Origin of the sequence: Pseudomonas weihenstephanensis, assembly GCF_001043055.1 — a bacterium.
Taxonomy (GTDB): domain Bacteria; phylum Pseudomonadota; class Gammaproteobacteria; order Pseudomonadales; family Pseudomonadaceae; genus Aquipseudomonas; species Aquipseudomonas weihenstephanensis.
The window spans coordinates 229,176-286,846 of sequence record NZ_JYLF01000005.1; the positions used below are offsets into that span (position 1 = coordinate 229,176).

A 57,671-nucleotide genomic window follows, 5' to 3' on the forward strand; every position below is an offset into this window, starting at 1 on the left:
CGCCAAAGCCCAGCATCAACACATACCCCACAGCGGTAACAATCAAACCCACCTTGGCAAATTGTTTGGCGGTGAAGGTCTGCGTGCCCAGGCACACCATGTTTTGTGGCGCATTGATCGGCAAAATAAAGCCATAACTGACTACAAAACCCAGCAGCATGGTCATGCCCAGCCGATTGAACTCACCCGGCAAGGTTTGCAGCACTGCAATCAAAATGGGTAATAAAGCCGAGGTCAGCGCGGTTGCACTGGCAAATCCCAAATGAATCAAAATCAGGAACGCACCCAGAATCGCAAAGATCCCCAGCGGCCCGACCTGATCAAGCCCCGTGTGCGCCACCACCTGCACGCCCAGCCATTGCCCGGCCTGGGTAGTGAGCAGCGCAGTCCCCAGGCTGATGCCCACCCCGAATACAATCACCGTGCCCCACGGAATACGTGATTGCACGTCTTTCCAGGTCATCACCCCATACCGCGGCAACAGCAAGAAAACCAGGCCCGCATAGGTGGTCGAGGTGGTGTCAAAGCTGTGCAATTTGCCCTCGGTCGCCCACGCCAGCAACAGAGCAATGGACACCGCCATCAAGCGTTTTTGCGGGCCCGTCATCGGCCCCAATTCACGCAATGATTGCTCCACCGCTTCCTTACCGCCCGGAATGCTGTCGCTTTCAGGCGGCAGCATTTTAAGCACCACAAACAACAACACCGCTGACATGATGATCGCCCACGGCGCCCCGGCAATCAGCCAGTCGATCCAGCTCACACGTGCGCCCAGCATCTTGTCCATAAAGCCCACGGTCAGCAGGTTTTGCGCCGCCGCCGTTTGAATCCCCACGTTCCAGATGCTGGTACCTTGCGCGACCACAATCATGATCCCGGCGGCGATGTTGGAACGTTTGTCCACACCGAACGCCAAAATCACCCCCATCATGATCGGCACCACGCAGGCACTGCGCGCCGTGGCGCTGGGCACCACCAGGCTGAGCAAAATGGTGACGGCGATAGCTCCCAGCAGAATGCGCCGGGTACTGGTACCGATTTTGGACAGCGTCACCAACGCGATGCGCCGGTCCAGACCGGTATGGGTCATGGCCGCCGCAATAAACAGCGCACCCGCCACCAGCGCCAGTGCGGCATTAGAAAAGCCGGTCAGGGCCATCGTGATCCCGGCCGAGGTGCCATACAGTTTGGACGGATCGTCCAGGGTCGGCGCCATACCGATCAAAAACGCCATCAGCGACGTGATCATGATCGCACTGGCTTCGTAAGACACTGCTTCGGTGATCCAGACCACCACCGCAAAGGCCAGAATCGCCAGCATACGGTGCCCTGCGACCGGTAAATCTGCCGGCAGTGGCAGCAACAAAATGCCGACCATGACCAGAACAGCAATCACGAGACCCAAGGGCAATTTCAATTTCGCCGTCGTCGGCTCCGGGGTGGTTGCAGGCGCATTCATGGTCATCTCCTCATGCATAAAATCGCCTGCAGCATAGGTCAGGATCGAGGCTCGGGCTTTGATGTTTGTCAGCTTGGGGCGTGATGCACTACTGAATTGTGTAGTGGACGGTGTTGCGAACGCCCGGCACGCTCACGGCCTGCCCATCCACCACGCGCGGTTGATCTCGAAAGGGGGCGGCCGCCAACAGCGAGGGACACCTAAACATCGGGTGGCCGTTGCCGACCACCTTGGGGTTTTCGACCTTGCCTTGTGGGGTGACCGAATATTCCACCGCGCAATCCCCTTCAATGCCTTTGTCGAGTGCCCGTTGCGGGTAGGCCGGTGCTTCTTTGCTGATCGGCAGGTATGCGGACATCGGCCACAGCTGCGGGCTGTTGAGTCCGCTGCGCGTTAGCTGCCGCCAGCCGTTATTGCGCCAGCGCGCGCAGCCTGGCCAGTTCGTCCGCTGCCAACGGAATGCCCGCAAGCAGCGATTTGGCCCGTTCCTTGAAGCGACGATCACCCGGCAGGCGTTCAAGCCCCACGGCTTGCATCTGACGCACCAGTTCGCTGCTGCGTTGCGCAAAACTGTTGCCGCCCGATTTGCCGGGATCAATCACAATCAGCAACTGCCCGGTCCACGGTGTTTGCGCCCCCGGATGCTTGGACCAGTCAAATTCGAACGAAAAGTTACCGCCAGTCAACGCCGCGGCCAGCAACTCCACCATCATCGACAGCGCCGACCCCTTGTGCCCGCCAAACGGCAGCAGCGCGCCGCCGTCAAGGATGGCTTTGGGGTCTTGTGTCGGTTCACCGCGACGGTCCACGCCCATGCCCGCAAGCAGCTCATGGCCTTTACGCGCAGCAATTTGAACATCGCCATGGGCGATGGCGCTGGTGGCCAGATCGAACACGATGGGATCGGCATCGGCGCGTGGCGCAGCGAATGCGATAGGGTTGGTGCCGAACAACGGCTTTTGCGCACCGTGCGGCACCACGCAGGTCATGCTGTTGACCACGCTCAGCGCCACCAGACCTTCTTCGGCGAACGGCTCAACGTCGGGCCAGAGCGCGGCAAAGTGGTGCGAATTACGAATGGCCAACACCGCAATCCCGGCACTGCGGGCTTTTTCGACCAACAGCGCACGTGCGGCTGCCAGCGCAGGTTGGGCGAAGCCATTGGCCGCGTCTACCCGGATAAAGCCTGAAGCCACGTCTTCTACCTTGGGGGTGGCCTGCCCATCCACCCAATTACTGGCCAGTGACGACAAATAGCCCGGGATGCGAAACACGCCATGGCTGTAGGAACCATCGCGTTGTGCCCGTGCGCAGTTGTCGGCCAACACCCTGGCAACGGCGGTCGAGGTGCCGTGGCGTTCAAAAATCTGCTGCAACAAAGTGGTCAGTTGATCCAGAGACAGCGATTCCACGGCCTGCGCGGAAGAGGCGGACTGAGACATGCGGGCGCTCCAATCGAGTTGTTATTGTGGGGCCAACTATCCGGCGGTGACAGATATCTGTCAATTGTTGACTTAATGACAGAAAACATTCACTTTCTGCAACGCGCTGAAATAAAAACAGGAAAACAGCCGTGAGTCAGTCGATCAAACAACGTTTGGAAAGCAGTCTGTCAACCGCCGCGCCTTCGGGCCGGGCGATTGCCAGCTACATGCTGGCCAACCTTTACGCGCTGCCTTTCCAAACCGCCGCCGACATCGCCAGCACACTGGGCGTCAGCGAATCCAGCGTCGGGCGTTTCTGCCGCGCACTGGGTTACAGCCATTTCAAAGAACTGAAAAACGACCTTAGAGACGACTTGGGCGATGGTCCCTGGCTGGTCGGTGATCGCCTGCAAGAGTTCCGCCAGCAATCGAGCCAAAGCCCGCAGGCACTGCCACGCAGCTTTGAGCTGGAAGTCGGCGCGCTGGTCAAGGTCTACGAACACAGCCTGACGCGCGAATGGCAAACCGTCAGCCAGCGCCTGGCCACGCGGCGCAACGTGTTTATTGCCGGTTTTCAGACCGAACGCGGGATCGCCGCCTCTATGGCGCACTTGCTGCAATACCTGCGCGATGGCGTGCACCTGGTGGATGGCGCCGCCGGGCATTACGCCGATGTGCTGTTATCCCCCGCCAATGATTGCGCACTGGTGGTGTTTGAGGCCCGGCGCTACTCGCGCCATGCCCAGCACCTGTGCCGCAAGGCGCGTGAAGCGGGCATTGCGGTAACGCTGGTGACGGACACCTTTTGCGACTGGGCCGACGCCTACGCCGATGAAGTGTTTCGCGTACCCAGCCAATTCAATCTGTTCTGGGAATCCACGGCAGCCATGCTGTCGCTGGTGCATTTGCTGGTCAATGAAGTGTGTAAACAACTGGGACCCGACGTTGAAAAACGTCTTGAGGCAACCGCGGCCTTGCACAACGAGTTCGTGGGCTACACCTCCTCACCCGGCACAAAACAATAAAACGAGGTGCTAGATGAACAATGTCATTCGCTTTGCCAGTGCATGTGCAATGGTTGTGGCCGCAGCGTCCAACGCTTGGGCCGATAAACTGACAATCGCCACGGAAGGCGCCTACCCTCCGTTTAACTACGTTGACTCAGACAACACGCTGCACGGTTTTGACGTCGACATCACCCTGGCGCTGTGCGAGCGCATGAAAGCCGAGTGCACCCTGGTGGCACAGGATTGGGACGGCATCATCGCCGGCCTGATGGCAAAAAAGTACGACGCCATTGTGGCCTCGATGATTGTGAACGAAGAGCGTAAACAGAAAATCGCCTTCACCCATCACTATTACCGCACCCCGCTGTCGATCGCGGTGCCAAAAGATTCGCCGATTACCGATGCCCAGAGTGATTTCAAAGGCAAGGTCGTCGGTGCACAGAGCGCTGCAACCCAAAGCATCTATGCCGAGGAGCACTACAAAGACGCGGATCTCAAACTCTATCCAACCCTGGATGAGGCCAATAGCGAACTGGCCAACGAGCGTGTTGACGTGGTGATTGCCGATAAATTCCCGCTGCTGGAGTGGGTCAATAAAACCGGAAAAGATTGCTGCAAGATTATTGGCGATGTCGACGGCACGATGGCCGACGCTGCCATTGCCGTGCGCCAGCAAGACACCGAACTGCGCGAGCGTTTCAACAAAGCGCTGGACGAGATCGTGGCTGACGGCACTTACAAAAAGATCTCCAGCAAATACTTCGACTTCGACATTTATTAAGTTGCCTGCCCTGTATTAAGGGCATCCCGCCCATTACCTTGCCCTGCGCACCCTGTGTGCGCAGCGGCTGAATATCGGCCCGATTTTGCCCGGGGATTCGAGCATGCTCGATCAACTTTCTCTGCTTTCATTTGCCAGTGGTGGCTGGGGCTCGGCACTGCTTGCCGGCTCGCTGGTGACCATTGCCCTGGCCTTGAGCTGCCTGCCCATTGGTTTACCTCTGGGCCTGGTGGTGGCGGTGGCCGCACGCTCCAAAAACCGCTGGATGCGCGCTTGGGCGACAACCTTTTCGACCGTGTTTCGCGGGCTGCCAGAACTGCTGACGCTGCTGATCATTTACTACGGCTGCCAGATCGCTGCGCAAAAGATCCTGGCGCTGATGGGCTACGACACGCAATTTACGATCAACACCTTCGTCGCCGCCATGATCGCCTTCAGCCTGGTATTTGCTGCGTTCTCCAGTGAAATCTGGCTGGGAGCGTTCAAAACCGTCCCTAAAGGCCAGTTCGAAGCCGCCTCGGCGCTGGGCCTGTCGCCCTTCACCACGTTTCGTAAAGTCGTGTTGCCACAACTGGCACGCATTGCCTTGCCCGGCCTGTCGAACAACTGGCTGTCGCTGCTCAAGGACACGTCGCTGGTGTCGACCATTGCACTGGTCGATTTGATGCGTCAAACCAACCTGGCCGTCAGCGTGACCAAAGAGCCCATGCTCTTCTACAGCGTGGCGTGCTTTATCTATCTGTTTTTTTCAGCCATCTCGGGGCGCCTGTTTGCCTTTCTTGAGCGCCATTTCAACCGCCATCAGCGGAGCGTGCAGCCATGAGCCTGACGGAACTGCAAAACATGTTTCTCAGCCCCGACTTGCTGGAACGCTATGGCCCGCGTTTTATCGACGGATTGCTGGTAACCAGCAAACTGGTGGCCATTTCATTCACCCTGGGTGCCGTGCTCGGCCTGTTGATTGCGCTGGGCCGATTGTCCAACAGCCGTTTCTTGCGCAGTTTCACCGGCGCCTACGTGTACTTTTTTCGCGGCTCGCCCCTGCTGGCACAACTTTTTTTGCTGTATTACGGCCTCGGCTCGTTCAAGAGCCTGTGGCAAGACGTGGGCCTGTGGTGGTTCTTTCGCGATGCGTGGCTGTGCACCTTACTGGCGTTCACCCTCAACACGGCGGCGTACCAGGCCGAAATCTTGCGCGGCGCCATCCTGTCCGTGGCACAAGGGCAGCGTGAAGCCTGCAAGGCGCTTAACCTGTCGCGCTGGACCACCTTTCGCAAAATCGTCCTGCCGCAGTCGTTGCTGGTGGCCATCGGTCCGCTGGGCAATGAACTGATCCTGATGATCAAAGCCAGTGCCATTGCCTCGCTGGTCACCATTTATGACCTGATGGGCGTGACCAAGATGGTGTTTTCGCGCAGCTTCGACTTTCAGGTCTACCTGTGGGCCGCCGTGCTCTATCTGTTGATCGTGGAAGTGGTGCGCCGCACCTTGAAACTGATCGAAGGCCGCCTCGGCCGTCATTTGCAGTAAGCCCATTGTTCGGGCTGCGAACACGGCCCTCGTCTCAAGGATTTGTTTATGCATTGCGACACCATCGTTCTGGGAGCCGGCATTATCGGCGTCAGCACCGCGTTGCAACTCCAGGCCAGAGGCCGCAACGTCGTGCTGCTCGACCGTGCTCAGCCCGGCAGCGGTACCAGCCACGGCAATGCCGGGCTGATTGAACGCGCCAGTGTTATCCCCTACTCGTTCCCACGCGAAATCTCACGCTTGCTGCGCTATGGTCTCAACCAACAGTCGGACGTGCGCTACAGCCTTAAGCACCTACCCAAAGCCGGACCGTGGCTGATGCAGTATTGGCGCCAATCCAGCGACAAAGGCCTGGCCAAAGCCACCCGGGCTATGTTGCCGCTGATTGAACGCTGCGTCAGCGAACATGACCTGCTGGCAGAGCCTGCAGGCATGAGTGCACTGATTCACGACAGTGGTTGGGTCGAGGTTTATCGCACCCGGGCCGACTTTGAAAAAGCCCAGCGAGATGCCGTGGCGCTCGTGCAATACGCACTCAATTACCGCGTGCTGGGCCAACAGCAAATCCATGCGCTTGAACCCGGGCTGCATGAGGATGTGGTCGGCGGCATTCACTGGCTCGACCCCAAAACCGTGAGCGATCCCGGCGGCCTGACCCGCGGCTACGCCGAGCTGTTTATCAAGCGCGGCGGCACCTTTGTGATTGGTGACGCCAGCAGCCTGCGCCCTACGGCCGGACAATGGCAGGTAGACAGCCACAAAGGTTTGATTGTGGCCAACGAAGCCGTGGTAGCCCTGGGCCCGCAGGCACGCGATATTTTTGAGCCGCTGGGTTATCGCATTCCGCTGGCGATCAAGCGCGGTTACCACATGCACTACGCTGCCAAGGACGGGTACACCATGCAGCACCCGATTCTGGATTCAGTGGGGGGGTATGTGCTGGCACCGATGGTTGGCGGGATTCGCCTGACCACCGGTATTGAGTTTGCTGACAGCGACGACCCGATCAACGAGATCCAGTTGCGCCGCTGCGAAGAGCGCGCGCAGCGCCTCTACCCGCTGGGCGAACGACTGGACCCCGAGCCGTGGCTGGGTCGGCGCCCGTGCCTGCCGGACATGTGCCCGGTGATTGGCCCGGCCAGCCGGCATAAAGGGTTGTGGTTCAACTTTGGGCATGCCCATCACGGCTTGACACTCGGCCCGGTGACAGGCCGCCTGCTGGCCGAAATGATGACCGGCGAGTACCCGTTCACCGATCCGACGCCCTATAGCGCCGAGCGCTTTTACTGATCACTGGAGACACACAATGCATGCACAACCTGCTTACGTTCACACGCCCGTGTCTCCATCTACCGACACCCGCAAGGTGGTGGTGGATATTGCTGGACTGAACAAGTACTACAGCGCCTTTCATGTGCTCAAAGGGATCGACCTCAAGGTGCGCGAAGGTGAACGCATCGTCCTGTGCGGCCCTTCAGGCTCGGGCAAGTCCACCCTGATTCGCTGCATCAACCGTCTGGAAATTGCCGAACAGGGCCGCATCCTGATCAACGACACCGACCTGTCGCACACCACCCGCGAAGCCGCCAACGTGCGCAGTCAAATCGGCATGGTGTTTCAACACTTCAACCTGTTCCCGCACATGAGCGTGCTCGACAACTGCATTCTCGCGCCGATGTCGGTGCGCGGTCTGTCGCGAAAAAAAGCCACCGAGCTGGCACAGCATTTTCTGACCAAAGTGGGCATCGCCAGCCAGGCCGATAAATACCCCAGCCAGCTCTCCGGCGGCCAGCAACAGCGCGTGGCGATTGCCCGAGCCTTGTGCATGGAGCCGAAAATCATGCTGTTCGACGAGCCCACCTCAGCGCTGGACCCGGAGATGGTCAGCGAAGTGCTCGACGTGATGGTTAACCTGGCAGGCAGCGGCATGACCATGCTCTGCGTGACCCACGAAATGGGCTTCGCCCGCCAGGTGGCCGAGCGCGTGTTGTTTCTGGACGGTGGCATGATCATCGAAGACTCGCCGCCCAACGACTTCTTCAGTGCGCCGAAAAGTCCGCGCGCCAAGGCCTTTCTTGCACAGATCGTGCATTAAGCTGCGTTCGGCCAGCCCGGCACCTGCTCGCCGCCTCCCCTGGAGGCGTGGGCAGATCGGCCTCCTCCCCTACGGGATGTTTGTCGTTGCCGACGACCACAACGAGCGCACCTGAGGTTACAATCCTCGCCCTTCTCTCTCCCCCCAAGGAACCCCCATGTCAGGGCTTGAACTGTTTGCCGCCGCACTCGGCGTCATTGCCGTCTGGTTGACAGTCAAACAAAACCCTTGGTGCTGGCCCATCGGGCTGGTCATGGTGTTGCTCTATAGCTGGATTTTCTTCGAGGTGAAGCTCTATTCCGACATGCTGCTGCAAGTCATTTATGCGGCATTGCAACTCTATGGCTGGTGGCAGTGGACACGTGCTGGCGCACAACACCAAGGTCGTCAAGTGACGGCGCTCAACACGCGCCAGGTCGCCACGGGGCTGGCCATCGGCGCCGTGGGCAGTCTGGCTCTGGGCGCCGCCATGGCGCACTGGACCGACGCCGCGCAGCCGTGGCTTGACGCTGCGCTGACCGCTTTCAGCCTGGTGGCGCAAATGTGGATGGCGCAAAAACGGTTGCAGTGTTGGGCGCTGTGGTTTGTGGTCGATGTGATATTTGTCGGTTTATTTGTGTACAAGGGCTTGTACCTCACGGCAGGTCTGTACGCCCTGTTCACGGTGATTGCGATTCAGGGCTGGCGTGACTGGCGTCTTGATCCGGCGCTGCGTACATGAAGGTCGTGGTGTTGGCCGGGCCTGAGTCAAGCGGTAAAAGCTGGTTGTCGGCGCAGTTGCAACAGCAGTTTGGCGGCCTGTTGGTCGCTGAATATGTGCGCTATTTCATGGAGCAAAACCCTCGCGATACCTGCCTTGGCGATATTACGGCCATCGCCCGTGGTCAATTGGCATGGGAGGACGCCGCTCGCGCCCAAAGCCCGCAATTGCTGATTCTCGACACGCATTTGCTGAGCAATATCCTGTGGAGCAAGACCCTGTTCGGCGACTGCCCGGCCTGGCTTGAACCTGAATTATTGAGCCGTCATTACGACCTGCATCTGCTGTTGTCGCCCGAGGATGTGGACTGGACGCCCGACGGTCTGCGTTGCCAACCGAGCCTGGTCGAGCGCCTGCAATTCTTTGAACAAAGCCGCACGTGGCTCGAACAGCACCGTCAACCCATGCAAATCATTCGCGGGCGTTGGGATGAGCGCCAAGCTTGCGCACTGCACGCTGTGGGCCAGCTACTGGCCAATTGACACAAATCCGCGCCTGATATGTCCGCTACTGAAACACCCATGCCCTCACCCCCCCTTGATTAACAGGGCCTGCAGGCGATTCAGGCGACTGTGTAACAGTGCCGTTACATAGGCTATTGGAGCCGCCAAACCCGCACCAAGCACCCGCCGCCCACCATTACAGGCTCGAGCCGCTGTCTCAGCATTGAGACAGTGGAGGCGACGCGTCCCTGGCACCAACTGACAACTCATTGCTTTTAAACGCAATTGAAAAAGCGGCACAGCTTCTGCTCTCTCTTTCGCAACGCTGATCAGGGCCAGCGTATTGAAGAGAGAACGATGTCATGGGGACTTTACGCACTCAACTCACCCGTTACGCGCTTACGGCTTGCAGCCTCAGCGCTGTACTCGTTTGCCTGAGCGCCCAGGCGGCGGACAACGGCGAAATCGTTATCACGCGCCAGGTGTACCCGCATGCCGTCGGCAGTATCCCGGCCCCGCCTGACCCCAACCCCACCGTCGTCAACGCCAACCCTGCAGCACAGATCAATGCGATGACGGCCCAAGGCGAACTGGGCGATGGCGATTTTGCCCGCATCAGCACGGGTTCGAGCATTACCCGCACCATCACCACCGGTACCCATAACCTGCCAGGCATGATCGACCACACCGGCATGCCAGGCCTGACCAGCAGTGGTCGAGCCGGCGGCTCAGGTGGCCCGAGCGCCAATCTCGGGGGCCAGATCAATCGCAGTATCGAGCAAGGCATGCGCCCGCTCACCACCTTGGGCGGCGGGCAATGAACGTGAAAATCTCTGTGCTGGTGCTAGCCCTACTGGCATCCCCCCCCGTGCTGGCTGACAGCAATCAGGCCCAAATCAATAATTCCGGCACCGGTTACACCGGCAACATGATGATCAACCAGGCTGCCGGCAACCAGCAGCAACAAGTCAATGCCCGCACTATTTCCATTGGCAGTCAGGTGCAGGGCAACACCAGGGTGAACCAGCAACTCACTGGGCAGGCCGACCCCGCGCTGGACGCCCAGGTCAGTATTAACGGCGACTCGTTCAGTCATGGCAGCGGTATTTTGGGGATCAACCAATCTGCGGGCGCCAACAATCAAATGGTCAACGCCGTGCGGATCAGCATCAGTACAGCGGCGCAAAGCATCGACGACAACGCCCTCGCGCAACAGAACGTGGCGTTGACACCAAACTCGGTAACGGGAGCACTCAACACAGGCAGCCGCCAGGTCGTTACCAGCGATCAGGCCTTCACCGGCAGCCGTGGAGTGCTTCAAGTCAACCAGAGTGCAGGGGTGGGGAACCGCATGGCTAACACCCTGAATGTACGGGTCGCGCAATGACTCGGGTAACGCGCAGTGCAATTAGAAAAATGCCAACACTCACTAAACTAATGAAGCACGGAGAATCACCATGAAACCTGCAATGGCTCTTAAACCACTGGTTTTCGCTCTGGCTGCACTTATGGCTGTGGCCGCTCAAGCGGACACCAGTGATCGCCACCCAACCCCTACCCCCACGCCTACCACCGCTGTAGTTAACGGCGCCAGTGCTGTGATCGCGGATGTGCAAGTCAGTCACGACAACAACATCACCAATAACGGCACGCTGAACAGCGCAAAAGTTGACGATTCGATCAAAAGCACCAGCGGCAACATCGGTGCCAACGTGGCGTCGGGTGCCGGTAACCAGCAAGATAACGCCGCAGCCATCGCCAACAATGACCAGAACTTTGTGCTCGGGACCGGCGCTGCGCTGACCAGCGCCAGCCAGTCCAGCTATTACAACAAAGTGAACAACCACGGCACTCAGAACGGGGCAACACTCAACAACTCGGTCAACACCACCTCGGGTAACGTTGGGGTAAACGTGGCTGCGGGCGACCTTAACCAGCAGAAAAACAACCTGGCCATTGCGGTGTCCGGTGGCAACCTGGCAACCGCCGGTGCCGGAGCGACGCAGACCTCCAACAACCTGACCGTGGTTAACGACCTCAGCTCGGTCAGCACCCACACCCCGTGGAGCTTTGGTTCAACCACCACCCGGGTACCGGTCAGCAACAACTCCAACATGACCAATGCGCTTAAATCCACCTCCGGCAACGTGGGTGCCAACGTCGCGTCAGGCGTGGGTAACCAGCAGAGCAACTCGCTGTCTATCAGCAGCGTCAGCAAAACCGCCATGTAACACGGCGGTTCAAAGGGCCTCTGCATCAGAGGCCCTTTCTTTGTTCGAGGTGGCCTGCTCATGTTACGCATCGCACTCGCTGTGTTGCTGTGTTTGACCGGTGTTGCGCAAGCGGCGCAAATGGCGGTGGCTGCGTTGCCGGGCGCCAACCTGATTTACAAACCGGTGCAGAGCATTCGCGAACGTCGTTTCACTGACCTGGTGGAACAGAAAACCGACTTCAGTTGTGGCGCCGCCGCACTGGCGACGATTCTGCGTCAGGCGTACTGGCTGGATGTCGATGAAGACCATGTGATCAAGGGCATGCTGGTCAATGCGAACGTAGAGCTGGTGCGTACCCAAGGCTTTTCGATGCTCGACATGAAGCGCTACATCGAAAGCATCGGCATGCGGGCACGGGGTTATCGCATCCCGGCGCAAAACCTGCAAAACATCAACGTGCCGGTGGTGGTCCTGTTGGACATTCGTGGCTACAAGCACTTTGTGGTGCTGCAACGCACACAGGACAACTGGGTGTACATCGGCGACCCGGTACTGGGTCATAAGCGTTATTCCCAAGACGATTTTGTTAAAGGCTGGAACGGCATTGTGTTTGCCGTGATTGGCCCCGGCTACGACAAAACCAATGCATTACGTGATCCGCCTGTTCCGCTCTCGGCCAAGAACACACTGAACGGGTTCAGCCCGGTCAAAGATGCCGAGCTGCTGGACTTCGGTTTTATCCAAAGCGATTTCTTTTAAGTGCACACACTGACCACGGGGCAGGACGCTTCGGGAGAGGCACATGAATATCAACTATTGGCTGGCAATCAGTTGCGTTGCCGTCTGTTTGCAGGCGCAAGCCGACTCGATGTTTAAACCGATTGAATTGAAGGATCAGGAATTGGCTGAGTTGCGCGGGCGGTTTGTGATGCCCGGACGCATTGTCAGTTTCGGTCTGGTCATGAGCAGCACCTGGACCAACGCCCAGGGCAACAGCATCGGCGCCAGCACCTCCCTGCACTTACAGAACTCGGTCACACCGCAATTCTACGTGACCACCTACTCGACTCAAGGTCAAAGCCGTCCCGGCACGCCCACCGTCGGCACCGGCAGCGTGGTGGGCGGTGCCGGGCTAGGTGCGGGGCAAGGCGTGGTCCAAAGCGTGCGCGCGGCGGGCGACAACAACGGGGCCAACAACACTGTCGATATCAATGTCAGCTATGGCAATCAGGCGCCAGTGCTTAATCAGCAAGGTACATTGCTCACGGCCAACGCCCCGGTACAGCTCAACAATGCGGCGGGCAACCTGAATGTTTCAATAAGCGGCGGCGCGGTTCAGTTAGCAATTACCGCCAACAATAACCAAGGCACTACATTGCAGCAGATCGCTCAAGGCGGGGTCTTACAGAACACCACGTTGCTCGGCGGCGGTAATGCGGTGAATAACATGACGCAGTTAAATATGGTGCTGCGTAACAACGCGGTGAATACCGACGGACTTAATTCCAGCATTAGCCAACTAAAAGCCCTTCGCGCTGCGGGATATTGAACTAGGCTGAGGCACTACTAAATAGACTTCCCCGGACGGCTTATTTCATGCATCGATCGTTTACCTTTCGCGCCGTTGTATGTATGAGCACTCTGCTTCCCTGCGCGCTGCTACAGGCAGCCCCGGATGTTGATGTCGAGACACTAAAGCAAGAATTACTGGAACTGCGTCAACGTTACGACCAGCAACAAAAAGCCCTGGCAGTACTCGAACAGCGGGTACGTCAAGTGGAAGAACAGCCTGCAGCCCCAGCCCCGCAACGGCTGGTCAAGTCTCCGGCAGACCTCAAGCGCGGCCAGACCGTGTCACAAGCCAGCGGCGGCGGTGCAGGCGGCAGCGGCAGTTCATACGGTCAAGCCCTCAAAGACGACTCGGCACCAGCGCAGAGCGTGACCAACCTCTACGACGAAGCCAGTGGTTTTTTTGGCGGCGGCAAGTTCAGTGTTGAAACCGGCGTCACCTACTCGCGCTACGACACACGCCAGTTAAACCTCAACGGCTTGCTGCTGCTCGACTCGATCCTGCTCGGCAACATCGACCTGGACCGGATCAAGGCCGATAACTGGACGCTTGATCTCACCGCACGCTACAACCTCGATAATCGTTGGCAGTTCGACATCAACGTGCCGGTGGTCTATCGCGAGTCGACCTTTCAATCGGCGGGCGCAGGTGGCGACGCCACCCAAACCGCCGAAAAAACGGTCACCCGCGACCCGACCCTGGGTGACGTCAACGTCGGCGTGGCCTACAAGTTTCTCGACGAGTCCGCCAACACCCCCGACGCGGTATTTTCTGTGCGTGTAAAAGCGCCCACGGGTAAAGACCCCTACGGCATCAAACTGGTCCAAGCGAGCGGCAGTGGCGACAACATTTCCTACCCTGAAAGTTTGCCCACGGGTAATGGCGTGTGGTCCATCACGCCCGGCATCTCACTGGTCAAAACCTTCGACCCGGCGGTGCTGTTCGGCTCACTCTCCTACACCTATAACCTGGAGGACTCCTTCAGCGATATCGGCTCCAGGGCCAATCAAACCCAACCGGGCAGCGTCAAACTGGGTGACAGCTACCAGATCGGCGCCGGTATCGCCTTTGCTCTGAACGAGAAAATGAGCATGTCGTTCTCGGTGTCTGACCTGATCCAAAGCAAAAGCAAAATCAAATACAAGGGTCAGGACTGGCAAACCCTCACCACCAGCGACGCCAACGCGGGTTATTTCAATGTGGGCATGACCATTGCGGCCACCGACAATCTGACCATCGTACCCAACCTGTCGATCGGCCTGACCGAAGACGCGCCCGACTTCACTTTCAGCCTGAAATTCCCGTACTACTTCTAACCCAACGCCCATGGAAAAGGCCCGCCGTGGGTGAACACGGCGGGCCTTTTCGTTGTGCCCCGCCCTAGCGGATCTGGTGCTTGTGCAACAAACGGTAAAACGTAGGCCGCGACACGCCGAGCACGCGTGCGGCCACGCTGAGGTTATTGCTGTGGCGTTGCAATACGTCACACAGTGCCTGGCGTTCGGCCCGGTCTTTGTATTCTTCCAGCGTGCCCATTGCCACGCAGGGCGCTTGGCGCGCTTCAAGGCCCAGGTCAGGCGGTTCAATCTGCCGCCCTTCCGCCAGCACCAAACCGCGCCGAACCCGGTTGGCCAACTCGCGCACGTTACCCGGCCATTGATGATTGCCCATCGCAACCAGGGCCTGGGCACTGAAGGTGCGCGGGCGGCGGCCGGTTTCAAGGCTGTAGAAGTGTGAAAAGTGATTGGCCAGCATGGCCAGATCACCATGGCGTTCACGTAAAGGCGCGGTTTCCACCTGCAATACGTTGAGGCGGTAGTACAAGTCTTCACGAAACCGCCCATTGACAATGGCCGCCTCCAAGTCGACGTGGGTGGCCGCCAACACCCGCACATCCACGGCAATCGGTTGACTGCCACCCACCCGTTCGATGTGTTTTTCCTGCAAAAAACGCAGCAAATTGGCTTGCAACTCCAGCGGCAGGTCGCCAATTTCGTCGAGGAATAACGTACCGCCGTTGGCGGCTTCAATACGGCCGGTCTTGCGTTGATGCGCCCCGGTAAACGCACCTTTTTCGTGGCCAAACAACTCGGACTGGATCAGGTGTTCAGGGATCGCCCCGCAATTGATCGCAACAAAGGGTTTGTCGTGACGCTGTGACTGACGGTGCAGGGTGCGGGCAACCAACTCCTTGCCGGTGCCGCTTTCGCCGCGGATCAACACCGGGGATTCGGTGGGTGCCAGTTTGCCCAGGAGTTTGCGCAGGTCACGAATGGTACGGCTTTCACCCAGTAACTCATGACCGGCGCTCGCCACCGCACTCAAACCCTGCCCACGTAACCGGGCCATGCCAAACGCTCGCCCCAACGTGACCTGGACCCGTGATACGTCAAAGGGCAAGGTGTGGAAGTCAAAAAACCACTCGCCGACAAAATCGCCCATTTTCTTCAGTTTCAAGACCTCAGGGCTGAGCACGGCAATCCACTCGGTGCCGCTGCGGCTGATCATGTCTTTGACGGCTTCAGGGCGCTCCAAGTGAAACGGTTGCAGGCGAAGCAAGCCTACGTCACATGAACGATCAAACACGGCGTCCAGATTACAACTGTCCACATTCCAGCCGATGGTACGCAGCCCGGGCAGTATCTGATGACAATCATCACAAGGATCAACCACTAACAGACGGCGGGATGAGGACATTTCGAGCATGACTGTTCCTTGGCGCCAAAATAATAAAAGGTTTGTAGAAACAGTAAGTTGTAGAAGCTGTTGGTAACGGTAGTCATTCTTTGACGCGCGCTTGTACCGTTTCTTTATAAGCCTAATATCAAATTGAACTTTACCCATTCAAAGAGCATTAGCCGTCACTCAAAAGAGTGTTTTCGAGCACGCAGAAAAATTGACCTGAATCAGGTTTATTAAAAAAGGTTTAAAAAATCGATTCTTTGTGTGACCTGAGAGGGGGCATCGGTCATCAGTACAAGTAACCAACCGAACGGTATGCCCAGCCGACGGTTAATCACTTGATGGGCCTATTAGAGAGACCACCTTATGAACGCCCCGCTCCGTTTCAACGAAGCACTTTTGATTGCCGGCCACGCCTTTGAGCCTTTCCAATGCGTTGCCTGGGCTGCACAAGAAGGCCATGGCGAACTGAGCCTAAGCGTCATTGACCGCACCAATACCCGTATTGTTAGCAAACAGATCCCCCGCAGTGCCTGCGCTGACGCCGCCCAACTCGAAAACCTGCTGGCCCAAACCCGCGCCGAGTTAAGCAATGACGGCTACACGCTGCAACCTTGGGTGATGCCGGCTTAAGGCGCAGATCAATACGGCTGTAGCCCTGATGAGTCGTGCGAGGCTACGTATGCCCGCGCAGCAGTTGTAACAGCATCAATCTGGTGGTTCAGACACACCGCAGTGCTCGGGTTTACGGCTGCTGCGCACCCGAGCGCTGCTTCGTGCCTCGTCAGCGCCTACACGATTTTGAGTTCGTCGATGTGCCGGTAATCCATGCCCAGACCGGTCGCCATTTGCTTGGCCCGGCCCAGGCGGATCGGCCCGCGCTCTATATCGACAAGTACCCCCGGGCACTCGATCCGCGGCAGTGTTGACCACTCTTTGAGGCGACCGTCCGTGAACAGCAACACCTGCTGCTGTTCATTCACAAGGCGCTTTTGCCGGGTGCTCAGCCAGGACGCCGCCTCAGCCAGCGCCTCCAGTAATGGCGTGCCGCCGCCCGCCCCCAAAGTAGTCAGCCAGTCGTGCAACGTCTTTGAGGCTTTTAGCCCGCTCACGTGCCAGGTCGGCACATTGCCACTCGCGGTCATGACGGCAACCAGCGCACGCTCGCGGTAAGCCTGTTCAAACACCTGGGCCAATAACCCTTTGGCATCGGTCAGCGATTGATGGCGACGGGTTGAAGCCGAAGCATCAACGATCACCAGCCACATGGCCTGCGGCGTACTTTGACGCTGATTAAAGGCCAAATCCCGGCGTGTTCGCGGGCGCCCGCGCAGCAGTGTCTGAACCCAATCAATTGAACCCAATGCACCCCTGCGACTGGCACCTTGCTTGCCCGTTTTCAACATTCCGGCTTGGGGTTTGGCACCCGCCCCCAACGCTGAAAGGGGGCGAATGCCTAAGGCTTTTTTGGCCAGACGGGTATTTCTCGACGCGCACCTACCGCCTGTGGCTGGGCTGGCAACTCGCCCCACTGCCCTTGCCCTGCGCTGGAAGTCGAGTTGCCGGTTGTGGTTTGAGGCGGCATCGACTCCGGGGCTGGCGATTGTGCCGCATGCGCTCGCCGACGATGACGCAAGGCAAACTCGGCGACGGCATCTATGTCGTGCTGGGCAATTGCGCTGGCGCCGCGCCAGGCCGCATGGGCACGGGCAGCACGCAGCCACACCAGGTCGGCACGCATGCCGTCGACACCTGCGGCGAAGCAACACTCGGTAATGGTTGCCAGCGTCTGGTCATCCAGCGCTATCTGGCCGAGCAATGCGCGGGCCTGCTCACACCGTGCGCGCAAGGCATCCTGATGGCTGGCCCAGCGGGCGCAAAAGCCTTGCGGATCAGCGTCAAAATCCAGACGCCGACGAATGATTTCGCCGCGCTCGGCCGGTAGCGGCTGCCCGCTCATGACCACATTCAGGCCAAAACGGTCGAGCAACTGCGGGCGTAATTCGCCCTCTTCCGGGTTCATGGTGCCAATCAGCACAAAACGCGCCGGGTGACGATGGGATATGCCATCACGCTCAACCACGTTGGTGCCGCTGGCGGCAACGTCGAGCAACACGTCGACCAGGTGGTCGGCCAGCAAGTTCACTTCATCGACATACAGCACGCCGCCATCGGCCTTGGCCAACACGCCGGGCGAAAACTGCGCCGTGCCTTGACCCAACGCGGCATCCAGGTCGAGGGTTCCGACCAGTCGCTCTTCGGTAGCCCCCAACGGCAGCGTGACGAACTGACCGCTGGCCAGCACATCTGCCAGGCCGCGGGCCAAGGTCGATTTGGCCATGCCGCGCGGGCCTTCGATCAGCACGCCACCGACCTTGGGGTCAATTGCAGTCAGGCACAGCGCCAGTTTCAAATCCTCGGCGCCCACGACTGCGGAGAGTGGAAAGTGCGGGGTGTCAGTCATGTCCAGATTTCCAAGTCAGTCTTCTTCAATGTCGAGCAGCAGGTTTTCCAACGCCTCGCGGTACTCACCCGGCTCACGCCACAATCCACGCTGCTGGGCTTCCAGCAGGCGTTCGGTCATGTCGCGCAGGGCGTGCGGGTTGTGTTGCTGCACGAACTGGCGTGTGTCGCCATCCAGCAAGTAGGCATCAGCAAGCAACGCGTACTGATGATCGTCGATCAAATGCGTGGTGGCATCGAACGCAAACACATTGTCCAGCGTGGCGGCCATTTCAAACGCGCCTTTATAACCGTGACGCTTAACCCCCTCGATCCACTTGGGGTTGGCGGCACGCGAACGGATCACCCGGTTCAGCTCTTCTTTGAGGGTACGGATTTTAGGCAAATCGGGCTGGCTGTGGTCGCCGTGATAGCTGGCCGCCGATTGACCGCTCAAGCTTTCCACGGCCGCCAGCATGCCACCCTGGAACTGATAGTAATCATTAGAGTCGAGCAGATCATGCTCACGGTTGTCCTGATTTTGCACCACGGCCTGTACCTGACTCAGGCGCTGGGCGAACTGGTCACGCGCGGCCGTGCCTTCATCGGCACCGCCATACGCATAACCGCCCCAGTTCAAGTACACCTCGGCCAGGTCCTCGCGGCTCTGCCACACCCGCCCATCAATGGCATTTTGCACCCCGGCGCCATAAGCACCGGGCTTGGCCCCGAATATGCGCCAGCCCGCCTGGCGTGCAGCGGCTTGCGGCGCAATGCCTTCGCGCTCCAATTGCTCGCGCTCGGCACGCACTTTGGCCGCTAGCGGATTCAGCTCATCCGGTTCATCCAGCGCCGCCACGGCTTGCACGGCGGCGTCAAACAGGCGAATGAGGTTGGCAAAGGCATCACGAAAGAACCCGGACACCCGCAGCGTCACATCGACACGCGGCCGGTCGAGCAAGCTGACCGGCAGGATTTCAAAGTCATCCACCCGCTGGCTGCCCGTGGCCCACACCGGGCGTACGCCCATCAGTGCCATGGCTTGCGCGATGTCATCACCGCCCGTGCGCATGGTGGCCGTGCCCCACACCGACAGTCCCAACTGACGCAGATGGTCGCCGTGGTCTTGCAAATGACGTTCGAGAATCAGGTTGGCCGATTGAAAACCGATGCGCCACGCGGTGGTGGTGGGCAGGTTGCGCACATCCACCGAAAAGAAATTGCGCCCGGTGGGCAATACATCCAGTCGCCCGCGGCTCGGTGCGCCACTGGGGCCGGCGGGCACAAAGCGTCCCTGCAAGGCATCGAGCAAACCTTGCATTTCAGCCGGGCCGCACGCATCCAGACGCGGGGCGACCACCTCAAGCAAGGCGTCAAAAATGCTCTGCACTTCGCACCATTGCTCGCCGTCAGGCAGGTGCAATTGACCGTCTAACGCATGCTCGATCAATTGCGCGGCATACAGTTCAAGGCGCTCACGGGTATCACCTGCGGTGCGCCAAAGCGCCTCACTGACCGCCAGCAACACCCCCGGCCGGGGCGCTGTCCACGGTTCAGCCAGGGCGCAATCGAGCGGGTCAAAGCCCAGTTCGAATGCCTTGGCCAGCGCACGCAATACGCTGGACTGCGCCCCACGTCCGTCGCCACGCGGAATGCGTAACAACGCCAACAGCGTGTCGATGCGCAAACGGCCGCTGGGCGATTCGCCGAAGATGTGCAGCCCGTCGCGTATTTGCGACTCTTTGAGGTCGCACAGGTAGGTGTCGAGCCGCGGCAGCCAGATCGCAGCATCGGCATCGCTGTCGAGCTTTTCATCCAGTTGTAATTCGCGGTCGATATGGGTTTCGCGCACCAGCTTCAGAATGTCGCGTTGCAGCTCACGCGCGCGCCGCGGGTCCAGCAGTTGGGCTTCGTAATACTCGTCAGCCAACAGCTCCAGATCGCGCAGCGGGCCATAGGTTTCTGCACGGGTCAGTGGCGGCATGAGGTGGTCGATGATCACCGCCTGCGTCCGCCGTTTGGCCTGCGCGCCCTCGCCCGGGTCATTCACGATGAACGGGTAGACATTGGGCAGCGGGCCGAGCAGTGCGTCGGGCCAGCAGTGCTCTGAAAGACCGACGCCCTTACCCGGCAACCATTCCAGATTGCCGTGTTTGCCGACGTGGACCACGGCGTGCGCGCCGTAGGTGTGACGCAGCCAAAAGTAGAACGCCAGATACGCGTGCGGCGGCACCAAATCCGGGTCGTGGTAGACCGCGCTGGCGTCCACTTGGTAGCCACGGGCGGGCTGAATGCCGACAAAGGTCTGGCCAAATCGCAGGCCGGCGATCATCAGCCGTCCACTGCGAAACATTGGATCGTTTTCAGGGCTGCCCCACCGTTCCAGCACGGCGCGCTGATTGGCTTGAGGTAAGGCCCTGAACATGGCGCCGTATTCGTCCAGCCCCATGCTTTGATGGCAAGGTCGCAGGTCAAGGCTGTCCAGGTCGTTACTGACGCCGCCAAGCAAGGCGTGAATCAGCGCGGTGCCACTGTCGGGCAGGTCGGCGTCGAGCGGATAACCCTGCGCCTGCAACGCGCGCAATATATTCAACGCGGCCGCCGGGGTGTCCAGCCCTACCCCGTTGCCGATACGACCGTCACGGGTCGGGTAGTTGGCGAGAATCAGGGCAATGCGCTTTTGCGCATTGGGCACCCGTGCCAGCTCAACCCAGCGCCGCGCCAGGTGTGCGACAAAGTCCATGCGCTCCGGTTGCGCGCGGTAGCACACCACATCCGACTGGCTGCGCTCACTGCGCCAGGCCAAATCTTTGAAACTGATGGGGCGGCTGATGATGCGCCCGTCCAGTTCCGGCAAGGCTATGTGCATCGCCAGATCACGCGGGCCAAGGCCCTGTTCGCTGGCGCGCCAGCCTGGCTCGTTGTCTTGGGCGCAAATGGCTTGAATCACCGGGATGTTGCGCCGAAATGGCCGCAGGTGCGGCGCTTCGGGGCTTGATTGAGCAAACCCGGTGGTGTTGAGAATGACCCCGGCTTCAACCTGATCCAGGAGGTCCTGCACCACCGCCAGACAACCGGGTTCCTTAAGACTGGCCACGGCGATGGGCAACGGATTCAATCCGGCCTGTTGCAGGCGCTGGCAAAACACATCGACAAACGCCGTGTTGGCCGCTTGCAAGTGCGAGCGATAGAACAGCAGCGCCGCCACCGGGTAGTCCGGGTGCCAGTCGGCTTGCCAGTCCTTGAGCTGTGGGCTGGAATGCGCGGGGTGATAGATCGCGGTGCGCGGCAAAGTGAGCGGCGCGTCCCACGCATAGTCGCGGCCCAGCCACTGCTGGGCCAGGCAGTTATACAGTTGCAGTGCGTTGTGTCGCCCGCCCTGACGCAAAAAATGCCATAAGCGTTCGCCCTGTTCGGGCGCAACCGTGCTCAGCGCACTGAGTTCCGGGTCGGGACGATCGTCACCGGGCACCAGGATCAGCGTGACCCCGCGCTCGGCCAACTGCATCAGTTGTTCTATGCCGTAGCGCCAATAGCCAATCCCGCCGTGCAGCGACAGCACAATGACTTTGGCGTGTTGCAGCACCTGATCGACATATAAGTCGACCGAGGCATGATTTTGTATCTGCATCGGGTTGGCCAGACGCAGGCTGGGGTAGTCGTGCGGCAACTGCTGGGCCGCTTCGGCCAACAGCGCCAGGCTTGAGTCGCCGCTGCACAGGATCACCAGCTCGGCGGGGGTTTGCCCCAGGTCAGCAATGTTGTCGTCTGATACAAAGCCGCCGGGTTGGGTCCTGAGCAAATGCATGGTTTAGGCGCTCAACGCTGTACGCAGGGAGGCTTCGAGCAGGGCGGCGTCCAAGTCCTGGCCAATCAGCACCAGCTTGGTCACACGGCTTTCATCAGCGCCCCAGGCGCGGTCGAAATGCTTGTCAAAACGCGTGCCCACACCCTGGATCAGCAAGCGCATCGGTTTGCCAGGAATCGCAGCAAAACCTTTAACCCGCAAAATGCCGTGCTTGATTACCAGTTGGGTCAAGGCGTCCAGCAGTACACGCTCTTCGGCTTGCGGCAATTGGATGGAAATGGAGTCGAAGGCATCGTGGTCGTGGTCGTCATGGTCATCGCCATCATGATGATGGTCGTGATGACTGTGGCGGCTGTCGATGTGTTCTTCCGAGCCGTTGCCCAGGCCCAACAGCACGTCCAGCGGCAGGCGACCGCTGCTGGCTTCGATGATTTTCACCGCAGGCGGCAGCTCTTCGGCAACTTCTGCGCGCACCTTGGCCAGGTCCTGCGGGTTGATCAGGTCGGCTTTGTTGAGAATCACCAGGTCGGCGCTGGCCAGTTGATCGGCAAACAACTCATGCAACGGTGATTCGTGGTCCAGGTTAGGGTCCAGTTTGCGCTGGGCGTCGACTTGATCCGGGAACGCGGCAAACGTACCGGCCGCAACGGCTGGGCTGTCGACCACGGTAATCACCGCATCAACGGTGCAGGCACTGCGGATTTCTGGCCACTGGAACGCCTGGACCAGCGGTTTTGGCAGTGCCAGACCCGAGGTTTCGATCAGGATGTGGTCGATGTCGCCACGGCGTGCCACCAATTCGCGCATCACCGGGAAGAATTCTTCCTGCACGGTGCAGCACAGACAGCCGTTAGCCAGTTCATACACACGGCCGTTGGCTTCTTCTTCGGTGCAACCGATGGTGCACTGCTTGAGGATTTCACCATCAATGCCCAGCTCGCCGAACTCGTTGACGATCACCGCAATGCGTCGACCCTGTGCGTTGTCGAGCATGTGACGCAGCAAAGTGGTTTTGCCCGAGCCGAGGAAGCCGGTAACGATCGTGACGGGGATTTTGGCCAGTGTTTTCATCGGATGCCCTTTGGCAAAGCGGCGGGCATACGGGACGACGACCGCAGGCAGTGTGCGGTCGTTTTCGCCACCGGATCACCCCGCCCGGTTGAAGTAAAAAACAGTCACGAGGCAGGTCTCCTGGCTTACGGCTGGGCCTCAGCCAGTGGCTGTGCCCCTCCTTGCGCCTTCCCGCGGATCAGGCAGTGGCGATGCAAGGCAATTGACCGTTTACAGTTGCGGGGGCAGCCGCGGCATACCGCGTTCCCTTCTTAGCTTCGCGTGGCGAAGAACCTCGAACGCGCAAGGCTACGCAGTGCGTTGTAACAGGTCAATGTTAAGGCGCATGGTGGCGCGTGAGACGGTGGGCAATTTAGCCCAAGGCCGCGGGTGAACATCATGCCTATCGGCAGTGATAGGGCCGGTTGCCCGCTGACATTGGCCAGCACGGTGAAACTGGCGCCGCCCATCGCGTTGTGGGCGTCACATTGGCCGTGACCGGGGACAGGATCAGGTCATAGCACTGAAATTGATCTTCCATGTAGTCGCCAATGACGCCGGTGCCGAGTGCGCCAGCGCCTTGGGCGTCTTCGCGAACAAAACACTCGGCCTTAGGCAGGGCGGCGTGCGGCATACGCATCGATCAATGTGCGTGTCAGCTCATAAGAGGACAGCTCGGCAGTACGCCCTGGGCTTAACGTAAAGCCCTGGCCCGCCCACAGGTTAATGAAGTCGCCTGAACCGTGGGGTTCGGTTTTGGCTTTGAGCGCCAACAACACCCCGCCGGCCAACGGAAAGGCTGGCGCCTGAGGGTTGATCGGGCCCATTTCGCGCATCACTCGATTGACGATCCCGCGCGCCGGGCGCCCGGTAAATAGATTGGTCAGCGCCGTTTGGCTACCACTGGCTTCGCGCAGGGCGCGGCGATGCGGTTGCGTCAACGTGGCCTGCGGGCAAAACAGATACGCCGTACCGATTTGTACTGCACTGGCGCCTAACGCAAACGCGGCTGCGATGCCCCTGGCATCCGCAATCCCGCCTGCTGCAATAACAGGCACACCCACCGCGTCAACGATCTGCGGCACCAGGGCGAACGTACCGATTTGTGTGCTCAGCTCATCACTCAAGAACATCGCCCGGTGGCCACCGGCTTCGTAGCCCATCGCAATGATTGCGTCGCAGCCGTGGCGCTCCAACCATATCGCCTCCTCCACCGTGGTGGCCGAACTCAGCACTTTTGCACCACAGGCTTTAACCCGTGCCAACAGCTGCGGAGCCGGTAAACCGAAATGAAAACTCACCACTTGCGGGCGTAACTCTTCAACCAGCGCACACGTCGCCTCGTCAAACGGTGCGCGGCTTGACACGGGAGCAGGCGCATCATAATCGACACCCAACTCTTGGTAGTACGCCTTGAACAACGACTTCCACTGTTGGGCACGACCTTCATCGTGGGCGGGGGGCTGATGGCAAAAGAAGTTGAGGTTCAGTGGTTGATCGCACGCCTCGCGAAAAGCTGCAACCTCGGCACGAATCGAGTCCAACGTCAGCGTGGCACACGCCAGAGACCCCAGCCCACCCGCCTTCGCCACGCCGATCATGAGGTCTGCGCCCGCCCCCAACATCGGTGCTTGAATGATCGGCGCGCTAATACCTGCCAATTCAATAAAGCGTGAATCCGGCCAACCGTTCATGCGGGTATCTCCAGAATCGATCATCAGAAAAAAGTGAATTGAAGCGCGCCATGGGACTTGAGTGGTTCAAAGCCGGGATGCCTGCCACCCCGCTACAAACACGAACCCTGACTACGGGGTTGGGGACTTGCTGACAAGCGCCGCAATCAGCGCTGGATCGTGGTCATAGATGTCCGGGGCGAAGGACACTTTACCGTCCTTGTCGGCTTGTGCGGTCCAGTAAGTCATCAAGATGGGCATGGGTTGTGCCAATCGAAACTCATGAGTGCGGCCGGTACTGAGCAATTCTTCGGTGCGGGTTTTTTCCGCAGGATTGACCAGCCAGTCCCGCAACTCAAAAGCCGACTCAACCCGCACGCAACCTGAACTAAAGGCGCGTGGGCCTTTACTGAACAGCGCCTGGCTCGGTGTGTCATGTAAATACACCGAGAACGGGTTAGGGAAGCGCACCACAATTTTGCCCAGCGGATTGCGCGGGCCTGCACCCTGGCGCAACAAGATATTGCCGGGGCGATCCCAGTTGACATCCTGAGCGGCCAGCACTTGCCCGTTGCTGTCGAGCACTTGCAAATCATGGCGGGCCAGATACGACTGATCGCGGCGGATTTGCGGGAGTTTGTCCTGTTTGAAAATGGTCGGCGGAATGGTCCATGTCGGGTTCAGCGTCAACCGCGTGACGCGCGACTTCAACAAGGGTGTTTGTCGATCCGCCCTGCCCACCTGCGTTCGGGTCTGCCAAACCGGCACCCCATTCTGATAGACCATCAGCAGCGCCGCGGGCACATTGACCAACAAACTGGTGGGTTCGAAATCGTGCGACATCCAGCGAAAACGCTCCAGGTTGATACGCAACTGATCACGCCGCATCTGTGGGCTGACGTTCATCTCTTTCAAGGTGCCCGGCCCGATGACCCCATCGGCTTGCAGCGAATGATCCAGTTGAAAACTCTTCACCGCAGCGGCCAACTCAGGCGAGTAGGTGTTGTTACTCACGTTGGGTAATGCGCTTAAATAGCCTTCGCTGAGCATGCGCTGCGCCAACACCGGCACCCGCGCATCCTGCATGCCGGGTTTAAGCAGGGGGCCACTGCCCACAACCGGCCACGTCGGCAAGGGTTGTTGGCGCAAACGTGCATAGACCTTGCGCAAATTTTGATAACGCTCAAGCGCTGGACGTGCCTGATTGAATGCATCGGCGACGTCCTGCACACCCGGCACTGCAAGGGCAAGAAGTGCCGCCTGGCGGTCCGGCATAACGTCGTTGGAGTGCCACACCGGCTCGAAGCGCGACGGGTCTAGACGACCGTAATGCAAGTCGTGCAGGGCTTGCAGGTAGTGCAGGCTGATGTCGATGTCGGCACACATGCCCTCGTTTTTGGGCAAGGCGTAGTGCGCGGGGTCGAGGCCATCATCCGCAAGCTGGGGCAACGCGGCCTGCAAGGCAGAAAGGCGACCGTTGACCGACCACACCGGCTGATAACTCTGGCCCTGGTAAAATCCCTGCAACAGTGGCTGAGTGGACGCAGTCAGGCGCGGTGCCAACTGCGGGCAAACCTTGGCCAGTTCTGTGGGCGCCACTTGCAACAACGTGACGGGATCAACCGGCACTTCATCCGCCAGCGCGACCAATGGCGCTACCAGCAAGGCAAGGCTCAAGTAACATGCGTGTTTTTTGATCAACTGCTTTACTCCAATCCATGGCCATCCGGTAGATGGGGCACCGTATCACCCGTCGCACTCAGGCCAGCCTTTTATACAGTCGTTGCGCGTTACCCGCGAAGCGTCAGGAGCCCATTCAACAGTGAGAATATTCAACTTATGCTGTTTTTTTTGCGTCGGCTTTGTCTGGCCGCTGCGACTCTGGGCACACTCTGTAGCCCCGTGTTCGCCGCCAGCCCCTCTAAACCGGTATTGTTCAACAGCCTCGCCCAGGCAGCACCAGAACTCAATCCCCAAGCACTAAAAAGTGCCCTCAGTGCGATGCAATGCGCGGTCAACAACGGCGCCAGTCAAGCTCAACACCTGGCCGTGATCGACTACTCCCAGCCCTCGACAGCACGCCGCTTGTGGATATTCGATCTGCGCAAAAAAACGCTGGTACTGCGTGATCTGGTTGCTCACGGGCAAAACTCAGGTGAAAACTTCGCGACTCAATTCTCCAATAAAGAAGGTAGCTTTCAGTCTAGCCTGGGCCTGTTCCGTACCCAGGAAAGCTATAAAGGCGCGCATGGCTACTCCTTGCGCATGGACGGCCTGGAGCCTGGTATCAACGATCGAGCCCGTGAGCGTGACATCGTGATACACGCGGCCAGCTACGTGAACCCGCTCTGGAGCCAGCGCCAAGGCCGTATCGGCCGCAGCCAGGGCTGCCCCGCCGTACGGCCGCAAGTGGCACGCCAAGTGGTAGACAAACTCAAGGACGGTCAGTTCATGTTTGCCTGGTATCCCGACCAGCGCTGGCTACAGTCCTCAGCCTACCTCAACTGTCAGCCCCGCTTGGTAGCGACTATCGTGACCGCTAAAGGCAGTTAAACCCTTCGACTTTCACCGAGTGTCACTACAGACCTTCCGCTAAGAGACTACGCTAAGAGCTGTCATTAACATGGCACCTCTTAGTGAAGTTCCAATAGACAAGGAACGCTGAAGTGACATTTCTGTTGAAGTTCCTCCAGGCAGGTAAAGACAACGCCATCAACGTTGCAGGAATTGAAGAAGCTCTTTCACTGATTACCCAGGCTGATACAGCACTGGAACAGCCCACATTGTTTTTCGAACCCAAGCAAACTTATTGCGCCCTGCACCGCGGCTTGCCTTACGAAGCTGTCGCAGAAGAATTGGACAGCCAGTGGGAATGGCCCACAGACGACCCCTTAAAAGTTCATCCCAGGCTAAAGGCCAAATACCACACATAATCTGCGGGTCGGCCGCAACCGTGCCCAAGCGCAATAAGCCTGTTCTGCCAACATGCTTACAAACGTGATGTACCGGCTCTAAAAGGCGCAAAGGGATCAAAATGAGTATTGCAATCCGCAGTGAACAAGGCGACGACATCGACACCATCACCGAGTTGACTGAGGCCGCTTTTTTAAACGAAGAACACTCCAGCCATACAGAGCAACACAGCGATCACCTTTGAAGGTGAACTCTCTGTAGGAACAGTCAAATACCATGATGCGTTTGATACCACTGACTAAGCTTAAACCCGCTGGATACTGATCTGATGGACGTTGCCGGCTCATCTTCACACTTGCTAACCCTCGCATGAGCTGCCTGCCTTGGTAGACTTGCATTGCGTTGCGTCAAATGCGGATCTGCGCGGTCGTGGTAACAACCCCACTCGCCCGTTTTCTTGCCATCAATAGTTGCCTTGGAAAAGTGGTACGCGTCAGCTTTAAAGTGGTACCTCGTACCCGCGAGTCCTGAAAAACGCCCTAACCCCCCCTAAAACACGTAGAGCAAAATGGTACAGAATTCAGCTACACCCCACGTAAACACAGGCTCTACGGTGTCCAGACGCTTTAGCGTGGCACCTATGATGGATTGGACAGATCGTCACTGTCGCTTCTTCTTGCGACTTCTGTCCAAAAACGCTCTTCTTTACACCGAAATGGTGACCACTGGCGCACTCCTGCATGGCGATGCGGAGCGGTTTTTACGTCACGACGTGTCTGAGCATCCACTGGCTTTGCAACTCGGCGGCAGTACTGCCACCGATTTGGCGGCGTGTGCACGTTTGGCGCAGGAAGCAGGTTATGACGAGGTCAATCTTAACGTCGGATGCCCGAGTGATCGGGTGCAAAACAATATGATTGGCGCATGTTTGATGGCTCATCCTGCGCTGGTGGCCGATTGCGTGAAGGCGATGCGCGACGCTGTGTCTATCCCTGTAACGGTTAAACACCGTATCGGAATTAACGGACGCGATAGTTATGCCCAGCTGTGTGATTTCGTCGGAACTGTGCGCGAAGCTGGCTGCAACAGTTTTACAGTGCATGCCCGCATCGCCATTCTTGAAGGACTTTCGCCTAAAGAGAATCGCGATATTCCACCCTTGCGCTACGACGTGGCGGCGCAGTTGAAGACCGACTTCCCTGATCTGGAGATCATTCTCAACGGCGGGATAAAGACACTTGATCAGTGCATCGATCATTTGCAGGTCTTTGACGGCGTGATGCTTGGACGCGAGGCTTATCACAACCCGTACATTCTGGCCGAAGTCGATCAAAGAGTGTTCGGTTGCACGCAGCCCGTCGTGACCCGCGCTCAAGCATTAGCCTTGCTGCGACCCTACATCGCCGAGCATATCGGCGCAGGTGGTGCGATGCATCACATCACTCGACACATTTTAGGATTGGGCCAAGGCTTTCCTGGAGCCCGTCGTTTCCGTCAGTTGTTGTCTGTGGATATTCACAAAGCCCAAGACCCACTGGCGCTGCTTGATCAAGCAGGTGAGTTGCTGGAAGGCCGATAAACGATTAGATACAAAAAAAGGAGCCGTTCCTGCACAGGACGGCTCCTTTTTTTGCGCACTTGCATCAATGTCGCTCGAGGGCATTGACCAAATCATGGAACGCTTCGCGATTGGTATCGTTAAGGCTCATCAATATTTTGTGGGCTTCGAGCACTTTGACTTTCACAATCTCTTCAGACTGGTCCTGTGAAGGTAGATCTGTCAGGCAGTCTGGGCACGGCAAAGGCGTTTCAATGATATTGAAAACCTGATCGAAACCCATTGATTGCAACAGCCGCGTGATGTCTTCGTGAGTGGTCACCACTGTCGGCAACAAGCCCACTTTCTGGCGAGACAAAATGGACAGTTTCGCCAATAAACCCAGCGTGGTGCTGTCTATGCTGCGCGTCTCGGTCAGGTCGATCACGATGGCCGAAAAATTCAGCGCCGTGAAGATCCTCTCGATGGTTGCGTCCAGTGCTGAACACAAGGTCAGGCGCACTTCACCCACAAACTTCAGGACGAAGGTGCCATCCTGTTCGGCGAACTGAATTCTACCGGTACTCATTTAAGATTCCTGCTTAACACTAACAAGGCGATATCATCCGGCATCTCCCCGAGCGTAGCTAAACCAAACACTTGGCGCAGGCCGTCCAGGCTGCCACCCGCTGCTTTTACCAATTGAGGCAAAGCGGCTTCTTTCTCTTTGAGCGTCTGCTCGGTCAAAAGATCCAAAATACCGTCCGACATCAGCGTAAGGCTGAAAACGTGCGGCAATGTCATTACATGATCTTCATACGTAGCCTCATTGAACAAGCCTACTGGCAATCCGCGACCTTGCAAGTAGGCAACGCTGTCGGGCGTGTAGAGCACCGGCAACGGCAGGTGCCCGCCAATGCTATAGGTGAGCGTGCCGGCCTCTTCGTCAATGACACCGCCCACCATGGTCACATGCTTGCCGAGCTTGCAGTTGATTAGCCCACGATTGATATGCCCCAGCACCTCTGATGGCTTGAACTCCGGCAATGTGCCGTTGCGCTTGGACTCAAACAACAAACGCGTGGTCATGAACTTGAGCAGCACGGTGACAAAGGCAGAAGAAGCACCATGACCCGAAACGTCTGCCAGGTAAAAGGCAACACGCCGCTCGTCAACCCGGAAGTAATCGACAAAATCGCCTGATAAATACAAGGAAGGAATGATCTGATGCGCAAAGTCGAACGCATCGATCGACCAGGGGCTGGGCGGCAGCATGTTCATCTGAACTTGGCGACCAGCGTTCTGATCTTCTTGTAACAAGTGCAAGCTGGCTTCGAGTTCGCGATTGGTCGACTCAAGCGTGTCGCGATAACGCTGGTTTTCAAGCAGCAATCTGGCCCGGTCCAATGCCCGATGAACGGAATGTTCAAGCACGGCCAGGTCTTCGAGTGGCTTGATCAAATAATCCGCCGCGCCCAAGCGCAGCGCTTCAACCACATCACTCATGACGCCCGCGCCAGAAATTACGATCACTGGCGTCATGGCCGATTGCTGAGTCACCTGGCGTATCAGTTCCAGGCCACCCATTTGCGGCATTCGCAGATCACAGATGATCAGGTCTGGCTGCTCTTGCTCAAACACCTGAAGGCCCTGCAAGCCGTTGCTGGCCTGGAGGATGCTGAATCCGCTGTCTTCCAGATAGGCCGCCAAACTGGCGCGCACGACTTCGTCGTCATCAATGATCAGCAGCGTGGCACTGGTTTTTGGCATGTGGGCAAACGGCGCCAGAATGAGGTTGGCGTATAAGCCCGGATAAAAAAGGCTTAACGACTGAATGTAGGTTTGAACACCCTAAACTCAAAATGAGCATTGCTCAATCCTACAAAGGTGCGTGTGTAAGGCGCAGACGGTACTCCCATCCGCGGGGGGTTTCAAGCTCAGCCCGATAGCGGTCTGCAACGCTCAACAGGTTAAATTCCCCAAGGTTATAAGAACCCTGCCAACGGTGACTAAAACCGACGTCAAGAAGCTGAAAAAGGCCCCGAAGGGCCTTTTAGAATGACGGTGAAAACGGCTTAAAAGTCGTCTTCAACCTGCCCGTCTTTAACTTTGAATTCACGGTTTTGCAGATACGCGTTGCGAATGAACACGTACTTGTCACCGGTGATCAGTTTTTCTGCCGACAGCAAGCTGGCGCGCGTGTCGATCACGTCCATACCGATCGCCATGTTGCGCGCAGGGATGTCATTCATGTAACGGTACGGTTCGGCGTAGGTGTCCGGGTAAATGGCGACCGCGTCACGCACGGTGCTTGGGCCCAGCAACGGCAGCACGACATATGGACCGCTTGGTACACCCCAATGACCCAAGGTCTGACCGAAGTCTTCATCGTTGCGTTGCAGGCCCATCTTGGTGCCAACATCAAAAAAGCCGCCCACACCGATAATGGTGTTCATCAACACGCGCGCTGTGTCTACACCGGCAGCATGTGGCTTGACCTGCAACACGTCGTTGGCCAGGTTGCGCACGTCACCGATATTTCGGTACATGTTGTGAATGCCATCTTCAAGAAATTGCGGGGTGATGAATTGATAGCCTTGGGCAATTGGCTTCAAGGCATAGGTATCCAGCGTGTCGTTGAACTTGAAAATGACACGATTGACGCCTTCCCACGGGTCATCTTCAGTCGCTGCATTCGCGGCAAATGGCAACATGGCCACACCGGCAAAGAGGCACAGTTGAGCGAGACGATCATTCCAGCGCATAGCAAAAAACTCCTTGGTAGCACTAATACTCGGGCGCTATGCCCTGGTTCTGGGCGGTAGTATAACGGCAATTGCCAGACAGACAGCCCCCTAAAATAAACATCCTGAGTTCAGCACCGACTTGTGCACCGATAAATGCCCTGCTCACTGCCAGATATCTAAGGGCAAAGCGCGCTGAACACAGTGTTTTCCTGTGAATGTGATGGAGATCATGCCAATCGGGCATCAGTGGATTAATCTAAAGACCCGCTTGATCGACCTTTTGTTCGTTACAACGGTCTATCTCACAGCCTCTCAATAAAGGATGAACGCTATGCCTGCCCGCGAACTGCAAGAACAACTCGACGCCCTGCGCGAGCAAATCGATCAGAACCCGCCCCTTTCTCAAGAAGAACGCGTCCACCTTAACGAACTGGCGCAGAAAATTGAGGCTCAGCTCAACCTCGAGCCTGCAACCAACGACACCAACCTTGCCGACAGCGTCAACCTGGAGGTAGAGCGCTTCGAACTTAACCATCCAACCTTGGCCGGCATCCTGCGTAACATCGTCCAGACCTTGGGCAACATGGGCATCTAAGTTCACCGCACCTCGCAAACAATAAAGCCCCGACTCATCCGAGCCGGGGCTTTGTTTTGTCACTCAGGCGATCAAAGACCGGTTTGGCCGCTCATTGCAAGGTCCAGCAATTCACGGTTGGCGACTGCATACATCGCGTAGTCATTGCCTGTGGCGGCACGCAAGTCCACCAACATGGAACGCCAGCGCTCCACCATCGACTGATTCTGCTCAAGCCACAGCGCCAGCCGCGCTTCGATGCTGTCGCCAGCATCCGTCATCTGCAAGACCGAAACAGTAATCGCACGCTGCTGCCAGTCAATATCGTCCCGGAAGGCTTCACGAGCCAGCGCCTGCCAGTTGTTTTCGACCGGCAGATTGCTGATCTGCTGCAAGTACCAGGTCAAATCCAGTGCACTGCCCACGGCGAAATACGCCTTGGCCACGTCCGCCGCATTTTGCCCGGTCACGTCTGATGCCTGGATAATCGGCAGCAGGGTGTAGAGGTGCGTAGTGCCCGCCACCATGCGCGCCAACAGCTCTGGCACGCCTGCTTCAACGTAAGCCTGGTAACGGGTCTGCCAGCCCTCGCGCGTCGGGCCTTCCAGCAATTCATCGAGTTTTAGGCCTAGCGCAGCCAGGTGCGGCCCGAAATGCGCTACATCGCGCGCGGCATCCAGCTCATTACGACGGCTGCGCAAGAACCAGCGGGTTGCACGGCGGCCCAAACGCATCAGCTCATCCATCAGCGCCATCTGAATCTCAGCCGGTACTTGATAGTCCAGCGCTTCGATCTGACGGAACCAGTGCGGGAGATGGAAAATGTCGCGCACGATCACATAAGCACCCGCCACATTGGCTGCACTCATGCCGGTCGACTCTTTAAGCCGCTCGACAAAGGTGATGCCCATGTGATTGACCAGATCGTTGGCGATCTGGGTGCTGACGATTTCGCGCTTCAAACGGTGACGGCGCATGGCATCGGCGAACTTGCTCACCAGCATCGGCGGGAACGCCGTTTCCATGTCACGGGTCAGGTAATCATCATCGGGCACCTGCGAGTTGAGCAGCGCCTCCTTGAGATCAATCTTGCTGTACGAGATCAGCACCGACAACTCGGCACGGGTCAGGCCGTGGCCCGCTGCAACGCGCTCGTTGAGCTGCTCTTCAGATGGCAGGAACTCAATGGCACGGTCAAGCTTGCCACGGGCTTCCAGATCGTTCATCAGACGCTTGTATTCAGCGATCCGCTCATAAGCACGTCGCGCCGCCAATGAGATGGCTTGCGTCTGCTTATAGTTGTTGCCCAAGACCAGGCCGCCGACTTCGTCAGTCATGCTGCCCAGCAGCTGGTTGCGCTGCTTCTCGGTCATATCGCCCGCCTGCACCACTTCATTGAGCAGGATTTTGATATTCACTTCGTGGTCAGAGCAGTCCACGCCGCCCGCGTTGTCGATGAAGTCGGTGTTAGAACCGCCGCCGTTGAGGTTGAACTCAACACGCCCCAGCTGGGTCATGCCCAGGTTGCCACCCTCGCCCACCACTTTGCAGCGCAGCTCGTTACCGTTGACGCGCAACGCATCGTTGGCCTTGTCGCCTACATCGGCATGGCTTTCGCTGCTGGCCTTGACGTATGTGCCAATGCCGCCGTTCCACAACAGGTCGACTGGCGCCTTAAGCAAGGCATTGAGCAGTTCGGTCGGGGTCAACTTGTCGGCAGTGATTGCAAAGCGCTCTTTCATCTCAGGCGAGATGGCGATGCTTTTCGCGCTACGCGAGAAGATCCCGCCGCCTGCCGACATGATGCTGGTGTCGTAATCTGACCAGGCCGAACGCGGCAAGTCGAACAGGCGTTGACGCTCGGCAAAACTGTTGGCCGGCTGCGGGTTAGGGTCGATAAAGATGTGCAGGTGGTTAAAGGCGGCTACCAGTTGCAGCGTGTCGGACATCAACAAACCGTTACCAAACACGTCACCGGCCATGTCGCCCACGCCGACCACACTGATGCTGTCTTGCTGAACGTTAATCCCGCGCTCTTTAAAGTGGCGCTGAACGCCCACCCAGGCACCTTTGGCGGTAATGCCCATTTTCTTGTGGTCATAACCGGCCGAGCCGCCCGAGGCGAACGCATCGCCCAGCCAGAAGCCGTAGTCGATCGCGATGCCGTTGGCGATGTCGGAGAACGTAGCAGTGCCTTTGTCGGCTGCTACCACCAGGTACGGGTCATCGTCATCATGGCGAACCACGTTCAAAGGCGGCACCAACGCGCCGTCTTTCAAGTTGTCGGTGATGTCCAGCAGACCGGAAATAAAGATCCGGTAGCAGGCAATCGCCTCAGCCTGAATCTCATCCCGACCGCCGCCCAGAGGCAGGCGACGCGGTACGAACCCGCCTTTGGCGCCCACGGGCACAATGACCGAGTTCTTCACCTGCTGGGCTTTAACCAGGCCCAACACTTCCGTACGGAAGTCTTCTTCACGGTCCGACCAGCGCAAACCGCCACGCGCTACGTTACCGAAGCGCAGGTGCACACCTTCAACCCGTGGCGAATAAACGAAGATTTCGAACTTCGGCACCGGCTTGGGCAGTTCAGGAATCAAATGCGGATTGAACTTGAAGCTGAAATACGAACGGTTTTGACCGTTGGTATCCGGCTGGTAGAAGTTGGTGCGCAACGTGGCCTTGATGAGGTCCAGGTAGCGACGCAGGATGCGGTCTTCGTTGAGCACTTGAACGTCGTCGAGCGCCGTCAGAATCGCCTGCTCCAGACGCTGCTGCTTGTCTTCGAGGTCTTCACCCGTGAGCTTGCGCGCCAGATAGAAGCGCGTCTTGAACAGCCGCGTCAGCTCGCGAGCGATGTCGGTGTGGTTGTTCAACGTGCTGGCGATATAGCCCAGATCGAAACCCAGACGGATTTGCTTGAGGTAACGCGCGTAGGCTCGCAGCAACGCGACATCGCGCCAAGGCAGGCCGGCCGTCAGCACCAGACGGTTGAACGCATCGTTTTCCGCGTCGCCACTCACGATGTGCACGAACGCGTCTTGCAGCGTGTCATTGAGTTGCTGAATGTCCAGATTCAAGCCTTCGCCCGCGGTAAAGGCGAAATCATGGATCCAGAATTCACGGCCATTGACGTGGCGCAGGCGGTACGGGAACTCGCCCAGAACGCGCAAACCGAGGTTTTCCAGAATCGGCAACACGTCGGACAGCGCCAACGGCGTATCGGCGTGATACAGCTTGCAGTGCAGCTCTTGCCCGGCGCTCTGGCCCAGCGGCTGATAGAAGCTCATGACCAGCGGGTTCTTGTCGCTGAGGCTCATCAGGTGTTGCATGTCGACCACGGCCGAGTGCGCGGCAAAGCGCTCGCGGTAACCTGCCGGGAAACCTTTCGGGAAATCAGTCAGCACCTTGGTGCCATTGGCTTCACCGAAACTTTCGACCACCAGGCTGGCGTAATCGTCCTGCCAGCTGCGGCAGGCTTGAATCACTTCTTTTTCCAGCAACAGCGGATCAATGTCGATCCGGTTTTTAGGATCGACCCGCAGAATCAGTTGCACGCGCGCCAGTACCGACTCCGAGAAGAAGGTCCAGAATTCGCAGTCCGATGCTTGCAGGCGGTCCATCAGCACTTGCTGGATTTTCTGCCGTACTTCAGTGGAGTAGACATCCCGCGGCACATAGGCCAGGCAGTAGCAGAAACGGCCATACGGATCTTTGCGCAGGAACACGCGAATCTTGTTGCGCTCCTGGATCTGCACAATTGACATCACCGTGCTGAACAGCTCATCGACCGGAGTCTGGAAGAGGTCGTCGCGCGGCAGGACTTCGACTACCTGCGCCAATTCTTTGCCCAAGTGTGCCTTGGGCTGGAAACCCGAACGACGCTCTATTTCAGCCACTTTGCGACGGATATACGGGATTTCACGCACGCTTTCGCCGTACACCGAAGAGGTGTAGAGGCCCATGAAGCGACATTCCTTCACGACGTTGCCGTCAGCATCGATCTGGCGGATCGACACATAATCCGGGTATGCCGGGCGATGTACACGACTGGGGTGCGCGGCTTTGGCAAACGACAACAACGTCGGTTCGCGCAGGTAGCTCACCGCGTAATCTTCGATGCGCAGGTCTTCAGGGGTCAGCCCGGCGCGCAGCAGCTTGGTCAGGCCGAGGAACGAATTCGGGTCATATTCGATATGCCCGCCATCCGCTTCGTCGCGTACTACAAATTCTTCATAACCGAGAAAAGTGAAATGGTTGCCGACCAACCATTGCAGGAAACTCTTGATCTCGGCTTTTTCATCTTCGGCCACGGCGTACTGGCAGCTATCAATGCTCGACAGCAGCGCTTGGACTTTGGCTTTCATCGGCTCAAAATCGGCCACCGCGATGCGCACTTCACCCAGAACCTGTTCCAGTTCTTTGCTCAAGACATTCAATTCAGCAGTATTGGAGCAGCGATCAATCTCCAGATACATCAGCGACTCTTGCGAGATGCCTTCGCCCTGCGTGCCCTTGGGCAGTATTTCCAGCAATTCGCCCTTGCTGCCACGGCGAACGCTCAACACCGTGGTTTGCAAGGTATGGATGCTGTAGCCGCGACGGTTAAGCTCGGTGCGCACCGAGTCCACCAGAAAGGGCAAATCGTGGTGCAGCACTTCAACTGCCGTGTGGGTCGACTGCCAGCCATGGCGCTCATAATCGGGGTTGTAGACCCGCACTTGGGGCTGGGTCGGATCGAAACGTTCAAGCAGGCGCCAGGCCGACAGCGTACAGCCGGCGAGGTCGGACATGCGACGTTGCGTGAGTTCATCCAGAGAAATGATGCCGAAGAATTGTTCAGCAAACAGCGCCACTTGTGGCAGTGCCTGTTCACTGATGTGCTGGGCCAGTGCCGCTTGCAGTTGATGCTGGAAGTCGGCCTTGCTGGCTGCGGTGAAGAACGCCATCTGTGGTACTCCGCTTGGGCTTGTTATTGAGAGACGCGTCGCGTGCTATTCCCGCATGGGGAGCTGCCAGTGCTGCGCACGGCCTTCGATTGGCAATGGACCGTGAATCATCAGCGTGACAGGGAGGTGAAGCTGGCCGCGACCCAGGGGTCACATTCACGTTCCAGGAAGGGTATCTACAAAAACGACTGCCGGACTGGCCGACTGTGCCTTTAGAGATAGCTATCCCGGATGCAGCTTAACGAGTGAGCTATGCGCACTGCTTGCGGTGCTGCGACATATTCGGTCATCGGGATGCAACCTCATGCACGGTGAATGAACAACCCTAGCACTGCGAAACGACAAATCCTCACAGAAAAATCTGCTTATCTGTTGTCGGGCTCCAAAATGACTGATCGGCCAAGGCCGTCCGCACGCCCTGCTTTGACATTCAAATCAGCACAAAAGTGCGCAGGCTGGCAAAATCGCGGTTTGATTGCTTTACACACGCACAGCGCCAGGAATGCCCCATGAAAATGACCACCGACCACTTGCCTGCCACCCCATGCGATGAAGAAGAAGACAACATGGCAATGCTCTTTTGTACCAGCGCGTCAAACGACATGTTCGTGATGAGTCGCTACCCGGACGCAGATGAACTGGATATCATCCTCAATGAAGAGTTTTCGTCGCTCGACGGGGTGAAAGTGACACTAAGCCCGACTCGCCTGCTGATCGAAGTCGCCGCCGAGGACACGGCTGTATTCAATGGCGATGATCATCTGGAAATCACTCACAACACCGATGCTTCTTGCCTGGCCGACGTCGAGCAAACCCTGATCATCATCCTCAACGGCACCGGCACTTACGTCAGCGAGTTGAGCTGATCAGCCTTCAACCGGCAGGTCAGGCACAGGGGGCACGTAAAGCCCTGTGGCAGAACGCTCAGGGCTTCTATCGTTCAGCGTGATGAACAGGCGCCGTCAGCGCTCTTTGCGCATTGCAAACACGCTGGTCAATACAATCGCGGCGCCCAGCAGAACCCCGGCCGTGACCGTGCTGCCCAGCAACAAAGCCGCCATCAGCATGGCGACCGGCGGTACGAGGTACATCACGCCCACCGCACGGCTGACGTCGGTATGCGCCAGCACATAGGCCCAAAACAGATAAGCCAACGCACTGGGAAATACCCCCAGCACCAACACGGCTGCATTGACGCGTAACGGTGCATTAATCACTGCCTGGCCAAGCCCCGGCCAATACACACCCAGCAGCAAGGTCCCGGCCCAAATGGTGTAGCACACGATAGTCAAGGGACTGTAGCGGCTGGAGTAGTGTTTTTGCAGGGTGAAATACACACTCCACGACAGCGCCGCGAGCAAGATCAGCAACCCTTGAGGCTTAAAGCTACCCAGCCCCTTGTCCCCCCAAATGACCACCAGAGCGCCCACAAGCCCCACGCCCACCCAACACCAACGCCACGCGCTGACAGACTCTTTGAGCCAGAGCGCGGCAATCAGGGTGCTGAAAATGGGCGTTGACTGCGCCAGCACACTGGATGCTCCGGGGCTGACCCAGCGCTGCCCCATGTTTAACGCCACATGATGAAAAACAATGGCGAACAACCCCAGCAGCAATAGCCAGGGAATGTCCACCCACCGCGGCAGCCTGATGCCTATAAACAACGCGACAACGCCCATGAACAACGAAGCGACCAAAAACCTCAGCAAAGCCAGATGCCCGGGGCTGTAACTTTGTAAACCGATATGGATACCTATCGGTGAATAGGCCCAACACAGCACCACTGCCCCCGCGGCGGCGGCAAGCCTGATCGACGGCGAACACCTCAAGCGCGGGCCGCCGTCATCGATGAGGCAGACATGGCAAGTGCCATGCCATTCCAATAATTTTCGGTGATCGACAGAAAACGATTAAAACCAACGGTCAAACCTTCCAGGTCTTGTTCAGTGCAACATTCAAGGGCGGCGGCTTTAACGGCTTGAACTTTGTGCTCTTTTTCAGCCTCGCCAATATGAACATGAAAGTATTCGCACTGTTCATGAAACTCATCATTGTGTTTATACAAGTGCTGATAATTACGCGCGCCCTCGTACAAGCGCGTCAACATGGAATACGCCAACCACTCTTGCGCCAACAAGGCACCCAATACATAACTGTCGGGACGCCCCAGCCCGTGCGGCGCATATAACGCCTCCTGCTCTTCAATAAATAACTGTGTGGAGGGCAATACCGGCACGGCTTCAAGTTCGGCCAATGAATAAGGGCGCTTGGCCAAACGGCTCAACACGTCCAGCAAGTAACTGCGTAACAGCACGCTGTGCACCTTGTGCACGTCACCCCCGCCCAGTTCCGAATAGAGGTTTTTAACAATCTCGACCCTCGCGGGCAAGGTGTTGGCGCGCAACAGTGACAGCGCCACCATCGTGGCGGTGCGGCGAGTTCTGGCCCAGTAGTTACAGGCAAATATTTCAACCTCATCAAAGCCCATGCGCTCATTGAGCCAGCGTTGATAAAACGCATTATTCAGTGCGCCATGGGTAAACACGGTGCGCGCCAACGCCTCGACTTTTGTTGTGGTGATGTTCATATTGACCTCGCTTACACAGCCGTTATCTTTTAACGCACCAACGCACAGTGTCGTCAGCGCCAGTGTGTGCAGAACTCAAATTCTGTCAGGCATGCGTTGACCCACAAGTGATAGATAGCGAGTTCTGAATTCTTCAGGAGTGAACCTTGGAATTAAACCAGCTCAGGATGATCAAGGCCGTGGCAGAGTGCGGCAGTATTGCGCTGGCCGCCCAGCAACTGCACTGCGTTCCGTCCAACATCACCACGCGCATCAAACAGTTGGAAAGTGAACTGGGCACGGCACTGTTTACCCGTGCCGGACGCGGTTTATGCATCAGCCCCGCCGGCGAGTTATTCCTTGGCTATTGCGAACGCATTTTGTCGCTGGTTGATCAAGCCAAACGTGCGGTCAAGCCCGATGCCATTCCCAATGGCAAGCTACGCATTGGCGCCATTGAATCTTGCGCAACAGGCCGCCTGCCGCCGCTACTGGCCGAATACCATCAACGATACGCCGACGTCACGCTGGAACTGATCACCGGGCAATGGCCGCAATTGCTTGATGACATTCAGCATCACCGCCTTGATGCCGCGATTGTGGCCATCGACGTTCAACATCCAAAACTCCACACCTGTGCGCTGTACCGCGAACCCTTGGTACTGATAACCGGCCCCAACCACCCCCCCTTGCCTGACTTGCAAGCTATCAGCCAGCAAACGGTGTTCATGTGGCCACCAGGCTGCCCCTATCGCGCAACGCTGGAGCACTGGCTCAACGATAACGGTTTGCACATCAACCGCGTTGACTACGCCAACTGGGGCAGCATTATCGGGTGTGTGGGCGCAGGCGCCGGGCTGGCGATCGTCCCCGAGGGCGTCCTTGAGCGATTTGGCGCAGGGGCTGCGCTCAGTGCCTACCGCTTCACTGAGCTGCCCGCGGTGCAAAACGTATTGGTCTGGCATAACGAAACCGGCTGCCACACGGCACGGGACGCTTTCGCCGCACTGCTGGCCGAGCACTTCGCGCAGACCCAATAACGACCAGCGGACCGTTCCAAATAAGCAGCATTCTCAACAACCCGCTTGTTTTGGGCTTTTTCCATAAAAAGCCCCACTCCCATTAGTCCCAAAGCCCTGCAATGGATTAAAGTAACGCCCCCAGCCCCGGCGTAACGTTTACGCCGTCGGTGTCCTTTTCAGGAACAGTCATCGATGGAACATCGTGAAGCGCTGCTTGCGCTGCGAACCTTTCTTTCCACGCAGATTCTCGGTCAGGAAAAACTGATCGACCGGCTGCTGATCGCCTTGCTGGCTGACGGCCACATGCTGGTCGAAGGCGCGCCCGGCCTGGCCAAAACCAAGGCCATCAAAGAGCTGGCAGAAGGCATCGAAGCACAGTTCCATCGCATCCAGTTCACCCCTGACCTGTTGCCTGCCGACATCACCGGCACCGAGATCTATCGTCCCGAAACCGGCAGCTTCGTATTTCAGCAAGGCCCCATCTTCCATAACCTGGTGCTGGCGGACGAAATCAACCGTGCCCCGGCCAAGGTGCAGTCGGCCCTGCTTGAGGCCATGGCTGAACGTCAGGTCAGCGTCGGGCGCAGCACCTACGAGCTGTCACCGTTGTTTTTGGTGATGGCCACGCAAAACCCGATCGAGCAGGAAGGCACCTACCCGCTGCCAGAAGCGCAGCTTGACCGGTTCCTGATGCACGTCAAAATCGGCTTCCCGGACGCCGCTGTCGAGCGGCGCATCTTGCAGCAGGCGCGGGGCGAAGCCTTGAACGGCGAAACCAAACCCGAGCGCCGGGTCAGTCAGCAAGCCATTTTTGCTGCGCGCAAGGAAATCCTCGGCCTGTACATGGCGGATGCGGTGGAGGAATACCTGGTGCAGTTGATCATGGCCACTCGCACCCCCGGTAAGTTTGACCCTGAAATGGCCGACTGGATCGCTTACGGCGCCAGCCCGCGCGGCTCCATTGCGCTGGATCGCTGCGCGCGTGCCCACGCCTGGCTGGCCGGGCGTGACTTCGTCAGCCCTGAAGACATCCAGGCCGTACTGTTCGACGTATTGCGCCACCGCATCATCCTGTCGTTTGAAGCCGAGGCGGCCGGTATTGACCAAGACCGCGTGGTACAGCGCATCCTCGACGTCGTTGCCGTTGCCTGACCGATGAACAACCCCCTGCCCGCCGAACCCGGCATTCGCGTCACCCTCGCCGAATTGATCGAGATGCGCCACCGGGTGCGCGAGGTGCAACTGTTTGCCTCCCCCAGCCAGCGCAGCCCGCTGGTGGGGTTGCACCACTCAAAACTGCGCGGTCGCGGCGTCGACTTCGATCAAGTACGGGTGTATCAGGCCGGGGACGATGTGCGCACCATCGACTGGCGCGTGACAGCCCGCACCCAAGAACCCCACACCAAAATGTTCCATGAAGAGCGAGAACGCCCGATCTTCATCCTGGCCGAACAAAGCCGGCGATTATTTTTTGGCTCCGGCCTGATGTTCAAATCAGTGCTGGCCGCACAAGCCGCCAGCTTGATCGGCTGGGCTGCATTGGGCCATAACGACCGTGTGGGCGGGCTGGTATTTGGCGACCACGAGCACTATGAAATCAAACCCCGGCGCAACAAGCAGAGCTTGCTGCAACTGCTGAATCGCCTGGTACGGGTCAACCAGTCATTGCACACCGAAGTTCAATCAGACCGCGATGCACTGGGCATGGCGTTGATCCGCGCCCGCGAAGTGCTGCGCCCCGGCAGTCTGGTGATTGTGATCTGTGACGAGCGGGCACTCACCGATGCAGCCGAACAACAACTGAGCCTGTTGGCTCGCCATTGCGACCTGATGCTGTTGCCGTTGTCCGACCCGCTGGACCATGCCCTGCCCGCCGCCGGACTGCTGCGCTTTGCCGAGCGCGGTGCACAACTTGAACTGGACACCCTCAACTACGATTTACGTCAAGCGTACCGTGCTCAGGCCGAAGCCCGAATTGCGCGCTGGGAACTGCTCGCGCAAAAGCTTAGGGTCATGCTCATGCCCCTGAGCACGCAAAGCGAAATGATCGAGCAACTGCGCGAATACCTGAATGCCAAGCGCCCCGGCAAAACCCTATGAAAGAACTCGAACAGCTACAGCCTCTGATCCTGCCTCCTGCGATTGGCTTTTGGCCTCCCGCCCCCGGCTGGTGGCTGCTGCTCATTGTGGCGCCCGCGCTGTGCTGGACCGTGTGGTGGTTGCGTCGCTACTTGCCTGCCAAACGCCCGTCAAGCCGCGCCGAGCAGCCTCTGGACCCGGTGCGCCTGGCAGCCCTCGAGGAACTGGCACGCTTGCCCAAGCCATACGATGGCGCACCCGCAGGCGCCTGGCTGCAACAGCTCAACGGCCTGCTCAAACGTCTGTGCCGCAATCACTATCCTTACAGCCAAAGCCATACGCTCAACGGCCGTAAATGGCTGGCATTTTTAGACAACCGCTGCCCCGCTGCCGGGCTGACGCGCTGGATGGTGCTGGTAGAAGGCGCTTACAAACCCGAATGCAAGCTCGATGACAAAGCCATCGCCGGGCTCAATCAGGCCGTTGAAACCTGGATTCGCAAACATGTTTGAGTTCGCCTGGCCGTGGCTGTTCGCCTTGCTCCCGTTACCTTGGCTGATGCGGGTTTTGCTGCCGGCTGCTGACAGTGGCGAGGCGGCGCTCAAGGTCAGCTTCCTCAGTGATCTTGAAGAACTGGCACGACGCAAAGCGCGCCCCAACTTGCCTTCCTGGCGTCAACAAACCCCGTTTATCGTGTTGTGGTTACTGCTGCTGAGCGCAGCAGCGCGCCCGCAATGGTTGGGCGAGCCCTTACCCATTGCAGCCAGCGGTCGTGATTTATTGGTCGCCGTGGATGTGTCCGGCTCAATGGATTTCCCGGACATGCAATGGAACGACGAAGACGTGACACGCCTTGACCTGGTGAAAAGCCTGCTCGGAGACTTTCTGGAAAACCGTGAAGGTGATCGCGTAGGTCTGATCCTGTTTGGCAGTCAGGCGTATCTGCAAGCGCCTCTGACGTTCGATCGACACACCGTGCGTACATGGCTCGACGAGGCGCGAATCGGCATTGCCGGTAAAAACACAGCGATCGGCGACGCGATTGGCTTGGCCTTAAAACGCCTGCGTCAGCGCCCGGCGCAAAGCCGCGTGCTGATTCTGGTGACAGATGGCGCCAACAATGGCGGGCAAATCGACCCGCTCACCGCCGCGCGACTGGCGGGGGAAGAAGGGGTCAAAATCTACCCGATCGGCATCGGCGCCGACCCTGAAGAAAACAGCGCCCAGGGCCTGTTCGGGATCAATCCGGGGGTCGACCTGGATGAGCCAGCACTGCAAGAAATCGCCACCTTGACCGGTGGCCAATACTTTCGCGCCCGCGATGGCAAAGAACTGGCGGCGATCAAAGACACCCTCGACCAACTTGAACCCGTTGCCCAACAACCCACACAAGCGCGCCCGGCGCAGGCGCTCTACAGTTGGCCACTGGCTGGCGCCCTGCTGCTCAGCGCGCTGCTGGTCATCCGCGAGCTGTGGCCCAATACCTTGATGCAACGCTGGCTGAGCAAGGAGCACTTTCTGCAACCCCCTCCTGACTGGCGTGAACGTCTCAAGCGACTGCGCTTGCGGAGGCGTCGATGAGCGCGCTCTGGCCGCACTGGTTTCGCCCCGAATGGCTACTGGCCCTGCCGCTGCTCGGCTGGCTGCTGTGGAAGCTGTGGCACCGTCAAAAACGCGCGGGCCGCTGGCAGATGATTCTGCCCGCAGCGTTCCAACCCGTGCTGCTGAGTGGCGGCAATGGCCGCGACAGCAAACTGCCCTGGATCGCCCTCGGGCTGGCCTGGCTGCTGGCCCTGCTGGCTTTGCTCGGGCCCAGTTGGCAGCGGGTGGAACAATCCACGCAAAAGCCCGCCGATCCGCTGGTGGTGATGCTCGAACTGACCCCCGACATGCTGGCGACCGACAGCTCGCCCAATCGTCTGGAACAAGCGCGGCGCAAGCTCTACGACCTGCTGCAAAGCCGCAACGACGCGCAAACCGCGGTCATTGTCTACGCCGGTAGCGCCCACACGCTGGTGCCCTTGTCGGACGACCTGGCCACCAGCCGCAATCTGCTCGAAGCCCTGAAACCCTCGATCATGCCGCAACCGGGTCATCGCGCCGATCTCGCGGTGGTCAAAGCGCTTGAATTACTCAATCAGGGTGCGCTGGGTCAGGGCCGCTTATTGCTGATTGGCTCATCCCTCAGCGAGCAGGAACGTGAAGGCATCCGCCAGGCACTGGGCAGCCACACCGCGCAACTACTGATGCTCGGCGTCGGCAGCCGCGAAGGCGCGCCAGTGGTCGACGAAAACGGGCAGTTGCTCAAGGACAATCAGGGCGCGATCCTCCTGCCGCGCCTCGACAGTCCCGGCCTGCGCGCATTTGCGATGGATGTCGGCGGGCGCTACCGCCAGGTCCGGCTGGATGACAACGACCTGCGCGGGCTTGGCCTGCTGGACGGCCCGCAGCACCTGCGCGACAACGGCCAGACCCAACGCCTGGATACGTGGGCCGACCAAGGTTACTGGCTACTCCTGCCCCTGTTGCTGCTGGCTGCCTGTGCCGGTCGCCGCGGCTGGCTGTTCTGTCTGCCGTTGTTGTTTATGCTGCCGCAGCCCGGCTATGCCTTCAGTTTCACCGACCTATGGTTGCGCGCAGACCAGCAGGGCCAGCGCCTGCTGGAGCAGAAAAAACCCCTGCAAGCCGTCGAACACTTCAAAGACCCTATGTGGCAAGGTTTAGCGTTGTATCAGGCAGGTGACTACGCTGCGGCTGCCTTGCGCTTTGCTGAAGTCAACAGTGCTCGCGCCCACTACAATCGTGGCAACGCACTGGCCATGAGTGGCGAGCTGGAAGCCGCCATCGATGCCTACGAACAAGCGCTGGAGTTACAACCCGATTTACCAGCCGCCGCACAAAACAAGGCGTTGATCGAGTCATTGCTGGCACAAAAACACGACGTGCCTCCCGTCACGCCCGAAAAAGAACCCGAACCCGGCGCCGAACCACCCGCATCCGACACCGCGGTCAGCAGCAACACCGCAAGCAACGCCGGGGCGGCGGTGAAAAACCAGCAAGAGGACGTGCCTGTCGGTGAGGCCAACCTGCACGAGGTCACCCCCTCTGAGGGCACACCGGCCGCGTCTGGCCCGCCCGGCACCGAACCCGACACCGGGCCAGCCCCGGCTGTGACGCCGTCAATAGACGAAGAACACCGTCAGGCGCTTGAGCAATGGCTTAAACAGATCCCCGACAACCCCGGTGAACTGTTGCGACGCAAATTTTGGTACGAACAGCAGCAACATCAGGACACGCCCCAATGAACCGCCTTTGCGCCCTTTTACTTTTGCTGTGTTGTTCGGCCCTGCCTGCCTACGCCGCAGGGCTGGTCGCCCGTGTTGATCGCGACCAACTCAATTCGGGTGAAACCGTCGAGCTGACACTGGAGTCCACCGACGCCACGCTGTTTGGCAAACCCGACCTTTCCCCCCTCAACGCGCTGTTTGAGGTGCGTGGTACGCGGCAAGTCAATCAACTGACCCACCTCAGTGACACCAACAAAGCCAATACCCGCTGGATTATCACCCTGCAGCCCAAGCAAACCGGCACGGTGATCATTCCCCCGCTGCAAGTGGGCGATTACCGCAGCCAGCCCATCAGCCTGAATGTCACGCAAAGTGAGACCAGTGAAGCGCAACTGGCCCCGGTTTTTATCGAGTCCAGCCTCGACCAGCCGAGCGTATACGTCCAGGCGCAAGCCATTTTGACCTTGCGCATTTATCACTCGGTGGCGCTGTATGACGACAGCAGCCTCACGCCCTTGCACCTGAGCGATGCCCTTGTCGAGCAACTGGGCGAGTCGCGCACCTACGAAAAACTCATCAATGGCGTGCGCCATGGCGTGATCGAAACCCGATACGGTATCTACCCGCAGCACAGCGGTGAGCTAAATATCCCGGCCCAAACCTTCAGCGCCACGCAAGTCGACAGCCAGCAATCGACCGCTCCCGCCCCGCTTGGGCCAAAGCCCGGAAAACTGGTTCACGTCACCTCCTCCGACATTCCGCTGAGCGTCAAGCCCAAGCCAGAGGACTACCCGACCAACGCGGCCTGGTTGCCGGCGCGCAGCCTCAGCGTCAGCGAAACCTGGAACCCCGAGCCAGACCATTGCAGGGTCGGTGACTCGCTGACGCGCACCTTGACGCTAAAAGCCGAAGGTCTGTCCAGCGCACAATTGCCTGCGCTGACCACCACCGACGTCAACGGCTTACGGCGCTACCCCGACCTGCCACAACTGAGCAATCAAGTCACTGAAAACGGCCTGATCGGCAGCCGCGAAGAGCGCGAAGCACTGGTGCCCACCCGCGTGGGCCAGGTTGAATTGCCCGCCGTCGAAGTGGTGTGGTGGAACACCCACGAAGACCGGCTAGAGCGCAGCTATCTACCGGCGCGCACCTTGCAAGTCGCGGCAAACCCGGAGCTTGCCGTCGATACCCCCAGCCATAACACCCCGCAGACCTTGGGCGATGACTCTCCGTTGTGGCTATGGCAGCTCAGCACCCTGGTGTTGGCCAGCACCACGTTGATCGGCTTTGGGCTTTGGTGGCGTGCCCGCCGGCAACCGGCCATTTTGCGCGCGGCGCAAACCGGGCCAAGCCCGCGCACGTTACTGGATGACCTCAAACGCGCGTGCCTGGCCAATGACCCGCAGGCAACCCGTCAGGCATTGGATGCCTGGGCACGCCAACAACCCGAGACACTGGCCGACATGGCCGCGCGTTTTGTGCTGTTGAGTGATGCGCTGGACGGCCTCAATGGCGCGCTCTACAGCGAAACCGGCCAGCACTGGCAAGGCGAAGAACTGTGGAAAGCGATTCGCAGCATTCCTGCGACCGAACGCGAACAGGACCTGGCCAGCGAGCCGAGCAGCCTGCCGCCGCTTTACCCCAAATAATTTCAAGGTGTGGTCAATACCGCTGACCCCCTTTTCTAACCGGATTCTGTTATGCGCCTGTTTCACACTTCCGACTGGCACCTAGGGCAAAACCTCCACGGCCAGGAACGCGACTTCGAACACGCCTGCTTTCTCAATTGGCTATTGGCCCAACTGGCCAGCGAGCAGCCCGATGTGCTGCTGATTGCCGGCGACATCTTCGACACCGTTAACCCGCCGGTCAAAGCGCAAGAGCGCCTCTACGACTTCATTGTCAGCGCCCACGAGCAACAACCCAAGCTGACCATCGTGATGATCGCCGGCAATCACGACTCCGGCTCGCGCATCGAGCTGCCCGCGCCCTTGATGCGGCGCCTGCGCACTCACGCGCTTGGCCGGGTGCTCTGGCTCGATGAGGGTCAACTCGACGCTGAGCGCCTACTGATTCCTTTGCCCGATGCGAGCGGCAAAATCGCCGCGTGGTGCCTGGCATTGCCCTTTTTGAGGCCCGCCGAAGTCACGGGCGCACACTTGGGCGACGATTATCTGCGGGGCATTGGCCAAGTCCATGAATGGCTGATCGAGGCGGCCAACGCCAAACGCGTCCCTGGCCAAGCGCTGATCGCCATTAGCCACGCTCACATGGCCGGGGGGTCGGTGTCTGAAGATTCAGAGCGCAGCCTGATTATCGGCAATGCCGAAGCCTTGCCCGCCAGCCTGTTCGGCCCGAGCATCAGTTACGTGGCGCTTGGCCATTTGCACAAGCCGCAACGGGTCAACGCTGAAGAACGCATTCGCTACTGCGGCTCACCCATCCCCCTGTCCTTTTCGGAAATCAGCTACGCGCATCAGATTCTTGACGTGACACTGGACGGCGAAACACTGGTCAGCGTCGAACCACGGCTGATCCCGCGCGCCGTTAACCTGCAACGCATCGGTCCGGCAGCGCTGGCCGAGATTCTTACCCATGCAAGCCAATTGCCTGAAGTTGACCTGCTGGCCGACACACAGCGTCAGCCGTGGCTTGAAGTGCGCGTGGTGCTTGATGAACCGCAGCCCGATCTGCGCCAGCAAATCGAAACCGCGCTGCAAGGCAAAGCCGTGCGTCTGGTTCGCATCAGTGCCGAATACGCAGGCAGCGGCAGCCGCGCCAACGATGACGACAGTACGCGTCTGGTCGAGCTTGACCAATTGACCCCACAAGAGCTGTTCAGCCGCGCCTGGCAAGACCATTACGCCAGCCAGGCCTGCGAACAAACGCTCAAGGACTTTGCCGTGCTCTTGCAAGAAGTCCAGCTGGAGGGCGAACAACCATGAAAATCCTCGCCATCCGCCTGAAAAACCTGGCCTCGCTGGCCGGTCCCTTTGAGCTGGACTTCACCGCCGAACCTTTGGCCAGTGCAGGTCTGTTCGCCATCACCGGCCCCACGGGCGCCGGTAAAAGCACCTTGCTCGACGCGCTGTGCCTGGCCTTGTTTGGTGCCGTACCGCGCCTGAACAACACCGGCCGCGATGCCAAAGTGCCCGATCTCGATGGCGAAATCGCCACTGGCGACCCGCGCACCTTACTGCGCCGGGGCACGGGCGAAGGGTATGCCGAAGTCGATTTTATCGGCATCGACGGGCGTCGCTATCGCGCCCGCTGGGAGGCCAACCGCGCCCGCGAAAAGGCCACGGGCAAACTGCAAGCCAGTCGTCAAAGCTTGCGTGACCTGGACAGCGACCAGTTGCTGGCCAGTCAAAAAGGCGATTACAAAGTTCAGCTCGAAGCGCGACTGGGCTTGAACTTCGAGCAGTTCACACGCGCCGTGATGCTGGCGCAGAGCGAGTTCAGCGCCTTCCTTAAAGCGGACGACAACGAACGCAGTGAACTGCTGGAAAAACTCACTGATACCGCGCTCTACACCCGCCTGGGCAAACGTGCTTTCGACAAGGCCAAAGAGGCCAAAGAGGTGCATAAGCAGCTTGAGGATCAGGCGGTCGGGATCACCCCGCTGGCGCCTGAGGCGCGCGCCGAACTGGATAAACAGTTCAATCACTCGCAACAACAGCTCAAGGCCCGGCAACAACAGCTCAAGCAACTGGAGCAGCAGCACGCGTGGCTGGCCACCTTGCGCGAGCTGCGCGATCAGCAACAGAGCGCAGCCGAGCAACTGCAACAGGCACAAACCCAATGGGCGGCCCAAGACGAGCCGCGCCAGACCCTTGACCTGCTGGAGCAATTGGCGCCGCAACGCCATCAGTTCGCGCGGTTGGCAGCGCTGGACACACAACTCGGCCCAATGGCTGAGCACATGGCCGCGCAGGAACACCTGCACGCGACGCTTCAAGCACAGCAGTTGCAGCTTGAACAGACCCTAGACAGCGCACGCCTGGCGGCCAGCCAGGCGCAAACCCAGCAACAGGACAGCGCGCCGCGACTCAAACAGGCGCATGTGGAACAGGCCAACCTTCAGCGACTCAACGCAGAACTGGACAAACAGCGCACCCTTGCACAACAAGCCGAACAAGCCTGTGAAGCCGGCCAACAGGCCTTGAATACGCTACTCGAGCGCCATCAGCACAGCTCCGAACAGCTGGCCCTGATTGCGCAACAGCTTGAGCACAGCGCTGAACTGGCGCCTCTGGCCAATGCGTGGGATGCGTATCGCCCCCGTTTGCAACAGTTAGTGCGTTTAAGCAATACCCTGAGCACCGGCCGCCAGGAACTGCCCGCCCTTGAGCAACGCGCCTTGCAGGCCGCGCAACAGCTCACGCAACGGCGTAACAGCCTGGAGATTCTGTTCCAGGAAGCCGTGGCCGAGCCGCAGGCGCTCAACGAACAAATCCACACGCTGGGCAGCCTGCTCAAAGACAATCGCCAGCAACAGCGCGACGTCGAAGACTTACAGCGCTTGTGCCACAGCCAGCAGGCGTTGGATGCCCGTTTGCAGGCACTTCAGACCAAGTTGCAAGCCTTGCAAACCGAACGCGAGCAACGGATCGAACAAGGCACGGAGACCAAAAAACACTACGAGAGCGCCGAGCAGGCGCTGCATATCACCCGCCAACTGCTTGAGCGCCAGCGCCTGGCCCGCACTGCCAGCGTCGAAGAACTGCGCGAACAGTTGCAAGATGATCAGCCGTGCCCGGTATGTGGCAGCCACGAACACCCCTATCACCAGCCCCAAGCGCTGTTGCAGAGCCTGACACGTCACGATGAAGAGGAAGAAGCCAAAGCCCGTGAAGCTGTGGAGGCACTCAAAAAAACCCTTGATCAACTGCGCGACAACGTCAGTGGTTTGAATGCCCAATTGCGCGAATTGCGCCTGCAACATCAACAGCTGGTTGACGACCAGCAGGCCCTCGCGCCCAGCCTTGAACAGCACCCGCACTACCCGCAATGGCAGGCGCAACTGCCAGCCAGGCGCGAACCTTGGCTGACCCAGCGTCTTGAACAGTTGCAGTACCGCATCACCCAAGACGAGCAGCGCCAAAACGCCCTGCTCACTTTGCAAAAAGACGCCGCTCAACTGCAACACGAGATCCAGCGCCATAGCGAAGCCAGCCAACAGGCGGCGCAACAATTGGCCGAACAGCAATTACACCTCAAGGCGGACGCACAGCGCCTTGACGAGGAACTGACGGCGTTTAGCAGCCTGCTGCCTGCACAGGTGTTTGCTGCTCTGCGCGACGACAGCGCCGCCTGCTTTATGCGCCTCGATCAACAGATTGCCGAACGCCTTGCCCAATGCGAGCAACTGCGCGAAGAACAGGCAGAAAACACGGACCGCAACCAGAAGATCGAACGCGAAACCGACCAGCAGGCCAATCGCCTCAAACAACGGGACGCTCTGCAACACAACGTGGCTGAAGTCACGGCGCAGCAACACGCCAGCGCACATACCCTGCAAAACCTGCTGGGTGAGCACGCCAGTGTCCACCTCTGGCAAGAGCAGCTTGATCACGCCGTCGAGCAGGCTCGCGCCAGCCACACGCACGCCAGTGAGGCGCTGCATGACACAAACCGCCAACTCATCCAGCTGGCGGCGCAAATCAAGGCGCAACACGAGCGCTTGCACGCGCTGCAACACGAGCACGCCACGTTGAGCGCGCAGGTCACGCAATGGCGCGCGGCGCACAGCGACGTCGACGACGCACGCCTGGACCAGTTACTGGCGTATGACGACCCTCGGGTTCGCGCGCTGCGTCAAGCCATACAACACAGCGAAAAAGCACTGGAACAAGCCCGTGTACTGATACAAGAACGCGAGCAGCGTCTCAATCAGCATCAAGCCCAGGCCAATGGCAACCTGGACGCTGACGCCCTGAACGTGGCATTGAACGAATTGAATACGCAACTGGCTGCCAGCGAACAACTGAGCGCGCAATTACGCGCGCAACAGGCAGAGGATGAACGTCGTCAGCTCGCCAATCAGGCGCTGACGCAACGTACCGCTCAGGCCTATGCGCAATGGCAGCGCTGGGCACGCCTCAACGACCTGATTGGTTCAAGCACCGGCGACAAGTTCCGCAAAATTGCCCAAGCCTACAACCTCGACCTGTTGGTGCATCACGCCAACGCGCAACTGCGCCAACTGGTGCGCCGCTATCGCCTTAAGCGCGGGGGGAGCATGCTCGGCCTGCTGGTGATGGACACAGAGATGGGCGACGAACTGCGCTCAGTGCATTCGTTATCCGGGGGCGAGACCTTCCTCGTGTCTTTGGCGCTGGCATTAGGGTTAGCCTCGATGGCATCGAGCACACTGAAAATTGAATCGCTGTTTATCGACGAAGGGTTTGGCAGTCTCGACCCCGAATCACTGCAATTGGCGATGGACGCGCTGGATGGCTTGCAAGCCCAAGGCCGCAAAGTGGGGGTTATTTCCCACGTTCAGGAAATGCACGAACGTATTCCGGTGCAGATCCAAGTGCTGCGCCAAGGCAATGGGTTAAGCACGGTGCAGGTCAAATGACCGAAAACCTGCTGTATTCCTTCCGGCGCTGCCCCTACGCCATGCGCGCACGCATGGCCATGCGCTACAGCGGTGTACCGCTGACGATCGTTGAAGTGAGCTTAAAAGCCAAGCCTGCGCAGATGCTCGCCCTCTCGCCCAAAGGCACCGTGCCGGTATTGGTGTGCGCCGACGGACGCGTGATTGAGCAAAGCCTGGACATCATGCATTGGGCGCTGGCCCAGCATGACCCGGACCAGTGGTTGCAACCCGCGCAGCCCTTGGTCAGCCAACTGATCGAAGCCAACGACACACAGTTCAAGGCGTGGCTGGACCGTTACAAATACGCCATCCGCTATCCAGAACACCCGATGGAACATTACCGGGCACAAGGCGCTGCATTTTTGCAGCACCTGGAGGCACTGCTTGAGCACAACGACTACCTGGCAGGCCCCACCCTGTCGTTGGCCGATGTGGCGCTGGCGCCGTTCATACGCCAGTTCGCCCATGTAGACCGCGAGTGGTTTGCGCATGCCCCCTATCCAAAACTTAAGGACTGGCTGGAACGTTTTATAGCGTCAGCGCTGTTTACCGGCGTGATGGCTAAAACCTGAAACACGTCCCCACAACTTCTAGGCGCCGCCGAAGGCTGCGAGCTTTTCAGGATCAAAAGATCGCAGCCTGCGCGGAGTGCTGCTGGCATACAACTCAGTCTTTACCACGCAGCATGCTGTTCAGCACCCCGTCACGTCGTACCGACGCGTGAAACAGGGCTGCCGCCACATGCAGCAAGACGGTGATGAACAGTAAATATGCCAAGTACGTATGCGCGGTGCGCAAGAAGGCGAAGGTCTTGGCGTTCGCGGGCAATAAGGCGGGCAGTTGCAGCGATTGGCTTAGCATCACCGGATCACCCGCCGCCGAGATCATTGCCCAGCCCACAAGGGGCAAGGTGAACATCAGCGCATACAACAACACATGGGACATTTTGGCCGCGAGCACTTGCACCGCAGGCAAATCGGCCGGCAGTGGCGGTTGCCGGGTCGAAAACCGCACAAACAGACGGACCACCACCAACAGTAAAATCGCAATGCCCAACGGTTTATGCAGATTGAGCAGCCATACGTGCCGTGCTGAAACCGACGCGGCCATACCGGCGCCAATAAACAGCATGCTCACGATCATCAAGGCCATCAGCCAGTGCAGCAGGCGCGCCAACGGCGCGAAGTGAGAGACAGGCGCGCTCATGGGCGTGGCTCCTGAGGGAGTTGATCAACTTCACCGGTGCGCCGGTGATACGAGCTGGCGTAGGCGGCAGACCGCGCGGCCAGCAACGGGTCTGCGGAAGCCTGGATACCCGCAGGCAGGATCAAGGGGTCGTAGTTGATGTCGCGGCATTCCCCGCTGTTCTGCGCCTGTGTGCTGGTGAGCACCAACGTGCCCGCCGTGATCACTTTGCGTGCAGCGGGCCAGGCTTTGCTGGCGTCGTCAATCGGGTCGCCGGCCTCGGCCAGGGTCAGGTTGAACTGCCACTTCAAAGGCCCGTTGGCTATGCGCTGCACCAAGTCCTGCTGCAGATAATCGGCTTCGTTCGGGGCAGCGACGCCGGGGGCATCCTGATCCATCGGCACGACGCCCCAACGCACCGCCTGGCGCTCGCCCGCCGAATTCACCAGGTAAAAGGCATTAATCGCGTTGTAGCGCTCAGTGGCAAAACTGGCAGAAGGTTTGGCTGTTTTCACCCATTGCAAAAACGCGGTGGTTTCCGGGTGCGAGGCAAAAAAGGCGGGCATGGCGGTGGGTTTGGGCTTACCGGTGGAAGGCTCAGGGCTACCCGCTTGAAGCATTTGATAGAAGGCTTGGGGGGTGCCCACCGGAAATACCGGCATGCTGTTCATCCCGGTGCGCCATTGTTGGCCATTGGCTTGCGTAAAACGCAGCGCCAGGCTGCGCAGCGGCACGCTGCTGTCGGGCGCATACGGGTTACCGCTGGGCAGTGCAAAGCGCCCGACCACGGGCGTACGCCCTGGGTGAAAGACCTGCGCACTGGACACGCCCTGCGCATCGCCGTTGCTCTCGAAATAGCCCACCACACAGATGCCTTTGGCGTGGTTGCGCCTGAAACCGGGGTGCAGGCCGTTGTTGTGCTCCAGGGCGTTGACGAAACTCTTGGGTTGCAGCCGTTGCGGGTCGAACGTCCCATTAACGTAATAAAACGCGGCACCTATCACGGCCACGACCGCACCAATACCGGCTAAACGCACCCCTACTGCACTTGAACTCAAGGGGGATTTGCCAAGCCGCGGGGGCGGCAACTGATCGACCATAATGCACTCCACGGCCACGGGGCCGACAGTTGGGATGGCCTATGAGACACAGGCCATGCAGGCTTATTCCCGTGGCAGGACGATTATTTTCTGCGAATTATTTAGACGCCCCCGGGAATCACTATTAATCCTAGACGTCTTCAGGGCGACGACCCGATTAACCGACCAACACCGTGCAGGCTTCATGCCGTTATTTGATCGCTCATGGTGCGAACACATCCCCTGTCGAACGATCACCCTGACGTGCTCTCAGGGTTGGGTTTTGTGATCCAGCGCGGCATAGAAGTTCGCACTTTGTTGAAGGTATTTTTGCGTGTAGGCCATCGATTTTTTATCACTGGCTAGCGGTGTGGCGCTGGCGGGGAGAGCCACGGTGGCAGAGATGGCAGACGCGGCAATCACAGAGAAAAGATTGAAGTTCATGGTTAACCCTCGACGATTCAGTTGGCTTGCTGCCTTTTCAGGCCGTGGAGCCAACTTAACGCCGGGGGGTCATCCGGCAAAAATTCATTGCAGCACTAGCGGGTATCAGCGTGATTGATACCGCGCTGCACGCCCCGCTTTACGGGCGATTGATGAACTTCAAGTCAGAGGGAGCATCCATTTCAAGCGTCTGCACTGCCTTGCCCAGCAGGCCGGTTTGCGGGTCACGCTCAAGCACCACAATGGCGTTGCTCATCTGATTGGCGATCAGCAAAAATTTGCCGTTCGGACTCAAGGCAAACTCACGTGGGTGATCACCTTCAACCGAACGCCGCTGAATTTCGGTCAACTCGCCAGTGGCCGGGTCAATGCTGAACACCAGCATTTCGTTGGCCTTGCCCCGGTTGCTGACATACAGGAACTTGCCATCAGGTGACGCATGCAAGCCGCCAGCCGCACGGTTTTGCGCAGGTTTACCCTGGGCCAGTTCAATGGCCTGGCGCTGCTTGAGTTGACCCTTGTCGTAATCAAAAACAAACACCTGCGCACTCATCTCAGTGGTCAGGTACGCGTGCTTGCCATCTTTGGAGAACAACAGGTGACGCGGACCGCTGCCCGCTGGCAACTCGATGGCGGCCGGCTCTGCCGCGACCAACGGGTGCTCGGCGTTGGCCGCCGGATCGTAACGGTAGACAAACACCTTGTCCGCGCCCAAATCACTGGCATAGACAAACTGACCATCGGGGGAAGACACCACCGAGTGCACATGGGCTGACATCTGGCGCTCGGGGTTTACCCGGCTGGCTGGATGGCTGCTCATCTGCGTCACGGGTTGCAACTCACCTTGCGCGCTGATCGGCAACACCGCCAGGCTGCCGCCGGGGTCAGCATGCACGCCATAGTTGGCCACAAACAGGTAACGCTCGTCGCTGCTCAAGCTGGAGTGGGTCGGTTCTTTACCCAGGGTTTTAACCTGGTTAATCGCGCTTAAACGGTTGGTTTTTGGGTCAATCGCCAGGCTGCTCACGCGCCCCACGATGTCTGCCTGCCCTTGCCCGTTCTCATTGACCACAAACAGCCGTTGCTGGTCCTTGGACAGGGTCAGCCAGGACGGGTTATCCGTCTTGAACACTTGCAGCGGTTGGGGCGTGATACGCCCTTTATCGCTGTCAAATTGCAGGCGGTAAATGCCCTGGCTTTTGCCCTGGGTATAGGAGCCGACCAGCAGCTCGACTTCGCTTTCAGATTCCGCCTGCGCCGACATCGCGCCGACACTTGAGGCCATCAACAAGGGCAACCATTTAAGCTTCATCAGCGACCTCGCAATCATCGTCATCGTTAGTGGCTTTCAGCGCGCAGAGGCAAACCAGACGGTGTTCCCCGGAGTCACCGATCAGGGTCCAGCTTTGCAAGGTCTCGTCAAACACCGCCGCGTCGAGCTGCGCCAGCTTGAAACTCCAGCGCTTTTCGGCGCGACCGTCCATGCACTTGATGAGCAATTGCACATCGTCCAGAGAGAATTCCCAGGCATGCAGCCCGTCGATGACCAGCATGTCGCTGGTTTCAAGGGCTGTGCGCAAGGTCTGGTTTGAATCGCTCATTCATCAATCACCTGTAAGAAAGGCGCAATGATAGGTCAATCCGTCGCAGTTACCCACGCAAAACAGTGATTGCTTTGTGCATTCAAAGTAAAAAGCGCTCAACAATCATCCGCTGACTAATTTTGCCGTAATACACCTCAGGTACTT

At 58.7% G+C, this 57,671-nt stretch carries 52 protein-coding genes, 2 pseudogenes and 1 riboswitch (2 of these 55 cut by a window edge); of the genes and pseudogenes, 31 read left to right on the forward strand and 23 right to left on the reverse strand.

Annotation, left to right across the window (positions count from 1 at the left end; translation table 11 throughout):
- The 3 genes and pseudogenes from TU86_RS14205 to TU86_RS23305 all read right to left on the reverse strand — a co-directional run.
- Positions 1-1,459, reverse strand: the 5' portion of a protein-coding gene (locus tag TU86_RS14205; RefSeq protein ID WP_048364943.1) for a DASS family sodium-coupled anion symporter. 32 nt of this gene lie to the left of the window's left edge; the window shows 1,459 of its 1,491 coding nt (coding positions 1-1,459); it begins with the start codon at positions 1,457-1,459; its stop codon lies off the left edge, out of view.
- 88 nt (positions 1,460-1,547) lie between these two features.
- Positions 1,548-1,866, reverse strand: a pseudogene (locus tag TU86_RS23300) (energy transducer TonB); the annotation flags it as partial.
- A gap of 3 nt (positions 1,867-1,869) precedes the next feature.
- On the reverse strand, positions 1,870-2,901 hold the full coding sequence (locus TU86_RS23305) for an Ldh family oxidoreductase (protein ID WP_048364944.1): 1,032 nt from the start codon (positions 2,899-2,901) through the stop codon (positions 1,870-1,872).
- A 131-nt stretch (positions 2,902-3,032) separates the two neighbouring features.
- Between TU86_RS23305 and TU86_RS14220 the strand changes: the two genes are divergently transcribed.
- The 14 genes from TU86_RS14220 (at position 3,033) to TU86_RS14285 (ending at position 14,598) form a co-directional block, all read left to right on the forward strand.
- The gene (locus tag TU86_RS14220) at positions 3,033-3,908 is read left to right on the forward strand and encodes a MurR/RpiR family transcriptional regulator (protein WP_048364945.1); all 876 of its coding nucleotides are present in this window, start codon (positions 3,033-3,035) and stop codon (positions 3,906-3,908) included.
- Positions 3,909-3,921: 13 nt separating this feature from the next.
- On the forward strand, positions 3,922-4,671 hold the full coding sequence (locus TU86_RS14225; RefSeq protein ID WP_048364946.1) for a transporter substrate-binding domain-containing protein: 750 nt from the start codon (positions 3,922-3,924) through the stop codon (positions 4,669-4,671).
- A 103-nt stretch (positions 4,672-4,774) separates the two neighbouring features.
- On the forward strand, positions 4,775-5,494 hold the full coding sequence (locus TU86_RS14230; RefSeq protein ID WP_048364947.1) for an ABC transporter permease: 720 nt from the start codon (positions 4,775-4,777) through the stop codon (positions 5,492-5,494).
- The gene (locus TU86_RS14235; RefSeq protein ID WP_048364948.1) at positions 5,491-6,201 is read left to right on the forward strand and encodes an ABC transporter permease; all 711 of its coding nucleotides are present in this window, start codon (positions 5,491-5,493) and stop codon (positions 6,199-6,201) included. Before TU86_RS14230 ends, TU86_RS14235 begins: the two co-directional genes overlap by 4 nt.
- A gap of 48 nt (positions 6,202-6,249) precedes the next feature.
- Positions 6,250-7,491: an NAD(P)/FAD-dependent oxidoreductase gene (locus tag TU86_RS14240; protein WP_048364949.1), complete on the forward strand. Its 1,242-nt coding sequence runs from the start codon at positions 6,250-6,252 to the stop codon at positions 7,489-7,491.
- Between the two features lie 79 nt (positions 7,492-7,570).
- Entirely contained in the window at positions 7,571-8,296 is a 726-nt protein-coding gene (locus TU86_RS14245) for an amino acid ABC transporter ATP-binding protein (protein ID WP_082149407.1), read from the forward strand.
- Positions 8,297-8,453: 157 nt separating this feature from the next.
- Positions 8,454-9,017, forward strand: a complete 564-nt coding sequence (gene pnuC, locus TU86_RS14250) for a nicotinamide riboside transporter PnuC (protein WP_048364951.1) — start codon at positions 8,454-8,456, stop codon at positions 9,015-9,017.
- Positions 9,014-9,538, forward strand: a complete 525-nt coding sequence (locus TU86_RS14255; RefSeq protein WP_048364952.1) for an AAA family ATPase — start codon at positions 9,014-9,016, stop codon at positions 9,536-9,538. The genes pnuC and TU86_RS14255 overlap by 4 nt, the downstream gene beginning before the upstream one ends.
- Before the next feature lie 323 nt (positions 9,539-9,861).
- Entirely contained in the window at positions 9,862-10,320 is a 459-nt protein-coding gene (locus TU86_RS14260) for a hypothetical protein (protein WP_048364953.1), read from the forward strand.
- Entirely contained in the window at positions 10,317-10,886 is a 570-nt protein-coding gene (locus TU86_RS14265) for a hypothetical protein (protein ID WP_048364954.1), read from the forward strand. Before TU86_RS14260 ends, TU86_RS14265 begins: the two co-directional genes overlap by 4 nt.
- Positions 10,887-10,956: 70 nt before the next feature.
- On the forward strand, positions 10,957-11,730 hold the full coding sequence (locus TU86_RS14270; RefSeq protein WP_048364955.1) for a hypothetical protein: 774 nt from the start codon (positions 10,957-10,959) through the stop codon (positions 11,728-11,730).
- 60 nt (positions 11,731-11,790) lie between these two features.
- Positions 11,791-12,471, forward strand: a complete 681-nt coding sequence (locus tag TU86_RS14275) for a C39 family peptidase (protein ID WP_048364956.1) — start codon at positions 11,791-11,793, stop codon at positions 12,469-12,471.
- 43 nt (positions 12,472-12,514) lie between these two features.
- Positions 12,515-13,261, forward strand: coding sequence for a hypothetical protein (locus tag TU86_RS14280; protein WP_048364957.1), 747 nt, complete (start codon positions 12,515-12,517; stop codon positions 13,259-13,261).
- A gap of 47 nt (positions 13,262-13,308) precedes the next feature.
- Positions 13,309-14,598, forward strand: a complete 1,290-nt coding sequence (locus TU86_RS14285; RefSeq protein ID WP_048364958.1) for a hypothetical protein — start codon at positions 13,309-13,311, stop codon at positions 14,596-14,598.
- A gap of 64 nt (positions 14,599-14,662) precedes the next feature.
- On the opposite strand, the gene TU86_RS14290 is transcribed toward TU86_RS14285, so the two are convergent.
- Positions 14,663-15,988 carry a sigma-54 dependent transcriptional regulator gene (locus tag TU86_RS14290; RefSeq protein ID WP_048364959.1) on the reverse strand — a complete coding sequence of 442 codons (1,326 nt, stop codon included), beginning with the start codon at positions 15,986-15,988 and terminating at the stop codon, positions 14,663-14,665.
- 342 nt (positions 15,989-16,330) lie between these two features.
- Here TU86_RS14290 and TU86_RS14295 point away from each other — a divergent pair, with 342 nt between their 5' ends.
- Positions 16,331-16,597, forward strand: coding sequence for a hypothetical protein (locus TU86_RS14295; protein WP_048364960.1), 267 nt, complete (start codon positions 16,331-16,333; stop codon positions 16,595-16,597).
- Positions 16,598-16,755: 158 nt separating this feature from the next.
- Here the strand turns inward: TU86_RS14295 and TU86_RS14300 are convergent, their stop codons facing one another.
- From TU86_RS14300 to TU86_RS14330, 7 genes and pseudogenes are all read right to left on the reverse strand, one after another.
- Complete coding sequence (locus TU86_RS14300) at positions 16,756-17,328, reverse strand: vWA domain-containing protein (protein ID WP_338053667.1); 573 nt, start codon at positions 17,326-17,328, stop codon at positions 16,756-16,758.
- A 92-nt stretch (positions 17,329-17,420) separates the two neighbouring features.
- A complete protein-coding gene (locus tag TU86_RS14305) occupies positions 17,421-18,428 on the reverse strand; it encodes a magnesium chelatase ATPase subunit I (protein WP_048364961.1) in 1,008 nt (335 codons plus the stop codon).
- Positions 18,429-18,443: 15 nt separating this feature from the next.
- Entirely contained in the window at positions 18,444-22,214 is a 3,771-nt protein-coding gene (cobN, locus tag TU86_RS14310) for a cobaltochelatase subunit CobN (protein ID WP_048364962.1), read from the reverse strand.
- Between the two features lie 3 nt (positions 22,215-22,217).
- Positions 22,218-23,285, reverse strand: coding sequence for a cobalamin biosynthesis protein CobW (cobW, locus tag TU86_RS14315; protein WP_048364963.1), 1,068 nt, complete (start codon positions 23,283-23,285; stop codon positions 22,218-22,220).
- Positions 23,286-23,378: 93 nt separating this feature from the next.
- A riboswitch (cobalamin riboswitch) is annotated at positions 23,379-23,577 on the reverse strand.
- Positions 23,578-23,641: 64 nt separating this feature from the next.
- Positions 23,642-23,817 (reverse strand): annotated as a pseudogene (locus TU86_RS23720) (amidase); the annotation flags it as partial.
- Between the two features lie 58 nt (positions 23,818-23,875).
- Positions 23,876-24,958 carry an NAD(P)H-dependent flavin oxidoreductase gene (locus TU86_RS14325; RefSeq protein ID WP_048364965.1) on the reverse strand — a complete coding sequence of 361 codons (1,083 nt, stop codon included), beginning with the start codon at positions 24,956-24,958 and terminating at the stop codon, positions 23,876-23,878.
- 111 nt (positions 24,959-25,069) lie between these two features.
- Positions 25,070-26,638: a L,D-transpeptidase family protein gene (locus tag TU86_RS14330; RefSeq protein WP_048364966.1), complete on the reverse strand. Its 1,569-nt coding sequence runs from the start codon at positions 26,636-26,638 to the stop codon at positions 25,070-25,072.
- A 138-nt stretch (positions 26,639-26,776) separates the two neighbouring features.
- Here TU86_RS14330 and TU86_RS14335 point away from each other — a divergent pair, with 138 nt between their 5' ends.
- From TU86_RS14335 to dusA, 4 genes are all read left to right on the forward strand, one after another.
- Positions 26,777-27,490: a murein L,D-transpeptidase catalytic domain family protein gene (locus tag TU86_RS14335; RefSeq protein ID WP_048364967.1), complete on the forward strand. Its 714-nt coding sequence runs from the start codon at positions 26,777-26,779 to the stop codon at positions 27,488-27,490.
- Positions 27,491-27,603: 113 nt separating this feature from the next.
- Positions 27,604-27,870 carry a hypothetical protein gene (locus TU86_RS14340; protein WP_048364968.1) on the forward strand — a complete coding sequence of 89 codons (267 nt, stop codon included), beginning with the start codon at positions 27,604-27,606 and terminating at the stop codon, positions 27,868-27,870.
- Between the two features lie 101 nt (positions 27,871-27,971).
- Positions 27,972-28,094, forward strand: coding sequence for a hypothetical protein (locus tag TU86_RS23500; protein ID WP_275575764.1), 123 nt, complete (start codon positions 27,972-27,974; stop codon positions 28,092-28,094).
- A 324-nt stretch (positions 28,095-28,418) separates the two neighbouring features.
- Positions 28,419-29,429 carry a tRNA dihydrouridine(20/20a) synthase DusA gene (gene dusA / locus TU86_RS14345; RefSeq protein WP_048364969.1) on the forward strand — a complete coding sequence of 337 codons (1,011 nt, stop codon included), beginning with the start codon at positions 28,419-28,421 and terminating at the stop codon, positions 29,427-29,429.
- 64 nt (positions 29,430-29,493) lie between these two features.
- Here the strand turns inward: dusA and rssC are convergent, their stop codons facing one another.
- From rssC to TU86_RS14360, 3 genes are all read right to left on the reverse strand, one after another.
- Positions 29,494-29,976 (reverse strand): anti-sigma factor antagonist RssC, encoded by a 483-nt coding sequence (gene rssC / locus TU86_RS14350; protein ID WP_048364970.1) that lies wholly within the window; start codon positions 29,974-29,976, stop codon positions 29,494-29,496.
- Complete coding sequence (gene rssB / locus TU86_RS14355; RefSeq protein WP_048364971.1) at positions 29,973-31,157, reverse strand: two-component system response regulator RssB; 1,185 nt, start codon at positions 31,155-31,157, stop codon at positions 29,973-29,975. Before rssB ends, rssC begins: the two co-directional genes overlap by 4 nt.
- A gap of 305 nt (positions 31,158-31,462) precedes the next feature.
- A complete protein-coding gene (locus tag TU86_RS14360; protein ID WP_048364972.1) occupies positions 31,463-32,152 on the reverse strand; it encodes an MlaA family lipoprotein in 690 nt (229 codons plus the stop codon).
- Between the two features lie 313 nt (positions 32,153-32,465).
- Between TU86_RS14360 and TU86_RS14365 the strand changes: the two genes are divergently transcribed.
- Positions 32,466-32,729 carry a DUF4404 family protein gene (locus TU86_RS14365; protein ID WP_048364973.1) on the forward strand — a complete coding sequence of 88 codons (264 nt, stop codon included), beginning with the start codon at positions 32,466-32,468 and terminating at the stop codon, positions 32,727-32,729.
- Between the two features lie 71 nt (positions 32,730-32,800).
- Here TU86_RS14365 and TU86_RS14370 read toward each other — a convergent pair whose 3' ends face one another.
- Positions 32,801-37,657 carry an NAD-glutamate dehydrogenase gene (locus tag TU86_RS14370; RefSeq protein ID WP_048364974.1) on the reverse strand — a complete coding sequence of 1,619 codons (4,857 nt, stop codon included), beginning with the start codon at positions 37,655-37,657 and terminating at the stop codon, positions 32,801-32,803.
- 509 nt (positions 37,658-38,166) lie between these two features.
- Between TU86_RS14370 and TU86_RS14375 the strand changes: the two genes are divergently transcribed.
- A complete protein-coding gene (locus tag TU86_RS14375; RefSeq protein ID WP_048364975.1) occupies positions 38,167-38,523 on the forward strand; it encodes a hypothetical protein in 357 nt (118 codons plus the stop codon).
- A 96-nt stretch (positions 38,524-38,619) separates the two neighbouring features.
- Here the strand turns inward: TU86_RS14375 and TU86_RS14380 are convergent, their stop codons facing one another.
- On the reverse strand, positions 38,620-39,486 hold the full coding sequence (locus TU86_RS14380) for a DMT family transporter (protein WP_048364976.1): 867 nt from the start codon (positions 39,484-39,486) through the stop codon (positions 38,620-38,622).
- On the reverse strand, positions 39,483-40,244 hold the full coding sequence (locus TU86_RS14385) for an iron-containing redox enzyme family protein (protein WP_048364977.1): 762 nt from the start codon (positions 40,242-40,244) through the stop codon (positions 39,483-39,485). The genes TU86_RS14380 and TU86_RS14385 overlap by 4 nt, the downstream gene beginning before the upstream one ends.
- Before the next feature lie 146 nt (positions 40,245-40,390).
- Here TU86_RS14385 and TU86_RS14390 point away from each other — a divergent pair, with 146 nt between their 5' ends.
- The 10 genes from TU86_RS14390 (at position 40,391) to TU86_RS14435 (ending at position 53,787) form a co-directional block, all read left to right on the forward strand.
- Complete coding sequence (locus TU86_RS14390) at positions 40,391-41,263, forward strand: LysR family transcriptional regulator (protein WP_048364978.1); 873 nt, start codon at positions 40,391-40,393, stop codon at positions 41,261-41,263.
- Positions 41,264-41,437: 174 nt separating this feature from the next.
- Positions 41,438-42,397, forward strand: a complete 960-nt coding sequence (locus TU86_RS14395; RefSeq protein ID WP_048364979.1) for an AAA family ATPase — start codon at positions 41,438-41,440, stop codon at positions 42,395-42,397.
- Positions 42,398-42,400: 3 nt separating this feature from the next.
- On the forward strand, positions 42,401-43,345 hold the full coding sequence (locus TU86_RS14400; protein WP_048364980.1) for a DUF58 domain-containing protein: 945 nt from the start codon (positions 42,401-42,403) through the stop codon (positions 43,343-43,345).
- Positions 43,342-43,836, forward strand: coding sequence for a DUF4381 domain-containing protein (locus TU86_RS14405; protein ID WP_048364981.1), 495 nt, complete (start codon positions 43,342-43,344; stop codon positions 43,834-43,836). Before TU86_RS14400 ends, TU86_RS14405 begins: the two co-directional genes overlap by 4 nt.
- Positions 43,829-44,905 (forward strand): vWA domain-containing protein, encoded by a 1,077-nt coding sequence (locus TU86_RS14410; protein ID WP_048364982.1) that lies wholly within the window; start codon positions 43,829-43,831, stop codon positions 44,903-44,905. The genes TU86_RS14405 and TU86_RS14410 overlap by 8 nt, the downstream gene beginning before the upstream one ends.
- Positions 44,902-46,629, forward strand: a complete 1,728-nt coding sequence (locus tag TU86_RS14415) for a tetratricopeptide repeat protein (RefSeq protein WP_048364983.1) — start codon at positions 44,902-44,904, stop codon at positions 46,627-46,629. Before TU86_RS14410 ends, TU86_RS14415 begins: the two co-directional genes overlap by 4 nt.
- Entirely contained in the window at positions 46,626-48,260 is a 1,635-nt protein-coding gene (locus tag TU86_RS14420; RefSeq protein ID WP_048364984.1) for a BatD family protein, read from the forward strand. The genes TU86_RS14415 and TU86_RS14420 overlap by 4 nt, the downstream gene beginning before the upstream one ends.
- A 51-nt stretch (positions 48,261-48,311) precedes the next feature.
- On the forward strand, positions 48,312-49,556 hold the full coding sequence (locus TU86_RS14425; RefSeq protein ID WP_048364985.1) for an exonuclease SbcCD subunit D C-terminal domain-containing protein: 1,245 nt from the start codon (positions 48,312-48,314) through the stop codon (positions 49,554-49,556).
- The gene (locus TU86_RS14430) at positions 49,553-53,194 is read left to right on the forward strand and encodes an AAA family ATPase (protein ID WP_048364986.1); all 3,642 of its coding nucleotides are present in this window, start codon (positions 49,553-49,555) and stop codon (positions 53,192-53,194) included. Before TU86_RS14425 ends, TU86_RS14430 begins: the two co-directional genes overlap by 4 nt.
- Positions 53,191-53,787, forward strand: coding sequence for a glutathione S-transferase (locus TU86_RS14435; RefSeq protein WP_048364987.1), 597 nt, complete (start codon positions 53,191-53,193; stop codon positions 53,785-53,787). The genes TU86_RS14430 and TU86_RS14435 overlap by 4 nt, the downstream gene beginning before the upstream one ends.
- Before the next feature lie 94 nt (positions 53,788-53,881).
- Here the strand turns inward: TU86_RS14435 and TU86_RS14440 are convergent, their stop codons facing one another.
- The 6 genes from TU86_RS14440 to TU86_RS14460 form a co-directional block, all read right to left on the reverse strand.
- Complete coding sequence (locus tag TU86_RS14440) at positions 53,882-54,421, reverse strand: cytochrome b (protein ID WP_048364988.1); 540 nt, start codon at positions 54,419-54,421, stop codon at positions 53,882-53,884.
- Complete coding sequence (locus TU86_RS14445) at positions 54,418-55,500, reverse strand: catalase family peroxidase (RefSeq protein WP_048364989.1); 1,083 nt, start codon at positions 55,498-55,500, stop codon at positions 54,418-54,420. Before TU86_RS14445 ends, TU86_RS14440 begins: the two co-directional genes overlap by 4 nt.
- Before the next feature lie 249 nt (positions 55,501-55,749).
- A complete protein-coding gene (locus TU86_RS23080) occupies positions 55,750-55,923 on the reverse strand; it encodes a hypothetical protein (protein WP_165599935.1) in 174 nt (57 codons plus the stop codon).
- Positions 55,924-56,062: 139 nt separating this feature from the next.
- Positions 56,063-57,235 carry a lactonase family protein gene (locus tag TU86_RS14450; RefSeq protein WP_048364990.1) on the reverse strand — a complete coding sequence of 391 codons (1,173 nt, stop codon included), beginning with the start codon at positions 57,233-57,235 and terminating at the stop codon, positions 56,063-56,065.
- On the reverse strand, positions 57,225-57,524 hold the full coding sequence (locus TU86_RS14455) for a DUF5629 family protein (protein WP_048364991.1): 300 nt from the start codon (positions 57,522-57,524) through the stop codon (positions 57,225-57,227). The genes TU86_RS14450 and TU86_RS14455 overlap by 11 nt, the downstream gene beginning before the upstream one ends.
- A gap of 82 nt (positions 57,525-57,606) precedes the next feature.
- Positions 57,607-57,671 carry the final stretch of a dermonecrotic toxin domain-containing protein gene (locus TU86_RS14460; RefSeq protein ID WP_048364992.1) on the reverse strand. The gene runs 4,639 nt beyond the window's last position, so 65 of the gene's 4,704 nt are visible here — the last part of the coding sequence; its start codon lies beyond the right edge, outside the window; the stop codon is at positions 57,607-57,609.

Excerpts from the sequence above, each read along its gene's own strand:
- TU86_RS23305 (WP_048364944.1), bottom strand. The coding sequence starts at position 2,901 with ATGTCTCAGTCCGCCTCTTCCGCGCAGGCCGTGGAATCGCTGTCTCTG.
- TU86_RS14225 (WP_048364946.1), top strand. The coding sequence starts at position 3,922 with ATGAACAATGTCATTCGCTTTGCCAGTGCATGTGCAATGGTTGTGGCC.
- TU86_RS14230 (WP_048364947.1), top strand. The coding sequence starts at position 4,775 with ATGCTCGATCAACTTTCTCTGCTTTCATTTGCCAGTGGTGGCTGGGGC.
- TU86_RS14235 (WP_048364948.1), top strand. The coding sequence starts at position 5,491 with ATGAGCCTGACGGAACTGCAAAACATGTTTCTCAGCCCCGACTTGCTG.
- TU86_RS14240 (WP_048364949.1), top strand. The coding sequence starts at position 6,250 with ATGCATTGCGACACCATCGTTCTGGGAGCCGGCATTATCGGCGTCAGC.
- pnuC (WP_048364951.1), top strand. The coding sequence starts at position 8,454 with ATGTCAGGGCTTGAACTGTTTGCCGCCGCACTCGGCGTCATTGCCGTC.
- TU86_RS14255 (WP_048364952.1), top strand. The coding sequence starts at position 9,014 with ATGAAGGTCGTGGTGTTGGCCGGGCCTGAGTCAAGCGGTAAAAGCTGG.
- TU86_RS14260 (WP_048364953.1), top strand. The coding sequence starts at position 9,862 with ATGGGGACTTTACGCACTCAACTCACCCGTTACGCGCTTACGGCTTGC.
- TU86_RS14265 (WP_048364954.1), top strand. The coding sequence starts at position 10,317 with ATGAACGTGAAAATCTCTGTGCTGGTGCTAGCCCTACTGGCATCCCCC.
- TU86_RS14270 (WP_048364955.1), top strand. The coding sequence starts at position 10,957 with ATGAAACCTGCAATGGCTCTTAAACCACTGGTTTTCGCTCTGGCTGCA.
- TU86_RS14275 (WP_048364956.1), top strand. The coding sequence starts at position 11,791 with ATGTTACGCATCGCACTCGCTGTGTTGCTGTGTTTGACCGGTGTTGCG.
- TU86_RS14280 (WP_048364957.1), top strand. The coding sequence starts at position 12,515 with ATGAATATCAACTATTGGCTGGCAATCAGTTGCGTTGCCGTCTGTTTG.
- TU86_RS14285 (WP_048364958.1), top strand. The coding sequence starts at position 13,309 with ATGCATCGATCGTTTACCTTTCGCGCCGTTGTATGTATGAGCACTCTG.
- TU86_RS14290 (WP_048364959.1), bottom strand. The coding sequence starts at position 15,988 with ATGCTCGAAATGTCCTCATCCCGCCGTCTGTTAGTGGTTGATCCTTGT.
- TU86_RS14295 (WP_048364960.1), top strand. The coding sequence starts at position 16,331 with ATGAACGCCCCGCTCCGTTTCAACGAAGCACTTTTGATTGCCGGCCAC.
- TU86_RS14305 (WP_048364961.1), bottom strand. The coding sequence starts at position 18,428 with ATGACTGACACCCCGCACTTTCCACTCTCCGCAGTCGTGGGCGCCGAG.
- cobN (WP_048364962.1), bottom strand. The coding sequence starts at position 22,214 with ATGCATTTGCTCAGGACCCAACCCGGCGGCTTTGTATCAGACGACAAC.
- cobW (WP_048364963.1), bottom strand. The coding sequence starts at position 23,285 with ATGAAAACACTGGCCAAAATCCCCGTCACGATCGTTACCGGCTTCCTC.
- TU86_RS14325 (WP_048364965.1), bottom strand. The coding sequence starts at position 24,958 with ATGAACGGTTGGCCGGATTCACGCTTTATTGAATTGGCAGGTATTAGC.
- TU86_RS14335 (WP_048364967.1), top strand. The coding sequence starts at position 26,777 with ATGCTGTTTTTTTTGCGTCGGCTTTGTCTGGCCGCTGCGACTCTGGGC.
- TU86_RS23500 (WP_275575764.1), top strand. The coding sequence starts at position 27,972 with ATGAGTATTGCAATCCGCAGTGAACAAGGCGACGACATCGACACCATC.
- dusA (WP_048364969.1), top strand. The coding sequence starts at position 28,419 with ATGGTACAGAATTCAGCTACACCCCACGTAAACACAGGCTCTACGGTG.
- rssC (WP_048364970.1), bottom strand. The coding sequence starts at position 29,976 with ATGAGTACCGGTAGAATTCAGTTCGCCGAACAGGATGGCACCTTCGTC.
- rssB (WP_048364971.1), bottom strand. The coding sequence starts at position 31,157 with ATGCCAAAAACCAGTGCCACGCTGCTGATCATTGATGACGACGAAGTC.
- TU86_RS14360 (WP_048364972.1), bottom strand. The coding sequence starts at position 32,152 with ATGCGCTGGAATGATCGTCTCGCTCAACTGTGCCTCTTTGCCGGTGTG.
- TU86_RS14365 (WP_048364973.1), top strand. The coding sequence starts at position 32,466 with ATGCCTGCCCGCGAACTGCAAGAACAACTCGACGCCCTGCGCGAGCAA.
- TU86_RS14370 (WP_048364974.1), bottom strand. The coding sequence starts at position 37,657 with ATGGCGTTCTTCACCGCAGCCAGCAAGGCCGACTTCCAGCATCAACTG.
- TU86_RS14375 (WP_048364975.1), top strand. The coding sequence starts at position 38,167 with ATGAAAATGACCACCGACCACTTGCCTGCCACCCCATGCGATGAAGAA.
- TU86_RS14385 (WP_048364977.1), bottom strand. The coding sequence starts at position 40,244 with ATGAACATCACCACAACAAAAGTCGAGGCGTTGGCGCGCACCGTGTTT.
- TU86_RS14395 (WP_048364979.1), top strand. The coding sequence starts at position 41,438 with ATGGAACATCGTGAAGCGCTGCTTGCGCTGCGAACCTTTCTTTCCACG.
- TU86_RS14400 (WP_048364980.1), top strand. The coding sequence starts at position 42,401 with ATGAACAACCCCCTGCCCGCCGAACCCGGCATTCGCGTCACCCTCGCC.
- TU86_RS14405 (WP_048364981.1), top strand. The coding sequence starts at position 43,342 with ATGAAAGAACTCGAACAGCTACAGCCTCTGATCCTGCCTCCTGCGATT.
- TU86_RS14410 (WP_048364982.1), top strand. The coding sequence starts at position 43,829 with ATGTTTGAGTTCGCCTGGCCGTGGCTGTTCGCCTTGCTCCCGTTACCT.
- TU86_RS14415 (WP_048364983.1), top strand. The coding sequence starts at position 44,902 with ATGAGCGCGCTCTGGCCGCACTGGTTTCGCCCCGAATGGCTACTGGCC.
- TU86_RS14420 (WP_048364984.1), top strand. The coding sequence starts at position 46,626 with ATGAACCGCCTTTGCGCCCTTTTACTTTTGCTGTGTTGTTCGGCCCTG.
- TU86_RS14425 (WP_048364985.1), top strand. The coding sequence starts at position 48,312 with ATGCGCCTGTTTCACACTTCCGACTGGCACCTAGGGCAAAACCTCCAC.
- TU86_RS14430 (WP_048364986.1), top strand. The coding sequence starts at position 49,553 with ATGAAAATCCTCGCCATCCGCCTGAAAAACCTGGCCTCGCTGGCCGGT.
- TU86_RS14435 (WP_048364987.1), top strand. The coding sequence starts at position 53,191 with ATGACCGAAAACCTGCTGTATTCCTTCCGGCGCTGCCCCTACGCCATG.
- TU86_RS14440 (WP_048364988.1), bottom strand. The coding sequence starts at position 54,421 with ATGAGCGCGCCTGTCTCTCACTTCGCGCCGTTGGCGCGCCTGCTGCAC.
- TU86_RS14445 (WP_048364989.1), bottom strand. The coding sequence starts at position 55,500 with ATGGTCGATCAGTTGCCGCCCCCGCGGCTTGGCAAATCCCCCTTGAGT.
- TU86_RS23080 (WP_165599935.1), bottom strand. The coding sequence starts at position 55,923 with ATGAACTTCAATCTTTTCTCTGTGATTGCCGCGTCTGCCATCTCTGCC.
- TU86_RS14450 (WP_048364990.1), bottom strand. The coding sequence starts at position 57,235 with ATGAAGCTTAAATGGTTGCCCTTGTTGATGGCCTCAAGTGTCGGCGCG.
- TU86_RS14455 (WP_048364991.1), bottom strand. The coding sequence starts at position 57,524 with ATGAGCGATTCAAACCAGACCTTGCGCACAGCCCTTGAAACCAGCGAC.